The following is a 55,769-nucleotide window of genomic DNA, read 5'->3' on the forward strand; positions in this document are numbered from 1 at the left end:
GCCGTCCCCCGCCATGCGCGTGGCCGCCGAAAATCCCTGGCGGGCCCGCGCGAAGGCGCCGTATGCTCCCCGCGATGACCACTCACTCCGTAGACAGATCGGGGGTCCCGTCCGCGCAAGGTGAGAGCTGATGGCCGCTCACCTCATGGACGGGGACACCCGGCTCGCCCTGTGGCGGCGCGTGCGCGAGTACGCCGTGCCGCCCGCGATGATCGAGACCGCGACCGCCCGCCGGCACGCCGGGGACTGGGCGGGGGCGTGCGCCGCCGCCGGTTTCGACACCGACTTCGACCTCCGCTCGCTGGCCCGCGTCCGGGGCCGGGACCTGGTGGGACGGCTCCGCGCCGACCTGCGACGGCTCGCACCCGACCTGCTGCGCTGGCACCTCCCGAGAATCGCCCCCGACGGACTGCTGCGGCCCGCGACGACCATGCCGCTGGCCCGCTACGACACCGGGGAGAGAACCGGATCCGGGGCCGGGTCCGGGGACGGCACCTGCCTGTTCCTGGTCGCCCGCACCCCGCCCGCCTGGGCGGACGCCGGGCAGCGGATCGGGCTCGCGCTCTGGGACGGCACACCGGGCGGGCCCACCGCACGGGGCCATCCGCATCCGCGTCCCAGCCGGCGGTTCCGCTTCGACCTGCACCGGCACCTGTGGGACGCGGACAGCAGCGGCGAACTGCGCACCCGCGCGGGCGCCGACCGGCTCCCCGGCGGCGGGCGGCCGCTGCCGGCCCGCGCCACCGCGCGGTGGGCGGACGAGGCCCGGATCCTGCTGCGCGCCGAGGGGCGTGACCACGGAACGGTGGCCGTGCGGCTGGCCGGCGGGGACCGGCTGGCCCTCGACCTCGCACCCGACGGAACGGCCACCACCCGCCCGGTCACCGGCACCGGCCCGCTGCCCGTCCTGCCCGACGCGGCCACCTGGACCCTGCCCGACCTGGAGCTGCTGCGCGCCGGGCTGACCGACGCCGACCGGCTGCACCCGCTGGTCGCCGACGCGCTCGTCCCCGGCCGGGTGCCCGCCGCCCGGGAAGCGCGCCCGGACCAGGACCGGCGGCCGCGTCTCGTGGAGTGCCGGGGCGCCCGGCACCGCATCGGCATGGTCGACGGGGTGCTGTCCCCGCTCGACCATCCGCCGGACGAACTGCGCCGCGAGGAACTGCTGGTGGCACTCGGCGGCCCGCCGCTGCCCTGCCTGCGGGTCATCGACGAGGCGCACCGCCGCCCCGACTGCCTCACCGGCGTACGCGAACGCCTCGACCACGGCGACATCGCCGGAGCCCTCGCCGTCGTCGAGGGTCTGCTGGGCCCCGAAGCCGTGCTGCGGGACGGCCCGTTGAAGGACGAGCTGGAGGCCGCCGCGCGCCGCCGGATCTCCTACGGCCTCTACCGCGCCGGCCTCGTCGGACCCGGCACCGGCCCCGTCCGCACCCGCCGCCCGCAGCGCCGCGACCCGCGCCAGGGCCCCCGCCCCGCGTCCTGGCGCTGAGACGCCCCGCCCTCCAGCCCGCCCCCCTCCTCACACCCAAGGTGATCCGACATGCCCGCCTCCGCCCTGCCCGGACCGCAACCCACCTCCGCCCTGCCCTCGCCGCAACTCGCGGTCGCCGACGACCTGTTGAAGCTGCTCGGCGACTCCACCACCGAACCCCGCCCCGACATCCGGCTGGAGGCGCTCACCCTCGCCGTCGCCGCCGACCTGCCGGTGCTGCTGTGGGGCGAGCCCGGCATCGGGAAGACCGCCGCCCTCACCCAGCTCGCCGACTCCCTCGGCCTGCCGCTGACCACGGTGATCGCCAGCGTGCACGAGCCGTCCGACTTCTCCGGGCTGCCCGTCGTCGGCGACGACCCCGCCGTCCAGGGCGTCCCGATGGCCCCGCCGGACTGGGCGGTACGGCTGGTGCGGGCCGGCCGGGGCCTGCTGTTCCTGGACGAACTGTCCACCGCCCCGCCTGCCGTGCAGGCCGCCCTGCTCCGGCTGGTCCTGGAGCGCCGGGTGGGCGCCCTGCGCCTCCCGCCCGGCGTGCGGATCGTGGCCGCCGCCAACCCGCGCTCCTCGGCGGCCGACGGCTGGGAGCTGAGCCCGCCGCTGGCCAACCGCTTCGTGCACCTCCTGTGGGCGCACGACCACGAGGTCGTCGTCCGCGGGCTCGGCGGCACCTGGCCCCGGGCGACCCTGCCCCGGCTCGACCCGAAGCGGCTGCCGGCCGCCGTGGACTTCGCGCGCCGCGCGGTGTGCGGTCTGCTCGCCACCCGCCCCACGCTCGTGCACCGCCTGCCCAGCGGCGAGCTGCGGCGCGGCGGTGCCTGGCCCTCGCCGCGCAGCTGGGACATGACGCTGCGCCTGGTCGCCTTCGCGCACGCCGCCGGTTCCTCCCGCGACGTGCTCTCGCTGCTGGTCCGGGGCACGATCGGGGACGGACCGGGCCTCGAACTCCTCGCCAGTGTGGACCTGATGGAGCTGCCGGACCCCGAGACGCTGCTCGCCGACCCGGCCGCGGCCGAACTGCCCGAACGCGGCGACCTGCGCCAGGCCGTGCTCGACGGCGTGGTCGCGGCGGTCCGGGCACGGCCGGACCGGTCCCGCTGGGACGCGGCCTGGGCGCTGCTGGTGCGGGCGCTGGACACCGGCGCCCCCGACCTGGTGGTCGTCCCCGCCACCACCCTGGCCGCGCTCCGCCAGGACGGCTGGGACGTCCCGGCCGCCATCGAGCGGCTCGCCGGAGCGGTGTCCGTGTCCCGGCGCGCCGACCGGGCCGCCCACCGGGTCGCCGAGCGGGCCGCGGCCGGGACGCGCCGATGACCGGCGGTCCGCCCGCCGGGGCGCTGGACCTCGACAAGCTGTACGCCGCCCGGCTGCACGCCGCCCGCGCCCGGCCCTACCTGGCGACGGCCCTGTTCGCCCTGCACACCGTGGAGTCACGGCAGGTGCCGACGATGGCCGTCGACACGTACTGGCGGTGCTACGTCTCGCCCGCGTTCGTGGACCGGATGCCGGTGGAGGAACTGGCCGCGGTGTGGGTGCACGAGGTGTCGCACCTGCTGCGCGACCACCACGCGCGCAGCGACCGGGTCGCGCGGGAGCGCGGGCTGACCGGTGCCGGTGAGCGGCTGCGGATGAACATCGCGGCGGACCTGGAGATCAACGACGACGCGTACGGCGACGGTCTGGTCCGGCCGCGGGGCGCCGTCCGGCCGTCCGTGCTGAGGCTGGACGAGGGCCTGCTGATGGAGGACTACCTGCGCCGGTTCCGGCTCGGGCCGCTGACCCAGGACCTCACCTGGCTGGACTGCGGCAGCGGCGCCGACGGACTGGAGCGCGAGTGGGACCTCGGGCCGGACGGCGCGCACGGCCTCGGCGAGCAGGAGCGGGACGGCATCCGGTTCCGGGTGGCCGAGGCCATCACCGGCCGCCCCGGCAGCGCCCCGGAGGGCTGGCGGCGCTGGGCGGAGGAGGCCTTCCACCCGCCGCAGCCGTGGCGGGACCTGCTGGGCGCGGCGGTGCGCTCGGCGGCCGCCGCCGCGGGAGCCGGCGACGACTACAGCTACGGCCGCCCGTCCCGCCGCTCGTCCTGCCTGCCCGGGGTGGTCCTGCCGAGCCTGCGCCGCAGGCCGCCCCGGGTCTCGGTGGTCATCGACACCTCCGCCTCGGTCAGCGACGCCGAACTCGGCAGCGCCCTGCTGGAGGTGGCCGCCATCGCCCGCGCGGTGGGCGGTCGCCGGGACCTCGTCACCGTGCTGTCCTGCGACGCCGCCGCTCGCACCGCGCACGCCCTGTGCCGGGCGGAGGGCATCGCGCTGGTGGGCGGCGGCGGTACCGACCTGCGCGCGGGCTTCGCGCGGGCGCTGCGGGCCCGGCCGGCCCCGGACGTCGTGGTGGCCCTGACCGACGGCCAGACACCCTGGCCCGGGAACCGGCCGCCCTGCCGGACGGTCGTGGGCCTCTTCCCCCGGCCGCACGCCCGCACCTCGTGGGAGGAGGACGGCTACGTGCCCGAGCCGCCGCCCGCCTGGGCGCGGGTCGTCGAGATCGGCTGACCGCCGGGCGGCCGGCCGGCGCGGGCCGCGGCGAGGTAGTTGTAGGCCGAGGCCCGCGAGATGCCCAGGCGCGCGGCGACCTGCTGGACCGAGCCGCGCACCGCGAAGACGCCCTGCCGGTCGAGGTCGTGGAACAGGTCCAGCCGCTCCTCGCGGGTGAGCTGGGGCCACGGCTTGTTCCGGCGCAGCTGGCGGGCGTCCACGATCGAGTCCAGCACGGCGGTGACGTCGTCGCCGAAGGTCGTGGTCGGCGGCGCCGCGGGCACGGCGGCGACCCCGGCGAGCCCGCCGATCAGCGAGTGCGCCTGGCTCACGGCGGTCACGTCGAGGTTCACGCACAGCGCCCCGAAGACGGTCCCGGCCGAGTCGCGCAGCACCATCGTGGAGGACTTCACCAGCTTCCCGTCCCGGGTGCGGGTGAGGTAGTTCAGCTCGTCGTCCGCCTCGTCGCCGGCCGCCAGCAGCTTCATGCCGATCTCGCTCATCGACCCGCCGACCGCCCGCCCGGTGACCGACCCGGCCAGCGCGACGACCGAGCGCTCGGGGCGGCGGAAGTCGTGGACGACGACCTCGCAGAAGGCTCCGAAGGTCGCCGCGATCCCGTCGGCCACCGGGCTCAGCGCGGCGATGATCGCGTCCTGCTCGGCGCGCGCGGCGGCCCCGCCGTCCGCCGCTGTCGCTCCCTGTGCCATCGGTGCCCCGTTCCACTCGGGTCTGGACTTTACGTCCAGATGATAGACAATAAATCCAGAGATCGAGGTCGGACGGCCGTGGCGGCCGCCCGGAACGGAGGACGAACATGCCCGACACCCCGCCCGTGACGCTCCAGGACGTGTACGACGCGGCCGCGCGGATCAAGGGGGTGGCCCACCGCACGCCCGTCCTGCGCTCGCGCACCCTGGACGCACTGGTGGGCGCCGAGGTCTTCGTGAAGTGCGAGAACCTCCAGCGCATCGGCGCCTTCAAGTTCCGGGGCGCCTACAACGCCGCGTCCCGGCTCTCCGCCGAGCAGCTGTCCAGGGGCATCGCCGCCTACTCCTCCGGGAACCACGCCCAGGCAGTCGCCCTGGCCGCCCGTGAACTCGGCACCACCGCCGTGATCGTGATGCCCGAGGACACCCCGCGCTCCAAGCTGGAGGCGACCGCCGGGTACGGCGCGGAGATCGTGACCTACGACCGCTACACCGGCGACCGCGTCGCGATCGGCGAGGCCCTCGCCGCCGACCGGGGGCTCGCGCTCGTGCCGCCGTACGAGCACCCGCACGTGATCGCCGGGCAGGGTACGGCCGCCCTCGAACTCATCGAGGAGGTCGGCGAGTTGGACGCCCTGGTGGTGCCGGTCGGGGGTGGCGGGCTGATCGCGGGCAGCGCCACCGCGGCCAAGGGGCTGCTGCCCGGCGTCCGCGTGGTCGGGGTCGAGCCGGAGGCGGGCGACGACACCCGGCGCTCGCTGGAGGCGGGGCACCGGGTCTCGATCCCGGTGCCGAGGACCATCGCCGACGGCCAGGCGGCCGACATCCCCGGCGAGCTGACCTTCTCGGTCAACGAGCGGCTGGTGGACGACATCGCGCTGGTGAGCGACGAGCAGATCCGGGACGCGATGCGGTTCGCGTTCGAGCGGCTGAAGACCGTCGTGGAGCCGAGCGGCGCCAGCGGTCTGGCCGCGCTGCTCGCCCACCGGGTGACGCCGCTGCCGCGCCGGGTCGGGCTGATCCTCTCCGGCGGCAACGTGAGCGCGGAGCGGTTCGCCGAGATCGTGACCGGCTGACGGGAGACCCGCCGTGCGGGGGCAGGCGGCGCCGGCCCCCCCACGGCCCGGTGCCTCAGCAGTCGCGGAACTCGGGCGACTGGTTCAGGATCTGGGAGCGCGTCGAGGTGAAGCGGGTGTGGGTCTCGCCGCCGCGCGCCGCGGGCGGGAAGACCGCCACCCGGTGGCAGTTCTGGAAGGCGAGGGCGACCCCGAAGTGCCGTTCCAGGCTGCCCCGGATCGCGTCCGAGGACAGCGCCCGCAGCAGCTGCCCGCGTTCCCTCTCCGACGGTGGCGGGGTCTGGTTGTCGGCGAACTCGCCCTCGCCGTCACGCAGTTCGCCGGCCAGTCGGGCGATGAGGTCGTACGCGTACGGCAGCGAGGTGCGGACGGTTTCCACGAAGTCCTCCTCCCGCACCGGGCCGTTCTCGGCTTCGGCGAGCAGCTGAGGGGAGACGTCGAGCGACATGTGACGGTGTCCTGTTCTGTGCAGAGGGGACGGGGGAGAGGGAGAGAGGGGGGCGGTCTCAGGCGAGGGCGGCCGGCGCCGCCGGGCCGTGCCGGAAGTCCGGGTCGACCTGGGCGGAGAGGTCCTGGCCGGTGGCGGCGTCGGCCCAGGCCGTGGCGTTGCGCAGATGGAACTCCACCGCGTGCCGCTGGAAGGCCGCCCAGTCCTTGGGCCGGCCGTCGACGGCGGCCCGCATCCGGTCCAGCGCGCGGGAGTTGTGCGACTCCAGCTCCCCGCCGCCGCGGCCCTGTTCCTGGGCGCGGACGTAGGGCGACAGCTCGCAGTGGGCCAGCAGGTCCTCGCCCACCCGCTCGCGCAGGAAGGCCAGGTCGTCCGCGCCGGTGACCTTGTTGCCGATCACCGCGACCGGGATGCCGAACTCCGCCGCGTGGTCCCGGTACTGGCGGTACACGGACAGACTCTTGCGCGTCGGTTCGACCACCAGGAAGGTCATGTCGAAGCGGGTGAACAGACCGGAGGCGAAGGCGTCGGCGCCCGCCGTCATGTCGACGACGGCGTACTCGCCGGGGCCGTCCACCAGATGGTTGAGGTACAGCTCGACCGCGCCGAGCTTGGAGTGGTAGCAGGCCACCCCGAGGTCGCTCTCGGCGAACGCCCCGGTGACCATCAGCGGCACCCCGCCGACCTCCTGGACGTGGTGGGCGTGCACCTCGTCGTCCCCGAGCAGCCGCAGCAGCCGTGAGCCGCGGCCCGGCGGAGTCGTCTTGACCATCGCCTCCCGCGAGGCGATCCGCGGGTTGGTGCCGCGCAGGTAGTCCTTGATCTCACCCGTCCGGGCGCTCAGCGGCGGCGCCGCGAACAGCTCGTCCTCGTCGAGGCCGAGGGCGTGGGCCAGGTGCTGGTTGATGTCGCCGTCGATCGCGACGACCGGCGCGCCGGACCGCGCCAGATGACGGGTGAAGAGGGCCGACAGGGTCGTCTTGCCGCTGCCGCCCTTGCCGACGAAAGCCACGCGCATCGCTAGCCGACACCCCTTTTGAAAATGGAATTCATGAGCACAGGTTGGTGGGGATGCGCGGGCGGTGTCAAATCGCACTGGTCCAACTGGGCTGCGCGCCGGTCGAACTGACGGAGGCGCAGGTCCGCGCGGGCCGCGCGGGACCGGCCTGATCATTTGTCCTTGACCCCGGTCACCGGCCGACCTAGCCTCCAGCCAACACACCTGGACAGATGGGTCGACGATGGCGGACGCACGGGAACCCGGCAGACAGTTCCAGGTCGAGACGCACGGACTCGACGTGATCGGCGACGCCGACCGCAAGGGCACCCCGCGCACCCTGTTCTGGCCCTGGTTCGGCGCGAACGTGTCGGTCCTCGGAATCGGCTACGGCGCCTTCGCGCTCGGCTTCGGCATCTCCTTCTGGCAGGCACTGGCCGCCGGAGCCGTCGGGATCGTCGCCTCCTTCCTGCTCTGCGGCTTCGTCGCGGTCGCCGGCAAGCGCGGCTCGGCGCCCACCATGGTGCTCAGCCGGGCCGCGTACGGCGTCCGGGGCAACCGGCTGCCGTCGGTCGTCTCCTGGGTGCTCACCGTCGGCTGGGAGACCGTCCTCATCTCCCTCGCCACCCTGGCCACCGCGACCGTCTTCACCCGGCTCGGCTGGGGCGGCGGCACCGAGACCCAGGTGGTCGCCCTGATGGTGGTCTGCGCCCTGACCGTGGTCGGCGGGGTGATGGGCTTCGACCTGATCATGCGCCTGCAGACCGTGATCACCGTGGTGACCGGCGTGCTCACCGTCGTCTACGTCGTCCTCGTCGCCGACCACGTCCACTGGGCCACGGTCAGCGCCGTCCCGGCCGGCTCCGCCCAGGACTTCATCGGCGCGCTGGTGTTCATGATGACCGGCTTCGGCCTCGGCTGGGTCAACGCGGCCGCCGACTACTCCCGCTATCTGCCCCGGACCTCCTCCAGCCGGGGCGTGATCGGCTGGACCGCCCTCGGCGGCTCCGCCGCCCCGCTGCTCCTCCTCGTCTTCGGCCTCCTGCTGGCCGGCTCCTCCGAGACGCTGGACAAGGCGATCGCCACGGACCCCATCGGCGCGCTGACCACGATCCTCCCCACCTGGTTCCTGGTGCCCTTCGCCGTCGTCGCCGTCCTCGGCCTGGTCGGCGGCGCGGTCCTCGACATCTACTCCTCCGGCCTCGCCCTGCTCTCCGCCGGCCTGCCCGTGCCCCGCTACCTCGCCGCCCTGGTCGACGGCGTCCTGATGATCGCCGGCTCGGTCTACATCGTCTTCTTCGCCGACGACTTCCTCGGCCCGTTCATGGGCTTCCTCACCACGCTCGGCGTCCCGATCGCCGCCTGGTGCGGCATCATGCTCGCCGACCTGGCCCTGCGCCGCCGCGACTACGACGAGGCCGACCTCTACCGCCCCGCCGGCCGCTACGGCGACATCCCGCTCCCGCCCCTGCTGCTCACCCTCGCCGCCACCGCACTCGGCTGGGGCCTGGTCACCAACTCCGCCGCCGGCTGGCTGAACTGGCAGGGCTACCTCCTCGGCCCCCTCGGGCTCGGCGGCAGGTCCGGCGCCTGGGCGTACGCCAACCTCGGCGTCCTGGCCGCCCTGGCGCTCGGCTTCCTCGGCACCCTGGCACTGGGCCGCGCCAGGGTCCGGGCCCAGGAGAGCGGCCCCGAGGCCGGCCCCGAGAGCGGCCCGGAGGCGACCGCGTGAGCGCCGTGCCCGGCCTGCTGGCCGTCATCGACATGCAGCGCGTCTTCGCCGACCCGGCCGGCCCCTGGGCCGCGCCCCGCTACCCCGAGGCGGCCGCGGGCGTACGACGGCTGCTCCCCGCCTTCGCGCACCGCACCGTCTTCACCCGCTTCGTCGCCCCGGCCCACCCCACCGGCGCCTGGCGCGCCTACTACGACCGTTGGCCCTTCGCCCGCCGGCCCCCGGACGCCGAACTCTGGCGCCTCACCGACGAGTTCGCCGAGGCGGCCGAAGTCGTCCTGGACGCACCCACGTTCGGCAAGTGGACCCCCGAACTCGCCGCCCTGGCAGCCCCGCACGGCCGCCTGGTTCTGGCCGGCGTCAGCACCGACTGCTGCGTCCTGTCCACCGCCCTGCCGGCCGCCGACGCAGGCATCGAGGTCGTGGTCGTCGCGGACGCCTGCGCGGGCGCCGGCGACGACTCCCACACCGGCGCGCTGCGCCTGCTCGACCTCTACCGCCCCCTGATCGAGGTGACGACCACCGCCGAACTGCTCGCCCGGGAGGTGTCCGGCGACCCGGGCCGCCGGGCGCGCTAGTCCCGGCGGGACACCTCCACGTTCTCCAGGACGCCGAGGGCGTCGGGGACCAGGACCGCGGCCGAGTAGTAGGTGGTGACCAGGTAGGAGATGACCGCCTGCTCGTTGATGCCCATGAAGCGGACGTTCAGGCCCGGTTCCACCTCGTCCGGCAGACCCGTCTGGAAGAGGCCGACCACACCCTGGTTCTGCTCACCGGCGCGCAGCGCGATGATCGAGGAGGTACGGGCCGCGGAGACCGGGATCTTGCCGCAGGGGAGCAGCGGGATCCCGCGCCAGGCCGGCAGGTGGTGCCCGTTGAACTCCGCGCTGCCGAAGTACAGTCCGCGCTTGTTGCACTCCCGGCCGAACGCGGCGATCGCGCGCGGGTGGGCGAACAGGTGCGTGGTGTCGCGCCGCATGCTGAGCAGCTCGTCGAGGTCGTCCGGGGTCGGCGGACCCGAGTGGGTGGAGATCCGCTGGTCGTAGTCGGCGTTGTGGAGCAGACCGAAGTCGCGGTTGTTCACCAGCTCGTGCTCCTGGCGCTCCCGCAACACCTCGACCGTGAGCCTGAGTTGCTCCTCCGTCTGGTTCATCGGCTGGTTGTAGAGGTCGGCCACCCGGGAGTGCACCCGCAACACGGTCTGGGCGACGCTCAGTTCGTACTCGCGCGGCGCCAGGTCGTAGTCCACGAAGGTGTGCGGGATGTCCGGCTCGCCCACATGGCCCGCGCTCAGCTCGATCTCGGCCTCGCCGAAGGCGTTCGTCCCGCGGTGCCCGTCCAGCCCGGCCAGCTCCACGTGGGCCCGCAGGTCCGCGTGGTGGGCCGCCACCTCCGCGTACGCCGTGTGCGGCAGCGCCAGCACGGTGGTGGCCGTCGCCGCGCGGGCCGTGAAGTCCCAGGCGCCGTCGGGTCCGGAGAGCACATGCCCGCCGAAGGCGTCGCCGTCCGCGAGGAGTCCGACGACCGCCTCGTCGCCGTACGGGCCCTGGCCGATCTGCTCCACCTTGCCGTGCGCGATCAGGTACACGTGGTCGGCCGGCCGCCCGGCCGTCACGATGACCTGCCCCGGCGCGTAGTCCCGCTGCTCGAACCGCGCCGCCAGCGCCTGGAGCGCGGTGCCGTCCTCGAAGCCCCGCAGCAACGGCAGTTCGCCCAGCTCCGCCGGGACGACACTGACCTGCGCCCCGGTCCGCACGAAGGTCAGCCGGCCGTCACCGACCACGTACGACAGCCGCCGGTTGACGCGATACGTGGCGCCCGGCACGTTCACCCAGGGCAGCGTGCGGGTCAGCCACCGGGAGCTGATCTCCTGCATCTGGGGTTTGGACTTGGTCGTCGTCGTGAGATTCCGCGCCGCGGCGGTACCGAGGCTCTGCTGCTCCCGCTCCTCGGCGCCCGCCGCGGGCGCCGTACCGGTCTCGACCGACATCGCTTTCCTTCTCTCGTGTCGCACGGGTGACGGAGCAAATTCGGACCGCCACCTTCCAGGGCCACCCCTACCCCCGGGCGCGTGCCGCGAGTGATGCCAGGGGACGGAGCGCGAGGCACGTGCCACGGGGAACTGCCCCCGCACCACCCCCCGTTCCGCCTTCGTCACCCGGTTGGCGGTTTCCGGTCGGGACGTGCGCCGTGCGCGCCGTGTTGAATTCGCCGTATCGCGTCAGTGAACGGACGGCGCCAGGCCCCGGCAGCCAGGAGGCACCGTGATCGAAGCTCCCGAACCCGGCCTCAGCGCCCGCGACATCATCGAGCGGGCCGTGGCGCTGCGGCCCGCCCTGCGCGAACGCCAGGCGGAGACCGAGCGGTTGACGCACTACCCGAAGACCACCCACGAGGACTTCGTGCGGGCCGGATTCCACCGGATCCTCCAGCCGCGCCGCTACGGCGGCTACGAGTTCGGCCTGCCGGTGTTCCTGCGCGTGGCGGCGGAGATCGCCCGCGGCTGCCCCTCCACGGGCTGGGCGCTGTGCCGCGCCTGCGCACCCGTCCTGCACGTCGCCGGGGTCTTCGGGGAGCGGGCCCAGGAGGAGATCTTCGGCCCGGACGGCGACTTCCGGGCCGCCACCACCGCCGTCCCGGCCGGCCTCGCCCGCCCCGACGGCGCCGGACACGTCGTCCTCGACGGCACCTGGCCGTACGCCGCCGGGGCCCCCTACGCCACCCACCACGTCGGTCAGAGCCCGGTGGCCCCGGCGAAGCCCGGCGGCCCGCCGGGGCCACCGGTGCTGTTCGTCGCCCCGCGCCGGCTCTGGACGGTCCTCGACGACGGGCACGGCGCACTCGGCCTGCGCGGCAGCGGCTCGCACAGCATCCGCCTCGACCGGGCCCGCGTCCCCGGGCACCTCACCCTCCGGGCCGACCTGCTGGACCTCCCCGTCGAGGGCGGCTCGGCCGGCTCCGTCCTGCACGGCGACCCGATGTACGCCGGGCGCGCGGTGAGCCTCCTCCACGCCCAGCTGGCCGCCGTGATGACCGGCGTCGCGCACGCGGCCGCCGACGAATACGCCCGCATCCTCGCGGCCGGCGTCCAGGCGGGGGACCGCGCCCGTACCCGCGCCGCACGCGACGGCCGCCAGCGGCTGCTGGGCGAGGCGCTGGGCGTGATCGGCACGGCGGAGGCGGCCCTGCGGCGCACCGCCGAGGACTGGATGGAGACCTGCCACCGCAACGCCGTCGGCGACGCCCCCTTCACCCGCGCCGAGGACGACCGTCTCGCCCTCACCTTCCTCAACGCGGGCCGGCTGGCCTGGGAGGTCCTCCAGGGCACCCTCTTCCGCACCGCCGGCTCCCGGTACGCCCGGGACGGCGAGCGGATGCAGCGCTACTTCCGGGACGCCGCGACGTACTGGAGCCACACCGGCGCGGCCATGGCCGAACCGCTCGCCCACCGCGTCGGCCGGGACCGCCTGGGGCTGCCCTCGGACGACATCCCGCTGGTCCCCTGACCGGGAAAGCCCGGGTGGTTCCCGGCGCATGCCCCGGCCCGCACCGGGTACGCGTGCCGTGGCCGCCCGGCGACCCGCCGGTTTCCGCGGCCCCCTGAAAACCACCGCGACCTGGGGATCTGCCATGGAGACACCCGCACACGACGACATTCCGACGCCGGCCCAGCGGGCGCTCGACACGCTGGCCGTGAACGTCGAGGACGCCGCCGCCCTGGACACGCTCGCGCACAGCGACGTACTGGTGCCGGTTCCGGAGGACGCCGCCGAGACGGCCGACCCCGCGATGATCGCGCTGCCCGTCCTGGAACGGCCCGACGGCGACCCCGTCGTCCCCGTGTTCACCTCGGAGGGAGAGCTGACCGGCCTGCTGCCGACGGTCTCCCGCTACCGCCTGGTGCCGCTGGGCGCGCTCGCCTCGCAGTGGCCCGACGAGAACCTCTCGCTCGCCATCGACGGCAGCTCGTCGCACGCGCTGACGCTCACCTCGGAGGGCGTGCGCACCCTGCTCGCCCGCCCGGCGGGCTGACGGGCCGCGACGGGTTCCGGTCACCGCCTCGGTACGGGCGAGCCTCGCCACGGACCCGGCCCCGGACACCCCCACCGGCCTGACGCACGACGAGTCCGCGGCGGCCGTGGCGATGCCGGACAGGACCGGCCTCCGCGCCGGGCGCCCGCCGCCGAGACCCGGCCGCACCTCCACGGCCGGCGGGTCGACTGCGACGCCGTCGCCTGCGCGCTGTGCCGCCGCCGCGGCGCCGTACCCGCCCCGTGGACCGGCCCCCGGGACGTCCCCTCGGAGCCGATCCCGCCCCGCCGCCCGGTGGACCGGCGGCCCGCCGAAGGTCGGCCGGAACTTCCCCCCGCCCACGGACTGCGCGGCCCGTCCTGAGGGAAGATCCCACGAAGGGGCGGGGAAAGGCGCGCGAGAGGGGCGGATGGTCGTGAGGGTCGTCCTGCTGGGCACCGCCGCCGACGGCGGGTTCCCGCAGTGGAACTGCGCCTGCCGGCGGTGCGCCGCCGCCCGGGACGGGAAGCTGCCCGCCCGCACCGAGGAGTGCGTCGCGCTGACCGGCAACGGCCGGGACTGGTGGCTGCTCAACGCCTCCCCGGACATCCGGACCCAGCTCACCGCCACCGCCGCGCTCTGGCCGGGACCGGGACCCCGGGACACCCCGCTGCGCGGAGTGCTGCTCACCGACGCCGAGGCCGGCCACATCACCGGCCTGGCCGTGCTGCGCGGGGCGCCGGACCTCAGGGTGTACGCGGCACCGCCGGTCCAGGCGCTCCTGGCCCCGGTCCGCGGCGCCCTGGACCGCCACGCCCCCTGGACCTGGGCCGACAGCCTGGCCGAGGGCGGCTTCGTGCTGGCCGGCGGACTGGTCGTCACCGCCCACCCGATGAGCGCCGGGGCCCCGCGCCACGTCCCGCCCGCGCTCGCCGCCGCCGACGGCCGCTGGGTCACCGCCTACCGGGTGGAGGACCTGGCCACCGGGGGAGTCCTGGTCTACGCCCCGTGTCTCGGCGCCTGGAGCGACGTCCTGGACGAGCTGTGCGCGGACGCCGACTGCGTCCTGCTGGACGGCACCTTCTACAGCGCCGACGAGACGGCCATGGCGGTGCGCTCGGGCCCCGGCCGGGCGGCCCCGGGCCGTCTCCCGGTCGCCGGCCCGCACGGCAGCCTCGCCGCGCTGGCCCGCCACCCGCATGCCCGCCGGATCTACACCCACCTCGGCGACACCAACCCCCTGGTCGACCCGGCCTCCCGGGCCCGCGCCCTGGTGGCCGAGGAGGGGGTGGAGGTCCTCCCGGACGGGATCGAGTTCGCGCTCTAGGCGGGCGCGTCCGCCGGCAGCGTCCGCTCCAGCACCGCCCGCTGGAGCGGACGTACCTCACCGTGCAGCGCCCGCCCCTTGGCGGTGAGCGCCACCCACACGCCCCGCCGGTCCTCGACGCAGACCGACCGCTCCACCAGGCCGTCCTTCTCCAGCCGCCCGATCAGCCGGGACAGCGCGCTCTGGCTCAGATGGACCCGTCCCACCAGGTTCTGCACCCGGCACTGGTCGCCCTCCGCGGGCGTCTCGGTGGCCAGCAGGTCGAGCACCTCGAAATCGCTCGCGCCCAGCCCGTGCGGATGCAGCACCCGGTCGATCTCGCACATCGTGCGCGCGTGCACCGACAGGATGTCCCGCCACCGCTGCTCCAGCCGGGCCTCCGCCGTCTTGACTGCCATACCCGCACCGTAGCACCGATCCGGCAAATTGTTGTGTGTGCAACTAGTGCGGGTGCAAGCAGTCCTCCGGCGGAGCCGGCCCGGCCGCGGGAGGGTCAGGCCACCGGGTCCTGGAGCAGCCCCACCATGTTGCCGTCTGCGTCCCGCACCGAGGCGACCAGCCGCCCGTTGCCGACGTCCCGCGCGTCCTGGACCAGCTCGGCGCCCGCCTCCAGCAGCGCCGCCAGCCGCTCCCGCAGATCGGTGACGTGCCAGAACGGCGTAGGCCCGGTCAGCCCCTGGGCGTGCCCGTTGGGGTCGAGCCCGACGTCCTGCCCGGCGGCCTTGTACCCGATGTAGTACGGCGTGTCGGCGTACGGCTCCACGCCCAGCAGCGCCCCGAACACGGCCTTGGCCCGCTCCGCGTCCTTCACGGGGTAGATGATCGTCTGCACGCCTGCGCTCATGGGACGTTCTCCTTCTGCGACGGGTGACCCGGCGGGTTCTCGCCGGTGATCCCACGCTAGGCCGGGCAGGCCCGCCACGGCTTCTCCGATCCTGACCGGTCCTGCGCCCCTCGGGCCCCGGCCCCGCTCACGCGGAGTCGCGGACCACCAGCTCCGTCGGCAGGATCACTGCCGCGGGGTCCTCCCCGCCGATCTGCGCCAGCAGCAGCCGCACCATCTCCGCGCTGATGCGGTCGTACGGCTGGCGGATCGTGGTCAGGGCGGGGACCGCCTCCGTCGCCGCGACCGAGTCGTCGAAACCGCCGACAGCGATGTCATCCGGCACCCGGCGGCCGGCCCGGTGCAGCGCGGCGAGGGCGCCCTGCGCCATCAGGTCGGAGGCCACGAACAGCGCGTCCATGTCGGGGGCCTGCGCCAGCAGCCGCTCGGCGCCCGCCTCGCCGCTGGCCCGGCTGTAGTCGCCGGGGACGACGAGCCGCTCGTCGAACCCGACGCCCGCCTCCGCGAGCAGTTCCCGGTAGCCGGCGAGGCGGTCGACACCGCCCGGGGTGTCCAGCGGACCGGTGATCATGCCGATCCGGCGGCGCCCCACGTCCAGCAGGTGCCGGACCATGTCCCGGGCGCCGTCCCGGTCGTCCGCCGCCACGTAACTCACCTTGGAGCCGGGCCCCATGGGCTTGCCGCACTGCACGAGGGGCACACCCGCCTCGCGCAGCTCCTCGGCGACCCGGTCGCCGGAGTGGCTGGAGACCAGCAGCACCCCGTCGACGTGGCCGGCGGTGATGTACCGCGTGATGCGGCGCCGCTCGTCCTTGGTGCCCGCCAGCATCAGCAGCAGCGGGATGTCGTGCCCGGCCAGCGCCTGGGTGCAACCACTGAGCAGCACATTGAAGTTGGGGTCCTCGAAGAACCGTTCCTGGGGCTCGGTCAGCAGGAAGCCGACCGAGTCCGAGCGCCCGGTGATCAGCGAACGGGCGTGCCGGTTCACGACGTAACCCGTCCTGCGGATGGCGTCGTTGACCGCCTCCTGCGCGGCGGGGCTGACGTAGTGCCCGCCGTTGAGCACCCGCGAGACCGTGCCGCGCGAGACACCGGCCTCGCGCGCCACGTCGTGGATCGTCGGTGGTCTGCGCCGGCCCCCCGCATTACTGCTCATGGTCATGACTTTACGGCCCCGGACAGCAGGTCAAGGCTCCAGAAGCGCTGAATGACGAGGAAGAGCGCGATCAGCGGGATCACCGCGAGGAACGCGCCGGTGATCACCAGCGTGTAGAGCGCGGGCTGGTTGGAACCCTGGGCCAGCAGCGTGTACAGGCCGAGCGTGAGCGGGAACTTCTCGTCGTCGCTCAGCATGATGTACGGCAGCAGGAAGTTGTTCCACACGGCGACGAACTGGAAGAGGAAGACCGTCACCATGCCGGGGATCATCATCGGCATCGCGATCCGCGTGAAGATCCGCCACTCGCTCGCCCCGTCCATCCGCCCGGCCTCCACCACGTCGGAGGGCACCGCCGCGGCCGCGTAGACGCGCGAGAGGTAGACCCCGTAGGGGGAGAGGATCTGCGGCAGCAGCACGGACAGGTAGGAGTCCGCGAGGCCGGCCTTGGCGAGCAGCAGGTACTGCGGGACGGCCAGGATGATCGGGGGCATCAGCACGCCCGCGAGCAGCACGTTGAAGATCGGCTCGCGGCCCTTGAACCGGTAGGTCGCCAGGGCGTAGCCGCTGACCGCCGAGACACCCGTGGACAGCAGCGCGCCCAGACCGGCGTAGAGGGCGGAGTTGCCCATCCAGCGCCAGTAGATGCCGTCGCGGTAGGCGTTGAGGTCCTTGAGGTTGCCGGCGAGGCCGGTGCCGGGCAGGAAGGTGAACGTGGAGAACAGCTCGCTGCCGGACTTGGTGGACGCGATCACCACCCACGCGACCGGGAGGAGCGTGTAGACCGCGCCGAGCAGCAGCGTGATCGTCGGGAGCAGGGCGACCCGGCGGCGCAGCGGCGGGCCCTGGGCGGTGCCCGGGGTGGTGCCGGCGGCCGGGGCGGCCTTGCGGACGGCAAGAGAACTCACTGTGCTGCCTCCTGCTTGCTTCGGCGGTTCGCGGCCCGCAGGAACCCGAAGGACAGCACCAGCGTGGCGACGGCGATCAGGGTCGCCTCGGCCGCCGCCGAGTAGATGTCCCCCTTGCCGAAGGCGTCGACGTACACCTTCATCAGCGGACTCCAGGTCGTGCTGACCGAGTTGGTGAGGGGTTTGAGGGTGGTCGGCTCGTTGAAGACCTGGAGCGTCGCGATGATCGAGAAGAAGAAGGTCAGCACCAGCGAGGGCGCCACCATCGGGATCTTGATCCGCAGGGCGACCTGCACCGGGGTGGCGCCGTCCAGCTTCGCCGCCTCGTACACCTCTGCCGGGATGGACCTCAGCGAGGTGTAGATGACGATCATGTTGAAGCCGGTGCCGCCCCAGACCGCGATGTTGGACAGGGCCAGGTACAGCGGCCCGCCGTCCAGCAGGTCGGGCTGCGGCAGGCCGAGCCGGTCGAGCACGAAGTAGAAGGGGCTGACGTCCGGCAGGTACAGGAAGCCCCACAGCAGCGCGGCCACCACGCCGGGGATGGCGTACGGCAGGAAGATCGCGAGCCGGGTGAACGGGGCGAGGCGGACCCGCTCGGAGTCGAGCATCAGGGCGAACAGCAGGGCGAGCCCCAGCATCACCGGGACGACGATGCAGCCGTAGCCGAGGACGCGCAGCGCGCCGCCGTAGAACTCGCTGTCGCCGAGGGCCTGGGTGTAGTTCTCCAGGCCGGCCCAGACCTCGCTGCGGGCGCCCGCGCCGAGGCCGAGGCCGGAGACGTGCACCTTGCGGAAGCTGAGCCAGACCGCGTACCCGATGGGCAGCACGAAGAACAGTGCGAACAGGAGTGCGGAGGGGAGGAGGAAGGCGTACGGGGCCCCCTTGACCCCGTACGACTTCCGGCCGTGGGGGCTGGTCACTGAGAGACCTCGAAGCCCTGCTTCTTCATGTCGGCGACGGTGGCGTCCTGCATGGTGTTCAGGGCGGTCACGAAGTCCGACTTGTTCTTCGCGGCGGCGCCGAAGGCGTCGTTGAAGGACGTGTAGGCGACGTTCACGTTCGGGCCCCACGCGGAGGGCGCCGTGGTCTTCGCGATCTTCGCGGCCTCGGTGTAGAAGTCCGCCTGGTTCGAGAAGTACTCCGGCGGGTTGGTGAAGGCGCCGCTGGTCTGGGCGTTCGTCGCGGCCGGGTAGATGCCGCCCTCCTTGGCCAGCGCGCTGACCGCGTCGCCGTCCGTGTTCAGCCAGGCCGCGAACTTGGCGGCGGCCGCCTGGTGCTTGGAGTCGGTGGTGACGGCGGTGGAGGAGCCGCCCCAGCTGCCGGTGACGTTGTCGGACGCGGACCACTGGGGGAGCGGGGCCATGGCCCACTTGCCCTTGGTGTCCGGCGCGGCCGTGGTCAGGGTGCCCGGTGCCCACACCGCGCTGACCCAGGCGATCTGCTTGCCGGTGTTCAGCGCCTTGTTCCAGGCCGGGGTGTACATCGGCTGGTTGTCGATGGCGCCCTCCTTGACCAGGCCGCCCCAGAACTTGGCGACCTTCTGGGTGGCCGCGTCGTCGATGGCGACCTTCCACTTGTCGCCGGAGGTGGTCCACCACTTGGCGCCGGCCTGCTGGGCCAGGCCCGCGAAGAGACCGGAGTCGTTGGCGGAGAACGTGGTCAGGTCGACGTCCGGCGCCTTCTTCTTGAGCGCGCGGGCGGTCTCGGCGAACTCGTCCCAGGTGGTGGGGACCGTCAGGCCGTACTTCTTGAAGAGGTCCGCGCGGTAGTAGAACATCATCGGGCCGATGTCCTGCGGCACCGCGTACACCGCGTCCGTGCCCAGCGTGACCTGCTGCCAGACACCGTCGGCGAAGTCGCTCTTGGCGTCGCCGATCTCCTTCGATATGTCGGCGACGGCGCCGTTGCTGACCAGCGTCGGCAGCGCCTGGTACTCGGCCTGCACCAGGTCGGGGCCGGACTTCGCCTTGTGCGCGGTGAGGATCTTGGTGACCAGCGAGTCGCCGGACGCCTGCTTCTTGAACGTGACCGTGATCTGGTCCTTCTTGCCCTGACCCTTGTTCCACAGGTCGACGACCTTGTCCATGCCCGGTGCCCAGCTCCAGAACGTCAGCTTGACCGGACCGGAGTCGGCCTTGCTGTCGTCGGAGGAGCCGCAGGCGGCGAGGGCGGTGGCGCCGAGCGAGATGGCGACGGCGGTTGTCACGAGGCGACGGCGCTTCGTGTGCGGCATGGATCTCTCCCCTGACCTGGGTCCCCGCCCGTCGCGGGGACCTGCCATGCAGATGTGTGAGCTTTCCGGACAGCGCAGACGCGGATCATCGCCCGTCGCGAGTCCGTGCCCTGCTCTGTGAGCGTTCACAGTAGAGAAACATCCCGGACACTTGTCAATGGTTGTTGCTGTGCGGTTATGTTGGGCTCACGCCACGATCAATGTGTGTGCACGTTCCCAAATGATCGATTAAACGGGAGACATCCATGCCGGACACCACCCCCAGGGGCCTTACCAGGCTCGCCTTCGGTGGGGACTACAACCCCGAGCAGTGGCCGGAAAGCGTCTGGCAGGAGGACGTCCGGCTGATGCGCGAGGCCGGGGTCACCATGGTGAGCGTCGGGATCTTCTCCTGGGCCCTGCTGGAGCCGGCGCCGGGCGAGTACGACTTCGGCTGGCTGGACCGGATCCTCGGGCTGCTGCACGAGAACGGCATCCGCGTCGACCTCGGCACGCCCACCGTCACCCCGCCCGCCTGGTTCTACCGGGCGCACCCCGAGGCCCTGCCGGTGACCGCGGAGGGAGTGCGCTACGAGTTCGGCTCGCGCGGCGCCATCTGCCACTCCAACGCCGACTACCGCGCGGCCGCCGCGGCCATCACCACCAAGCTCGCCGAGCGCTACGGCGACCACCCGGCGCTCGCGATGTGGCACGTCCACAACGAGTACGGCGTCCCCGTCTCGGCCTGCTACTGCGACTCCTGCGCCGCCCACTTCCGCCGCTGGCTCGCCGACACCCACGGCGGCGTCGACGGCGTCAACAAGGCATGGGGCACCGCCTTCTGGGGCCAGCACTACACCGACCTGGCGCAGATCAACCCGCCCCGCGCCACCCCGACCGTCGGCAACCCGGGCCAGGCCCTGGACTACAAGCGGTTCGCCGACGCCACCATCCGGGAGAACTTCCGCGCGGAGCGGGACATCCTGCACCGCCTCTCGCCCGGCGTCCCGGTCACCACCAACTTCATGACCGCCCTCAGCCAGTGCGACTCCATGGACTACTGGGCCTGGGGCCGCGAGGTCGACCTGGTCACCAACGACCACTACCTGATCACCGACGGCCGCCGCACCCACGTCAACCTGGCGATGGCCGCCGACCTCACCCGCTCGGTCGCCGGCGGCGCCCCCTGGCTGCTCCTGGAACACTCCACCTCGGGCGTCAACTGGCAACCGCGCAATCCGGCCAAGGCGCCCGGCCAGATGGCCCGCAACTCCCTGGCCCACGTGGCCCGCGGCTCCGAGGGCGCGATGTTCTTCCAGTGGCGCCAGTCCCGGCGCGGCGCCGAGAAGTTCCACTCGGCGATGATCCCGCACGGCGGCACCGACACCCGCGTGTGGCGCGAGGTCGTCGAACTCGGCGCCTCGCTCGACTCGCTGAGCCAGATCCGGGGCAGCCGCACCCGGGCCGACGTCGCCGTCCTGTGGGACTGGCAGTCCTGGTGGGCGCAGAACCTCCAGTGGCGCCCCAGCGAGGACCACGACCCGCGCGAGCGCGCCGACGCCTTCTACGAGGCCCTCTACGACCGGCACCTCACCGTCGACTTCGCCCACCCGGAAGGCGACCTGTCGGCCTATCCCCTTGTCGTCGTACCGGCCCTCTACCTGATGACGGAGGCGGCGGGCGACAACCTCCGGGAGTACGTCGAGAACGGCGGCACCCTCGTCGTCTCGTACTTCTCCGGGATCGTCGACGAGCACGACGCCGTGCACGAGGGCGCCTACCCGGGCACCCTGCGCGAGACCCTCGGCCTCACCGTGGAGGAGTTCTCGCCGCTGCTGAAGGACCAGCGGGTGCGCCTGACCGGACCCGAGGGCGCCGAGCTGACCGGCGACGTGTGGACCGAGTTCGTGGTCCCGCGCGGAGCCGAGACCGTGTGGTCCTACACCGACGGACTCACCGCCGGCCACCCCGCGGTCACCCGGCACCGGCTGGGGGAGGGCACCGCCTGGTACGTGTCCACACGGCTGGACGCCCACGGCCTGGACACGCTCCTGGGCCGGGCCGCCGAGGACGCCCGGATCGCGCCCCGCGCCGAACTGCCCCGCGACGTCGAGGTCGTCCGCCGCACCGGCGAGTCGGGCACCTTCCTGTTCGCGATCAACCACACCGCCACCGATGCCAAGGTGCCGCTGGAGGCGCACGGCACCGAACTGCTGACGGGCGAACGCGCCGCGGGCCGCCTCGCGGTCCCGGCCGGCGCCGTGCGGGTCGTGAGGCTCGACGGCTGACCGTGCCCCGAGGGGCACGCAGATGCTCCCCTCCGCCCGCAGCCGCAACGAGGGCCGCGGACGGAGGGGCTCTCCTCCGGCCCCGCCGGAGGACACCCCTCCCAGTCACGTCGAAGGGACGACGGACGATGATGTTCCATCCCAGACGCACCATCAGGGCCCTGCTGCTGCCGCTCCTGGCCGGGCTCGCCCTCACCGCCCTTCCCGTACAGGCCGCGCAGGCCGCCTCCACCCTCACCAACGCGGGCTTCGAGTCCGACGGAGCCGGGGTGGCCGCCCCCACCGGCTGGACCGAGTCCGGCACCACCTCCGCCTCCTACACCGAGGCCGGCGGACACAGCGGAAGCTACCGGCTGAGCCACTACTCCGCCTCCGCCTACAAGGTGGAGACCTACCAGACCCTCACCGGCCTGACCAACGGCACCTACACGCTCACCGCGTACGTCCGCTCCGGCGGCGGTCAGAACTCCGCCTACATCTCCCTGAAGAACTGCGGGAGTTCCGAGCAGCGCACCGACCTGCCCGTCTCCACCAGCAGCTGGGTGCGGATCGTCGACTCGATCTCGGTCACCAACAACCAGTGCACGGTGAGCATCTACTCCGACGCCAACGCCGGCAACTGGATCAACGTCGACGACCTCAGCTTCGCCTCCGGCTCCACCGGGCTGTCGATCAAGGGCGCCGACATCTCCTCCCTGGCCAAGAGCGAGGCCTACGGCGGTGTCTACAAGACCAGTTCCGGGACGACCGGCGACGCGGTCACCATCCTCGGCAGCGCGGGCATGAACTACGCCCGGCTCAAGGTCTGGGTCAACCCGGCCGACGGCTACAACGACAAGGCGCACGTGCTGGCCGTGGCCAAGCGCGTCAAGGCGGCCGGCATGAAGCTGCTGGTCGACTTCCACTACTCGGACACCTGGGCCGACCCGGGCGCGCAGACCAAGCCCGCCGCCTGGGCGAGCCACAGCTACAGCCAGCTCAAGACGGACGTCTACAACCACACCTACGACGTCCTCAACGCCCTGAAGGCCCAGGGCACCACCGCCGACATGGTCCAGATCGGCAACGAGATCAACGGCGGCATGCTCTGGTCCGAGGGCTCCACGGACAACTGGTCCCAGCTGGCCGGCCTCATCAACTCCGGCTACAGCGCGGCCAAGGCGGTCTCCTCCGGCACGCTGGTCGCCCTGCACCTGGCCAACGCCGGCGACGACGCCACGGTCCGCTGGTGGTTCGACAACGCCAAGACCTACGGCATCAACTACGACGTGATCGGGCTGTCGTACTACGGCTACTGGCACGGCTCGCTGGCCGCCGCCCAGACCACCCTGGACGACGTGGCCTCGCGCTACAGCAAGCCGGTCTACATCGCGGAGTCCGCCTACCCGTTCCGGCTGGACTCCGAGGACTCCACGACCAACATCATCGACACCAGCGGTGAACTGGTCACCGGCTACCCGGCCACCGTCGCCGGCCAGCTGGCCTGGATGAACGCCGTCGCCAACATAGTCGAGGCCGTCCCGAACGGCCGTGGCCTCGGCGTCTTCTACTGGGAGGCGACCTGGACCGCCGTCACCGGCAACGGCTGGGACCCGACCGACGCCAGCTCCGGCAACGGCTGGGAGAACCAGGCCCTGTTCGGCTACGACGACAAGGCGCTGTCCTCCATGGCGTGGTTCAGCCACCGCTGAACCGCCACTGACGGGGGGTCCGGTCGTAAGGGGACGGCCGGGCCCCTCCGCCCTGTCCGGGGGCACGTCCCCGGACAAGGCGCCAACCGGCCGATCTGGCCCGGCGGTCCGGTCTCGGACAACGCTCGCCGAGTCCCTGACGTGGCGGCTTCGGCTGCGGGAGAGTGGGAACCCGGAACGCGAGGAGGCAGGGACGGAGGCCGGTCGGATGCTGAGGAACTCCCGGAGCACAGGGCGCCTGGACATTCTTGACTGGCTCAAGGACCCGCCGGCCCACTTCCCGCCCCAGCGCCACGCGGACCTCACCGAGGACGGGGTCACCGCCCGGGCCGTCGCCGCCAAGCTCGGCGTCTCCCGCAAGGTGGCCGGCACCCATCTGGGCCTGCTGACTCGCTTCGGCCTGCTGCGCGTCAAGCGCGTCCGGCACCGCATCTACTACCGGCGCGACGAGATCCGGATCGCCGAGGTGGCCCGGATGTTCGAGAAGGGCTGGTGAGACCGGTTCCGCCTGTCACCATGGGGAGCATGGACCGACCCGCGCGCCTGGTACCCCTCCACTACGTCGCCGTCGGCGGCCGCGGCCCCGAGGACGTCGTGACCGATCCGGAGGGCCGCGTGCTGACCGGCGTCGACGACGGCCGCATCCTGCGCCTGGACGGCCTCGGCGACCCGGACACCGCCCGGGTCCGGGTGCTCGCCGAGACCGGCGGCCGCCCGCTGGGCCTCGAACTCCTCCCGGACGGCGACCTGCTGGTGTGCGACGCGCAACGCGGGCTGCTGCGCGTGGGCCTCGCCGACGGTGTCGTGCGCGTCCTCGCCGACTCGGTCGGGGGCGAGCCGCTCAGGTTCGCGAGCAACGTGGTCGCCCTGCCCGACGGCACCGTGTACTTCACCGTGTCCAGCCGCCGGTTCCCGCTCGACCAGTGGATCGGGGACATCGTCGAGCACAGCGCCACCGGCCGGCTGCTGCGCCTCGCGCCCGGCGCCGCGACGCCCGAAGCGGTGGGGGAGGGCTTCCAGTTCGCCAACGGGCTGGCCGTCAGCGGCGACGGCACCTTCCTGATCGTCGCGGAGACCGGCGCGTACCGGCTCACCCGCCACTGGCTCACCGGCCCCCGGGCCGGACGCGCCGAGCTCTTCGCCGAGCTGCCCGGCATGCCGGACAACATGTGGCGCGACGGCGACCTCGTCTGGGTCGCCCTGGCCGGCCCCCGCAACCCGCCGCTCGACCTCCTGCACCGCACCCCGGCCGCCGTCCGCCGTGCCGCCGCGCGCGCCGCCGTGCACGCCCCCTACCGTCCCGCCGGCACCGTCGCCGTCATGGCCCTGGACGACACCGGCCAGGTCGTCCACCACCTGGTCCGCCGCCACTCCGGCTTCCGGATGGTCACCAGCGTCTGCGCGACCGGCCGCCACCTGGTCCTCGGCAGCGTCCTCGAACCCGGCGTCGCGGTCTGCACGGCCCCCGCGGCGAAGTGACCGGCGGGTACGCCCGGCGGTACCCTGTTGGCCCCGTCGGGGCGGTGCCGAACAGGAGACGTACGACCGATGACAGCCCCGGAAGCCGAGAGCATCCGTGTCCAGCCGGCCCCCGGACGCCGGGCCGAGTGGCGTACCCAGGTGCCGGTCGTCGCGGTGGTCGCCGCCGGCGGCGCGCTCGGTGCCGTGGCCCGCTACGCACTCGCCCTGGCCCTGCCCACGGCCCCCGGAGGGTTCCCCTGGGCGACCTTCTGGACCAACGTGGCCGGCTGCGCGGTCATCGGGGCGTTCCTCGTCCTGGTCACCGAGGGCAGACCCGTCCACCGTCTGGTCCGCCCCTTCTTCGGCACCGGCGTGCTCGGCGGCTTCACCACCTTCTCCACCTACGCGGTCGACATCCAGAAGCTCGTCGACCACGGCCGGCCCGCCACGGGCCTGGCCTATCTCGCCGCGACCCTGTGCGCCGCCCTCGCGGCGGTGTGGTGCGCGGCGAACCTGACCCGGCGGGTCCTCACCCGGAGGCGGCGATGACGAGACTGACCGGCCGCGCCCTGCGCCTGACCGTCTACATCGGCGAGGACGACATCTGGCACCACAAGCCCCTCTACACGGAGATCGTGCACCGCGCCCACGCGGCCGGGCTCGCGGGCGCCAGCGTCTTCCGGGGCGTCGAGGGCTTCGGCGCCTCCTCCCGCATCCACACCGCGCGGCTGCTGTCCCTCAGCGAGGACCTGCCGGTCGCGGTCGTCGTCGTGGACACCGAGGAGCGGATCCGCGCGTTCCTGCCGCAGCTCGACGAACTGGTCACCGAGGGACTCGTGACCCTCGACGACTGCGAGGTCATCCGGTACGTCGGCCGGGAGCCGAACCCCGGCAAATCGGACCCGAAGGGTAAGAAGTCGTTGTGAACTGGCTGTTGGTCGTCGCCGGTGCCGTCGTCGGTGCGCCGCTGCGCTACCTCACCGACCGCGCCGTACAGGCCAGGCACGACTCCGTCTTCCCGTGGGGCACCTTCGTGGTGAACGTCGTGGGCTGCCTGGTCCTGGGCCTGCTGACCGGCGCGGCCTCGGCGGGCGCCGCGGGCCCCCACCTCCAGCTGCTGCTGGGCACCGGGCTGTGCGGGGCGCTCACGACGTACTCGACGTTCTCCTACGAGACCCTGCGGCTGACCGAGACCGGCGCCGGGCTCTACGCTGCCGTCAACGTCGTCGCCGGTCTCGTGGCGGGTCTCGGGGCGGCCTTCGCCGGTGTGGCGATCGCCCGGTCCCTGTGGGCGGCGTAGGACTTGCCTCACAACCGTCCGTTGTAAGACTGTCTACAGCACTGTCGACCAACTCTGCAGAACTGGATCCCATGAGCGCCATCTCCGTCGGTCAGGCCGCCGTCCTCGGTGTCGTCGAGGGGGTGACCGAGTTCCTCCCCGTGTCCTCCACCGGACACCTCAAGATCACCGAGGGGCTCATGAACATCCCCGTCGACGACAGCTCCGTCGTCGGGTTCTCCGCCGTCATCCAGGTGGGCGCCATCGCCGCCGTGCTCGTCTACTTCTTCAAGGACATCAAGCGGATCGTCTCCGCCTGGTTCCGGGGTCTGACGAACAAGGAGGAGCGCTACCACCACGACTACAAGTTCGCCTGGTGGGTGATCTACGCGACCATCCCGATCGTCGTGGTCGGTCTCGCCGCGAAGCCGCTGATCGACGGCGCGCTCGGATCGCTGTGGGTGGTCGGCGGCTCGCTGATCGTCGGCTCCGGGGTCATGTGGTGCGCGGACCAGATGGGCCGCCACAAGCGCGGTGAGGACGACACCTCCTTCAAGGACGCGATGCTGGTCGGCTGCTCGCAGATCCTCGCCCTGCTCTTCCCCGGCTTCTCCCGCTCCGGCGCCACCATGTCCACCGCGCTCATCCTCGACCTGGACCGCGTGGCCGCCACCCGCCTCTCCTTCTTCCTCGGCATCCCGGCCCTGACCGGCGCCGGCATCTACGAGCTCAAGGACGCCCTCGGCGCGGGCGTCGGCGCCGCCCCGCTGGCCGTCGGCACCGTCGTCTCCTTCGTGGTCGCCTACGCCTCCATCGCCTGGCTGCTGAAGTTCGTCGCCAAGCACTCCTTCAACGCCTTCGTGATCTACCGGATCGTGGTCGGCCTGCTGCTCTTCGGCCTCCTCGCCACGGGCACCGTCAACGCCTGACCGGCCGCCGTCCCACGGGTCACCGCTCCACCACGGGGTGTGACGCCTGCGCATTCAGGTGTCGCACCCCGTGAATGTTTCCTTTCGCGACACCTTGACAGCCTCGTCCCGCAACCCGGAACATCTCACCCGTGAACCTGTCAGACAGCCCGACAGCCGGACAGCCCCCGCGGCGCGTGAGCGCCATGGAGGCGGTGCTGGCGCACCTGCGAGCCGCCATCGAGCGCGGCGAGTACGCCGTGGGCGGCAAACTGCCCTCGGAGGCCGAGCTCTGCCGCACCCTGGAGATCAGCAGGCCCGTCCTGCGCGAGGCCCTGCGGGCCCTGCAGACGATGGGCCTGACCGTCTCCAAGACCGGCAAGGGCACCTTCGTGGTCGCGAACGCCGTGGAGGACCCCACCTTCGGCGACTACGCGGCCAGCCACCTGCTGGAAGTACGCCGGCACGTCGAGATCCCGGTCGCCGGGTACGCGGCACTGCGCCGCACCCCGGAGAACCTCGACCACCTGGCCCACCTGCTCGACCGCATGGAGCGGGAGACGGACACCACCGCGTGGGTCGCGATGGACACCCTCTTCCACCTCGCCGTGGCCGAGGCCGCCCAGAACCCGGTCTTCCGCCGGGTCATCGAGGAGATCCGGGACGCGCTGGCGCGTCAGTCGGCCTTCCTCAACGAACTGGGCGGCCGCCGCGAGCAGTCCAACCAGGAGCACCGGGCCATCGTCGAGGCCCTGGTCGACGGTTCCGAGACCGACGCCGTGGACGCCATGAGCCACCACCTCGACCGCGTCGAGACCACCCTCACCCACATCGTGCGCCCCGCGCGCGCGGACCAGCACCTGGAAGGCGGAACCGAGGCGTGAGCGAACAGCACCTCAAAGACGAGACGCTCCCCTCGTCCCGTCACGTCGACGCCGGAGACCACGGCTACAGCAAGTCGCTGAAGCACCGGCACGTCAACATGATCGCCATCGGCGGCGCCATCGGCACCGGCCTCTTCCTCGGCGCCGGCGGCCGCCTCGCCGACGCCGGCCCCTCCCTCTTCGTCGCGTACGCGGTCTGCGGTGTCTTCGCGTTCCTCGTCGTGCGCGCCCTCGGCGAACTCGTCCTGTACCGCCCCTCCTCCGGCGCCTTCGTGTCGTACGCCCGGGAGTTCCTCGGCGAGAAGGGCGCCTACACCGCGGGCTGGATGTACTTCCTGAACTGGGCCACCACCGGCATCGCCGACATCACCGCGGTCGCCACCTACACCCACTACTGGGGCATGTTCTCCGACATCCCGCAGTGGGTGATCGCCCTCATAGCGCTCGCCGTGGTCCTCACCGTGAACCTCATCTCGGTCAAGATCTTCGGCGAACTGGAGTTCTGGTTCGCGATCGTCAAGGTCAGCGCGCTGGTGATCTTCATGTGCATCGGCATCTTCCTGCTGGTCACCCAGCACCCCGTCGACGGCGCGACCCCCGGCCCCTCGCTGATCACCGACAACGGCGGCGTCTTCCCCAACGGCCTGCTGCCCATGCTCCTGATCATCCAGGGCGTCGTCTTCGCCTACGCCTCCGTCGAACTCGTGGGCGTCGCCGCCGGTGAGACCGAGAACCCCGAGAAGGTCATGCCCAAGGCGATCAACTCGATCATGTGGCGCGTGGGCCTGTTCTACGTCGGCTCGGTCGTCCTGCTGTCGATGCTGCTCCCCTGGAACAAGTACACGGCCGGGGAGAGCCCCTTCGTCACCGTCCTCTCCCACATCGGCGTCCCGGCGGCCGGCGGCGTGATGAACCTCGTCGTCCTCACCGCGGCCATGTCCTCGCTCAACTCCGGCCTCTACTCCACCGGCCGCATCCTGCGCTCCATGGCCGTCAACGGCTCCGCCCCGAAGTTCACCGCGAGGATGAGCCGCAGCCAGGTGCCGTACGGCGGAATCCTGCTGACCAGCGGTATCTGTGTGCTCGGCGTGGGCCTCAACTTCGTCGTCCCCGCCGACGCGTTCGAGATCGTCCTCAACTTCGCGGCGATCGGCATCCTCGCCACCTGGGGCATGATCATGCTCTGCCACCTGCTCTTCTGGCGGAAGACCCAGCGGGGCGAACTCGTCCGCCCCGGCTACCGACTGCCGGGCTCCCCCTGGACCGAACTCGTGACGCTGGCCTTCCTCGCCACCGTCCTGGTCCTCATGTACGCCGACGGCGGCGCCGGACGCACCACCGTGCTGTGCCTGCCGCTGATCGTCGCCGCGCTGGTCGCCGGATGGTACGCCGTCCGCCGCCGCACGGCGGCCCCGTCCACCGGAGCCGACGCGTGACCCGCGTACCGGTCCGTCCCGACTCACCCGAGACCAGGAAGTGATGTACAGCAGTTCCCCCGCGGACGCACCCGTCGTCCGTGAACCCCTGCACGCCCCCGTCGCCCACCTCGTCCGCGGCGGGGTCGTCGAGGGCATCCACTACGGTTCCGTCGTCGTCCTCGGCGCCGACGGCCGGGTCCAGTTCCAGCTCGGCGACATCGAGGCCGCGTTCTACCCGCGCTCGGCCCTCAAGCCCGTGCAGGCCGTGGCCATGCTGCGGGCCGGGCTCGGCCTCGACGGCGACCTGCTCTCGCTGGCCGCCGCGAGCCACTCCGGCGAGGAACGCCATCTCGCCGGGACCCGGCGCATCCTCGGCCTCGCCGGCCTCACCGAGGACCACCTGCGCAACGTCCCCGACATGCCGTTCGGGCCCGCCGTCCGGGACACCTGGATCCGCGAGGGCCGGCAGCCCTCGCGGCTCGCGCAGAACTGCTCCGGCAAGCACGCGGCGATGCTGTGGACCGCCAAGCTCAACGGCTGGTCGCTGGACGACTACCTCGATCCCGCCCATCCGCTCCAGCAGGCGATCGCCGAGATCGTCGAGGACCTGACCGGGCAGCGCGTCGCCCGTACGACGGTCGACGGCTGCGGCGCCCCGCTGTTCTCCGTCTCCCTGCACGGACTCGCGCGGGCCGTGTCGCGGATCGTGTCCGCGGCGCCGGGCACGCCGGAGGCCCTCGTCGCCGACGCGATGCGCGAGCACGCGGAGATGGCGTCGGGGGCGGGCCGGGACGTGGCCGCGCTGATGCGGGCCGTGCCGGGGCTGCTGGCCAAGGACGGCTACGAGGGCGTCGAGGTCGCGGCACTGCCGGACGGGCGCGCCGTCGCCGTGAAGATCGCCGACGGGGCGGACCGGGCGCGGGTGCCGGTGACCGCGGCGGCGCTGGCGCGGGCCGGGGTCGATCCCGAGCCGCTGAGCGGGTTCGCCGGGGAGGCGCTGCTCGGCGGCGGGCGGGAGGTCGGGCGCGTGCGGCCCGTTCGGTCGCTGGAGCCGGTTTCGGTTCCGGTCTCGCCCTGCGACTAGCGGGGCGGGCCGAAACACCGTCCGGCGGCTGCGGGCCGGGTGCGGCCGGTCGCGCCCCCGCGGCGGAGCCGCACATCGACAAGCGCCCCGCGCCCTCACGGGGCGCTTCACCCTCACTCTCTTGAAATCAGGAGCCATGACCACCCGTAGCGAACACGATCTGCTCGGCGACCGCGAGGTGCCCGCCGAGGCCTACTGGGGTGTGCACACCCTGCGGGCCACGGAGAACTTCCCCATCACCGGCACGGCGATATCCGCCTACCCCCATCTGATCGACGCCCTCGCCGCCGTCAAGGAGGCCGCCGCCCTCGCCAACGAGGAACTGGGGCTGCTGGCGCCCGCGAAGGCCGCCGCCATCGTCGCCGCCTGCCGGGAGATCCGGGACGGCAGGCTGCACGACCAGTTCGTCGTCGACGTCATCCAGGGCGGGGCCGGGACGTCCACCAACATGAACGCCAACGAGGTCGTGGCGAACCGGGCCCTGGAACTGCTCGGGCACGAGAAGGGGCGGTACGAGTACCTGCACCCCAACGAGGACGTCAACCTCGGTCAGTCGACCAACGACGTCTACCCGACCGCCGTCAAGATCGCGACGGTGTTCGCGGTGCGCGGGCTGCTCCGGGCGATGGCCGTCCTCCAGGACTCCTTCGGGCGCAAGGCCGTCGAGTTCCGCGACGTGCTGAAGATGGGCCGTACGCAGTTGCAGGACGCGGTGCCCATGACGCTCGGGCAGGAGTTCTCGACCTTCGCCGTGATGCTCGACGAGGACCGCAGCCGGCTCGCCGAGGCCGTCGAGCTGATCCAGGAGATCAACCTCGGCGCCACGGCCATCGGCACCGGCCTCAACGCGCCCGCCGGATACGCCGAATCGGCCCGCCGGCACCTCGCCGCGATCACCGGACTGCCCCTGGTCACCGCCGCCAACCTGGTCGAGGCGACCCAGGACTGCGGTGCGTTCGTGCAGATGTCCGGCGTGCTCAAGCGGATCGCGGTCAAGCTCAGCAAGGGCTGCAACGACCTGCGGCTGCTCTCCTCCGGACCGCGTGCGGGGCTGGGCGAGATCAACCTGCCGCCCGTCCAGGCCGGCTCGTCGATCATGCCCGGCAAGGTCAACCCGGTCATCCCCGAGGTGGTCAACCAGGTCGCCTTCGAGGTCATCGGCAACGACGTCGCCATCACCATGGCCGCGGAGGCCGGACAGCTCCAGCTCAACGCGTTCGAGCCGATCATCCTGCACTCCCTCTCGGAGAGCATCACCCACCTCCAGCGGGCCTGCCTGACCCTGGCCGAGCGCTGTGTCGACGGCATCACCGCCAACACCGAGGCCCTGCGCGCCTCCGTCGAGAACTCCATCGGCCTGGTCACCGCCCTCAACCCGCACATCGGGTACACGGCGGCCACCGACATCGCCAAGGAGGCCCTCGCCAGCGGCCGTGGGGTCGCCGAACTCGTCCTGGAGAAGGGCCTGTTGCCCGCCGAGCGGCTCGCGGAACTGCTGCGTCCCGAGGTCCTCGCCGGCAGCGGGGCACCCCTCGTCTGACCTGCGCGTACGCGCCAGGACCGGCCCGGAGGCACAATGGTGATCATGTCAGTGTCGTCGTCCCCCGCCTTCCTGCCGGTCCTGGAGCGCATCGCCGAGGAGACGGGCCGCACGCCCGGCCGCGGCCGTCCCGCCGACTACATCCCGGCGCTCGCCGCCCGCGACCCGCGCAGCTTCGGCATGGCGGTCGCCGAGCTGGACGGCACGGTCTACGGCGTGGGGGAGTGGCGGGAGCCGTTCTCCACGCAGTCCATCACCAAGGTCTTCACCCTCGCCCTCGACCTCGCCCGCGAGGGCGACGAACTCTGGGAGCACGTCGGCCGCGAACCCTCCGGCAACCCCTTCAACTCCCTGGTCCAGCTGGAGTACGAGCGGGGCATCCCGCGCAACCCGTTCATCAACGCGGGCGCCCTCGTCGTCACCGACCGCCTCCAGACCCGTACCGGCGACGCGGCCGGGGAACTCCTGGCCTTCCTGCGCGCCGAGAGCGGCAACACCGCCCTGGACTTCGACGAGGAGGTGGCCGCCTCGGAGTCCCAGCACGGTGACCGCAACGCCGCGCTGGCCCACTTCATGGCCTCCTACGGCAACATCGACAACGAGGTCCCGGTCCTCCTCGACCAGTACTTCCGCCAGTGCTCCGTCGCCGCCTCCTGCGCCGACCTCGCCCTGGCCACCACGTTCCTGGCCCGCCACGGCATCCGCGCCGACGGCACCCGCCTGCTGACCAGAAGCCAGTCCAAGCAGGTCAACGCGGTGATGCTGACCTGCGGCACGTACGACGCGGCGGGCGACTTCGCGTACCGGGTGGGGCTGCCGGGCAAGAGCGGGGTCGGGGGCGGCATCATCGCGGTGGTGCCGGGCCGCTGCGCGATCTGCGTGTGGAGCCCGGGCCTGGACGAGCGCGGCAACTCGGTGGCCGGAGTTGCGGCGCTGGACCGCTTCACGACCTTGACGGGTCTGTCGGTGTTCTAGGAACGGGACGGGTGCGCCCCTCGGGGGCGCGGGGAACTGCGCGACCAGCCTCCACCGGCCCGCACCCGACAACGCGTCGTCCCCCCACAGGTAACAACCAGGCCGCCCCAAGGAAAACACCCCGTCGCCCTCCGGCCACCCACCATTGACACGCTGACCCAGTGTTGGCCATGGCTTTCCCCGTCGATCTACGCCGCTGCCAGGTTCTGGGACTGGCAGGCACCGCCTTCCTGGCGCTGGGAGGTGAGACCGCCGGCGCCCTGCCCGTGGAGGACCTGCTCGCACCCAGCTCCGTACAGGCGGCGTTCGGCCTGGTCGGCGTCTACTTCGGCGTCGTGCTGCTGATCGCCGCCTGGCTGCTGCTCGGCCGCCTCGTGCGCAGCACCGCGCCGCCCACCCCGCGCCGGCTGCTGCTCGTCCTCGCCGTCTGGGCGGCCCCGCTGCTGCTCGCGCCCCCGCTGTTCAGCCGGGACGTCTACAGCTACCTCGCCCAGGGCGCCATGGTCGACGCCCACATGGACGTCTACACCTCGGGCCCCGCCCAGCTCGGCGGCCCGCTCGCCGACGAGGTCGCCCCGGTGTGGCAGAACACCGCCGCCCCGTACGGCCCCGCGTTCATGGCCGTGGCCTCCTTCCTGTCCGGGCTGACCCGCGGCGAACTCCCGGCCGGGCTCTTCGGGATGCGCCTGGTCGCCCTGCTCGGCGTCGGCCTGATGGCGGCCGCGCTGCCCCGGCTGGCCCGGCACAGCGGCGCCGACCCGGCCGCCGCGCTCTGGCTGGGCGCCCTCAACCCCCTCGTGCTGCTGCACCTGGTCGCGGGCGCCCACAACGACGCGATCATGCTCGGTCTGCTCGGCCTCGGCCTGGTCGCCGCGCTGGGCCGCCGGCCGCTCCTCGGCGCCGTACTGGTCACCCTCGCGGCACTGGTGAAGGCGCCCGCCGCGCTGGGCCTGCTGGCCGTGATCGCCCTACAGGCGCGCAGGGGCCGCGGCCCGGTGCGCGCCACCCTGCTGACGGCCGCCGCCTGCGGCGTCACCACCGTGACCGCCACCGCCGTCGCCGGCACCGGGTACGGCTGGATCAAGGCCCTCGACACGCCCGTCTCCCCGCACAACTGGGCGCTCAGCAGCCTGCTCGGCCGGGCCACCGGCGCGCTCCTCGAACGCCTCGGCAGCGATCTGGCGCCACTGGCCGTCCCGGCCTGGCACGTGCTCGGGCTCGCGCTGACCGCCGTCACCGTGCTGCTCATATGGGTCCGGCTGCGGCCCCGCCCGGTCTACGCCCTCGGCCTGAGCCTGGCCGCGGTCGCCGCCTTCGGGCCGGCGATCCGGCCCTGGTACGCGATCTGGGGCCTGTTCCTGATAGCGGCCGCCGCGCCCAGCACCTCGGTACGGCACCGGGTGGCCGCCGTCACCGGCGTGCTCGCGCTCGCCGTCCTGCCCAGCGGCGGCCCCGCCGACGCCGGCCAGCTGGTGCTGGCCGTCTCCGGCGGGGTGCTCGGGGTGGTCGTGCTCTGGCAGGCCCACCAGGCCGCACAGGCCCCGGCCCTGGGACGCACGGCATGACAGGACCGCGCACCGACCGCGGCCGGCTGCTGCTCGTCCTGGCCGTGGCCACCGCCGTCACCGTGTTCACGGCCACCGTGCCGCTGCTGCGCGACTGGTTCGACCTGCGCGTCTACTACGGCACCGTGCACACCTGGGCCCACCACGGCGGACGGATCTACGACTACCGGGTGCCCGGGACGGCGTACGGCTTCACCTACCCGCCGTTCGCCGCCCTCGGCATGCTGCCCATGGCGCTGGTGGGCCTGCACCTGGCCATCGCCGCCTCGGTGCTGCTGAACCTCGCCGCGCTCGCCCTCGTCCTGCGCGTCCTGGCCGGGCCCGGCTGGCGGCGGCTCGGCTGGTACCGCTGGGCGCTGGGCCTGTGCGGACTGGCGCTGTTCGAGCCGTTGCGCGACACCTTCAGCTTCGGCCAGGTGAACCTGGTCCTGCTCGCCCTGGTGCTCGGGGACTGCTGCCTGCTGCGCAGCGGGCGGGGCCGCTGGGCGGGGGCCGGGATCGGGCTCGCCGCCGCGGTCAAGCTCACGCCCGCGCTCTTCATCGGCATGCTGCTGCTCGCCCGCAGATGGCGGGCGGCGGGCGTCGCCACGGCCGTGGCGCTCGCCGCGACCGGGCTCGCCGCCTGGGCCGACCCGGGGGCGTCCCGGTTCTACTGGACCCGGGCGCTCTGGGACACCGGCCGGGTCGGCCGGCTCGACTACGTGTCGAACCAGTCGCTGCAAGGGGTGCTGGCCCGGCTCGGCCACCCGGACAAGCCGCTGTGGGCGACGGTCGTGCTGCTGACGCTCGCGGTGTGGGCCTGGCGCACCCGCGGGGCCGTGGCGGCGGGCGACTGGACGGCCGCCTTCGCGCTCACCGGTCTCGCCGCCTGCCTGGTCAGCCCGATCACCTGGGTGCACCACCTGGTGTGGCTGCTGCCGTCGTTCGCGCTGCTGGTCCGCGCGGGCCGCCCGCGGACCGCGGGCGCCCTGTACGCGGTGATGTGCACCAGCGTGGTGTGGCTGTGGTTCGACGACGCGTCCGGCGTCGACGGCTTCCTCGGCAGCAACGTCTACACCTGGATCACGCTGGGCCTGCTGTTCGGCCTGCCGGCCGGTCAGTCCCGCGCCGACCGGCCGGACCGGTCCCCGCGGTCCGCGCGGTCGCCCCTGAGCCGGGTCGCCAGGGTCACGGCCCCCACGCCGAGCGCCGCGAAGCCCGCGGCGATGGCGGTGTCCGACCAGCCGGAGTCCTCGTCCTCGGGCGCGGTGGCCGCCGCCATCGGCACGGTGCTGGGCCCCGGCCGGGGCTTGGGCCGCAGAGCGTCCAGCGAGCCCACCGGATCCACCCGTCCGGCCGCGTCGAAGCCCCAGTCGAGCAGCTGACGCGCCTCGTCGTACACGCCGCCGTCCTGCGGGTTCATCACGGTCACCACGAGGGTGCGCCCGCCCCGCCGGGCGGCGGCGACCAGGGTGTTGCCGGCGTTGCTGGTGTAGCCGTTCTTGATCCCGATCAGGCCGGGGTAGCGCCCCACCCCGTCCTCGCCGGTCAGCAGCCGGTTGGTGTTCTCGATGCCGAACGACCAGCCGTCACCGGCCGGGAAGCGGGCCTCGGCGGTGGAGCAGTAGCGGGCGAAGTCGTGGTTGCGCAGCCCGGCCCTGCCGAACACCGCCAGGTCGTACGCCGAGGAGACCTGGCCGGGCGCGTCGTAGCCGTCGGGCGACTCGACGTGGGTGTCCAGGGCGCCCAGGGTGCGGGCCTTGGCCTGCATCCGGGAGGTGGTGCGGTCCCAGCCGCCGCCGAGCGAGGCCAGGACGTGCACGGCGTCGTTGCCGGAGCTGAGGAAGACCCCGCGCCACAGGTCGGCCACCCGGTAGGTGTGCCCCTCCTCGACGCCGACCAGGCTGCTGCCCTCACCGACGTCCTCCAGCTCCTGCGGTGTCACCCGGTGCTCCAGACCGGCCGGCAGGGTGGGCAGCACGGTGAGCGCGAACAGGGTCTTCAGGGTGCTGGCCGGCGGCAGCTGGAGGTGCGCCTGGTCCGCCGCCAGCACCTGACCGCTGTCCGCGTCGGCGACCAGCCAGGACAGCGCGGAGACGGCCGGGACCTCGGGGGCGCCGGGGTGCGGCCGTACCTGGGTGCCGGAGTGGTAGAGCAGCGACGGCCCGGGCACCGCCGCCCTCGGGACCGGCGCCGCGGCTTCCGCGGCTTCCGTGGCGGCCGTCGCGGCCGTGGCGGGCGACAGCGCCAGCAGCCCGGCCAGGCAGAGGGCGCAGGTCGCGATCGCCCTGCGCTGAGGGAATCGGTCAGGCAATCCGATCGTCATATGATCAACGTAGGAAGGGTGGCCGCGTACCGCGTGCAGCCTGGGCCGGACGGGCGCCGTGAGCAACCCGGATGCCGCACCCACGTCCGAACCGTCGCCGCAGGGACCCGTCGACCGATCGCCTTGCCCCCTGCCGGCCCCACACCCGATCACTCCGCCGGCTCGTCGGCTCGTCGGCCTGTGGGTTCGGCGGCTCGTCGCCGTGTCGGTCTGTCGGCTCGCTGGCCCGACGCCTGTCGGCCCGTCGCCTCGCTGGCTCGTCTGCCGATCGCTTTGCTGGTTCGTCAGCCGGTCAGCCGGTCAGCCCGTCGCCTTGCCGGACCATTGCCGCGCAGGCCGCCTCGGCCCGCTCGGCCGCCTCGGCCCTCTGGGCTGCCCGCCCCCTCGCCTCGTCAGCCCGTCGGCAGTGTCGGCTGGATGCGGCGCAGGAAGGTGGCGTTGTCCGGGGTCTCGCGCAGCCGCTCCAGGAGCGTCTCCAGCCCGCCCGGCGCGCCCTCGCGGCTCTGGAGGGCCCGGCGCAGCCCGTGTACCGTGCTCAACTCGGCCGGGGTGAGCAGGAGTTCCTCGCGGCGGGTGCCGGAGGGGGTGATGTCCACGGCGGGGAAGACCCGCCGGGAGGCCGGCTCGCGGTCCAGGCGCAGCTCCATGTTCCCGGTGCTCTTCAGCTCCTCGAAGAAGTAGCCGTCGGCCCGGGAGCCGGTGTCCACCAGGGCGGTGGCCAGGATGGTGAGCGAGCCGCCCTCCTCGGCCTTGCGGGCGGCCCCGAAGAACCGCTTCGGGCCGAGCAGCGCGCCGGCGTCGACACCGCCGCTGAGGGTGCGGCCGTTGGAGGCGGCCGCGTTGTTGTGGGCCCGGCACAGCCGGGTCAGGGAGTCCAGGAGGATGACGACGTCCTCGCCGTCCTCGACGAGCCGCTTGGCGCGCTCGACGACGAGTTCGGCGAGCGCGATGTGCTCCTTGGCGGGCCGGTCGAAGGTGGAGGCGTACACCTCTCCGCGCACCGAGCGCCGCATGTCGGTGACCTCCTCGGGGCGTTCGTCGAGCAGCAGCACCATCAGACGGCACTCCGGGTGGTTGCCGGCGACGGCGGCCGCGAACTGCTGGAGCAGCACGGTCTTGCCGGTCTTCGGCGGGGCCACGATCAGCCCGCGCTGCCCCTTGCCGACCGGCGCGAACAGGTCGGTGACCCGTCCGGCGAGCCCGGAGCCGGGGTGTTCGAGGCGGATCCGCTCGTGCGGGTGCAGCGGGGTCAGCTCGCGGAAGTGACGGCGGCCGCGCAGCTCTTCGGGCGTACGGCCGTTGACGTGCGTGACCTCGGTCAGCACGCGCTGGTTGCCCCGGAGGCCCTCGACGAGGTCGCCCTTGCGCAGGTCGTGACGGCGGATCAGCGCGGCGGAGACCTGGGGGTCGGCGGGGGAGGACAGGCAGCCGGTGGCCCGCAGATGTCCCTTCCCGGCCGTGTCGATGTCGAGGACACCGGTGACGGGCCGGGCGGCGCTGGGGGCCTGCCGCTGTACGGGGGGTTCGAGTGTGGTGGTCATGAGAGGTGGTCCTTTCGAGGACGGAAGACAGCGGGGAAGGGGGAGCGGGCCGCGAGCGGGAGGACGTGCACGCATGCCTCCGGGCGGTGGGACGACACGCCTCGGGAACCGCGTACGACGGCGTCAGGGCCGTGGTCGCGAGGCGGTGCGGAGAAGCCGGCGGCCCGGTCGGAAGACGACGGGCGGTGCGGCTGGAGGAAAGGGAACTGGCACTGGCGCCCGACAACGGGACCGCCACTGGTGCTGATGGCACTATACCCAGGCTTCCGGTCGGGTCAACATGGCGCCGGTCACGGATATTCCCGGGCGCCGACCCCGCGCCGCCGGGCCCGCGGGCGCCTACGATCGGTCGTGTCCGCGTCCTGCCGCCGTCAGGAGCCCAGGTGGAGACCCCGTCCGTGCCGCCGCCCCCCGCCGGTGGCTGCCCGCACGCCGAGAACGCCAGGCTGCTGGCGCGCGGGCCGGTCGCCCCGGTCGCCCTGCCGGGCGGTGTCCAGGGCATGGCCGTGCTCGGGCACGAGGCGCTCAGGGAGTTCCTCCAGCATCCCGAAGTGGCCAAGGACGCACGGCACTTCACCGAGCTGCGGGAGGGCCGGATCCCGGCCGGCTGGTCGCTGCTGACCTTCGCGACCGTGCGGGGCATGACCACCGCCGACGGGGACGACCACCGCAGGCTGCGCGGACTGGTCAGCCGGGCCTTCACGTCCCGCCGGGTCGCGGAACTGCGGCCCCGGATCGAGGAGTTGACCGCCACTCTGCTCGACGGTCTGGAGCGGGCCGCGGCCGACGGCGACGGAGTCGCCGACCTGCGGCGGCACTTCGCGCTGCCGCTGCCCATGAGCGTGATCTGCGAACTCCTCGGTGTGGACACCGAGTTCCGCAGCCGGCTGCACCATCTGTCCAGCCAGGTCGTGGCCAGCGACACCGGGCCGGCCGAGGCCGTCGCGGCCAACCGGGAGCTGGTCGCCGTACTCGCCGCCGTCGCGGCCGCGCGCGCCGAGCGGCCCGGCGACGATCTCACCAGCGCCCTGATCGCCGCCCGTGACGAGGACGGCGGCCGGCTCGGGCAGGAGGAGCTGATCGGCACCCTGCTGCTGATGATCGTCGCCGGGCACGAGACCACCCTCAACCTGATCACCAACGCGGTCCGTGCCCTGTGCGGCCACCGCGACCAGCTGGAACTCGTCCGCGCCGGGGCGGCCGGCTGGGCGGACGTGGTGGAGGAGACGCTGCGCTGGGACGCGCCGGTCAGCCGCTTCCCGTTCCGCTACCCCGTACGGGACCTGGCCCTCGGCGGCACGGTGATCCCCGCGGGCACCCCGGTCCTGGCCGGGTACTCCGCCGCCGGGCGCGATCCGGCCACCCACGGCCCCGACGCCGGCCGCTTCGACGTCACCCGGTCCGCCCGCCCCGGCGCCGTGCGCCACCTCTCGCTCGGGCACGGCGCCCACTACTGCCTGGGCGCCCCGCTGGCCCGGCTGGAGGCCACGGTGGCCCTGGAACGGCTCTTCACCCGCTTCCCGGCCCTGGACCTCGCCGTCCCCGAGGACGGCCTGCCCCGGCTCCCGGGCTTCGTCGGCAACAGCGTGCCGAGCCTGCCCGTGCGCCTCGGCACCTGACCGGCGGCACCCGACCGGCGGCCCCGGATCGGCACCTGGGGCGCATACCAGCCATACGAACCCCCGATGACCCTTCCCCGACGCATTTCTTGTTCTGGGCAAAGACGCTATCTACGCTGCCAGCACCGCACTCCGGCGGCTTGGACAAGGGGCTAGGCAAACATGGGTCGACTGGCCGGGAAAATCGCTTTCATCAGTGGAACGGGGGCTGGTATCGGCCGGGCCGCGGCACAGGTATTCGCGGCCGAGGGCGCCACCGTGTTCGGCTGCGACATCGACGAGAAGAGCGCCGCGGAAACCGTGGAGCTCGTCGAGAAGGCCGGCGGTGTGATGCGCTCGCTGGCCCCGGTCGACCTTTCCACCGAGGCCGGGGCGCGGGAGTGGATAGAGGCCGGTATCGCCGAATTCGGCGGAATCGACATTCTCTACAACAATGCTTCCGCATTGCGGAACGGCCCGTTCGAGACGATGCCGGCGGAGGACTGGTACTTCACGATCAAGAACGAGCTGGACATCCCCTACTTCTGCACCCAGGCGGCCTGGCCGCACCTGATCGCGCGGGGCGGCGGGGCCGTCCTGAACGTCGCCTCCGTGGCCGCCGTGCGCGGCGCGCCGTTCATGCCGATGGTGCCGCACGGCGCCGCCAAGGGCGGGGTGCTCGCGATGAGCAAGCACCTGTGCGCGGCCGGCGCCCCGCACCGCATCCGCGTCAACACCGTCGCCCCCGGCATGACCCGCACCTCGGCCACCGCGCCCTTCCTGGACGACCCGGACGGCCCGAAGGCCCAACTGGAGGCGCGGATCCCGGTCGGCCGGGTCGGGCAGCCGGAGGACATCGCGCGCGCCGCGGCCTTCCTCTGCTCCGACGAGGCCGCCTTCGTCAACGGCGCCAACCTCATGGTCGACGGCGGCGACAGCGCGATGGCGGGCTGAGCGGGCATGCACGCGCGATTCGACCACGTGGGCGTCAACGTACGCGACCTGCCCGCCCAGCTCGCCTGGTACCGGACCGTCTTCGGACTGGAGACCGTCTTCGAGTTCCATCTCGACGGCCCCGGGCTGACCGGTGTCGTCATGGAACACCCGCACGGCTGGCGGCTCGAACTGCTCGCCAGGCCCGGCTCGGCGCCCGGCCTGCGGGCGCCGGACCCGATGACCGCCGTCCTCACCGAGGGATACGGCCACTTCGCGGTCACCACCCCCGAACTCGACCCCGTGTACGCGTCGTTGATGGCGCACGGCGCCGAGGAGGTGCTGGCCCCCGGCCCGTCCCCGGAAGCGGGAGTGCGCATGGCCTGGGTCAAGGATCCCGAGGGAAATCTCATCGAACTCATAGAACGCGGCACCACTGTTAACCCGTGAGACGGAGTACGGAAATGACCAACGCTGTCCGGAGACTGGACACGGGCACGCTCATCGCCTGTTGTCTGGCAGTTGCAGCAGCGCAGCTGTGCATTACCGTTCCCTCGCCCATCAACGGGGAAATACAGTCCGCGTTCGGAGCGTCGGGTTCGCAGGTCGCCTGGGTCACCTCGGCGTTCATTCTCCCCACCGCGATCCTGGAACTGAATTTCGGTGTGGTGGGCGACCTGTTCGGCCGTAAGCGGCTGCTGATCCTCGGTGGGTTCGTGCTGGCGCTCGGTGAACTCCTCAACGCCACCTCCCAGAACATCACCATGCTCTGGGCCGGCCAGGCCCTCGCCGGTGTCGGCGCCGCCGCCCTGTTCCCGAGCTCCCTCGCGGTGATCGCGGCCGCCACCCCCGAGCAGAAGGACCGCGCCAAGGCGGTCTCGACCTGGGCGCTGAGCATCTCCATCGCCTCCGCCGTGGGGCCGCTGTCCTCCGGCGTGCTGGCCACGGTCGCCGACTTCCGCTGGGCCTTCGTGCCGCCGGTCGTGCTCGGCGTCGCGGTCGGCATCGGCTGCTGGGCGCTGGTCACCGACTCCAGGGCCCCCGAGGGCCGCGCCCTGGACTGGCCGGGCCAGATCACCGTCGCCGTCGGTCTCACCGCCCTGCTCTGGGGCGTCATCGAGGGCGGCGACCGCGGCTGGACCAGCCCCTCGATCGTCGTCGCGCTGGTGGTCGCCGCGGTGGCCCTGGTCGGCTTCGTGGTCGCGGAGAACCGCTCCGAGGCCCCGATGTTCAACCTGGAACTGCTGAAGATCCCCTCGTTCGCCGCCGCCGCGGTGGTCGCCCTGACCGGCATGTTCGGCTTCATCGGCACCGCCTACTGCGTCTCCATCCGGCTCGGCGCGGTGATGCACCTCAGCGCCCTGCGCGCCGGTATGCCGTTCGTGATCCTCCAGCTGATCCCGCTGCTCCTCGCCCCGGTGCTCAGCAGGATGCTGACCCGCGTGGAGCCGCGCTGGCTGCTGATGGGCGGCCTGCTGCCGATGGCCGCCGGCCAGTTCTGGATCGCCGCGCTGCCCATCACCACCACCTCGCTGGCGGCCTTCATCGGCCCGGTACTGCTGCTGGGCATCGGCTTCATCTGCGTGGTCTCCTCGCTGACGTCGGCCGCCGTGAACGCGGTGCCGATCGAGATGACCGGCATGGCGAGCGGCGCGACCAGCCTGGTCCGCGAGTTCGGCCAGGGGCTCGGCCCCGCCGTGATCAGCACCGTCGCCATGAGCGCGGCCTCCTCCGCGCTGGTCGGCAAGCTCTCCGGCGCCGACGCGGGCATGGAGGCGGCGGCCGGTCCGCTGGCCGTGGTCAACGCGGGCAGCGACAGCGCCAGGGCCGCCGCCCAGGACGCCCTCGCGCACGGCATGGCCCTGGGCGTGGTGATCTGCGGCTGCGCCTCGCTGCTGGGCGCGGTCGTCACCCTGCTGCTGGTCCGCAGGAACACCGCCCGCGAGACGGTGGGCGCGCCGGTGGCGGCGTCGGCCTGATCGGGGACGCGCCGCGACACGGGCAGCCGTACCGGTAAGTGACGGCAAGTAACGAGACGTACCGGAAGGCCGGGGCCGCTGCCCCGGCCTTCCGCCGTGCCGGGTCCGCGGGCGCGGCCGCTACGGCCTGATCGAGGGGAAACGCGCCCTGAGGCCGGCCGGTGCGAGGCGGCCGACGAACTCCGGGGCCACCGAGGAGGCGTTCGGCGACTCGACGGCGAAGCCCTGCGCGAGGCGCGAGGTGGCCGGCGTGAGCTGCCGCAGGGCCAGGGCGGACCCGAGGCGGACCCGCGGTCCGGCACCGAACGGGAGGTGGGCCTGGCCGGGTGCCGTCCGCCCGTCCAGCCGCCGCGCGGGGTCGAACTCGTCCGGCCGACCACCAGCGGGGGTCCCGGTGGATCAGGTAGGGATTGAGCAGCACGTCGTCACCGGGGCTCAGCGGCCAGTCGCCCAGGCAGGTCGCGGTGCCGGCGGTGCGGGTCATCAGCCACGCGGGCGGGTACAGCCGGAGCGTCTCCCGGACCACCGCTTCGGCCGGCGGCAGCCGCGCCGCCGCCGGCGGGGTGTCTTCGGCCGCCGGCCCGTCCGCCTCGTCGCGCAGGTCACCGACGAGCCCGGGCCGGCGGGCGAGTTCCCACACCACGGAGGTGAGCGCCGCGGCGGGCACGCCGTGGCCGCCCATGAGGATGCTGTGCAGGGTCGACGCCACGGTGCCGTCGGGCATGACCGGGTAGGCGTCGAGCAGGAACCCGAGGAGATCGTCGCGGGCCGTCGGGGCGTGCGGCGCCCGGCGCTGCCGGATGATCCCGGTCATCGTGTCGATGAGCCGCCGGTAGGCGTGGAAGAAGTGGCGGTGGCGGCGGACCGGCAGCCAGGCGGGGAACTCGTAGGACGAGTCCGTGAACGGCCGGGTGGCGCGGATGACCTCGTGGAGCAGTCCGGGGACGCCGTCGGAGTCCGTGCCGAAGCAGTAGTCGGCGACGGCCGGGGCGGTGAACGCCCGCATCGTGGTGAGCACGTCGACCTCGCGGCCGGCCGCCTCGGCCAGGACCGCGTCGAGGATCTCCGCCGTCCGCCGGTCGGAGGCGGCCGCCGCCGAGCGGTTGAGCCCCGGCCACACGGTCCGGCGCGCGGACATCCAGGCGGCGGCCTGCGCGGCGGCCTGGTCCAGGTCCCGCCGCTGGTCGAGGGGCGCCAGCTCGGTCACGAAGCCGTGGCCGGTCCGCAGGAGCGCCTCGTGGGTGAGCGCGGGGTCGATCACGAACACGGTGCCGTCGTCGAAGGAGAAGACGTCACCGTACTCGCGGTGGCAGCGGCGCGGGAACCCGATCCGGTCGGCCTCGTACGCGCCTGTGTTGCCCGTCAGCCAGTGCCCGCGCGGGCCCGGTGGCCGGGCGGGCGCTTCGCCGTGCGTCATCCGGCCTCCAGGAGACCGCAGGACCCCTCGGACGGGATCCTGCGATCGGATTCACTCACCGCTTGCCGGCTACCCCAGCTGGTAGGGCCAGTACGGGTAGCGACCGCTCACCCGTTTCCTGCCGACCAGCCGAGCCACCAGGCGCCGTGTCCGTTTCATGAACACCCCACTGCCATCCGGGCGAATATTTGTCCGATCGCGGCACGGTTTTCGAGGGATGGGCCATGTGCCGGATGAGGTTTCCGAGGGCGGCGCAAAAGCGACTGACGATGTGTCAGCCCGGTGCGTGCGGGGGTGGCGGCGGAGGTCCGCAAACGGTAACGGTCCTGGCCGGGGCGGGACTTGATGTCTGGTTATGCCTTATCGTCACGACATGTCCACGCCACCGCAGCAGCCTCCCTCCGCTCCGCAGCAACCCGAGCCCGCCCCGCAGGACGCCACCGCCACCCCACCGGCGCCCCCGGCGCCGCAGCAGCCCGCGCCCGCCCCGCAGCCACCGCCGCCTCCCGCGCCGCAGCCGCCCGCGGTGCCGCCCCAGCCGGCCGCGTACCCGAACCCGCAGTCGCCGGCCGCCCAGAACCCCTATGCCCAGCCCACCCTCGCCCACCAGCAGCCCGCACCACCGCAACCGGCCAACCCCTATGCGCCGCAGCCCGGTTACGGCTACCCGCCGCCGGCGGCGGCCCCGCCCCGGGGCGGCGGGAACGCGGCCGGACGGGCCGTGCTGTGGGCGGTGGCCGGCGCGGTGGTCGCCTCCGCCGCCTGGGCGGCCGGCCTCTTCCTGACCGGGGGCTTCGGGACCGGCGCGGACCTGCGCGGCTACCAGGCACCCGCCAACCTCTGCTCCGGCGCGGACTACTCGTCGTTCAAGGACGAGTACCCCGACGACGACTCCTCCCCGACCAAGAACGCGCTCAAGGACGAGGCCCTGGACGAGAGTTACTGCAGCCTCAGCCTCAAGAAGTCCGGGTCCAGCTACGCGGACGCCTACCTGTCCATACAGGTCGACCTGCACAAGAAGACCGACCCCGGACCGGAGTTCACGGCCACCTGGAAGAACTACGGCGACAGCCACACCGACTACGACGTCAGCCCGGTGAGCGGGATCGGCGACGAGGCCTACCTGGTCACCGAGGACACCAGCAACGGCTCCTCCACCAGCGGCTCGCGGTACGCCACCCTCGCGGTCCGGGACGGCTGGATGACGTACACGATGAGCTACAGCGCCTACTTCTCCTCGTACGACAGCGACACCGACCCGCCGACCCTCGACGACGTGACGGGCTGGCTGAAGAGCGACACCAAGGCCACGCTGGAGCAGCTCAAGGGCTGACGGCTCAGTCCCGGTCCAGGGCGTCGGTGATCGCCTTCACCGGGCCGTGCGAGGAGTAGCCGCCGTCGACGGTGATCTCCGCGCCGTTGACGTACGACGCCTCGTCGGAGAGGAGGTAGACCACCAGCGGCGCCACCTCGTCGACCGTGCCCGGACGGCCCTGGGGCGTCATCGCGAGGTGGGCGGCGACGAACACCGGGTTGGCGGTGGCCATCAGCGGGGTCTCGATGTACCCGGGGTGGACGATGTTCGTCCGGATGCCGCGCGGGGCCAGCTCCAGGGCCGCCACCTTGGACAGACCCCGCAGCGCCCACTTGCTGGTCGTGTAGGCCACCGCGTGGTGGGCGGTGAGCCCGGCCACCGAGCCGACGTTCACGATCGAGGAACCGGCCGGCATCAGCGGGGTGAGGGCCTGGATGCCGAGCAGGGCGCCGGTGGTGTTCACGGCGAAGGCCCGGTTCCAGTCGTCGAGCCCGACCTGGCCGAGCCGGGCCCGCATCGGGATGCCCGCGTTGTTCACCAGGCCGTGCACCACGTCGAGGGAGTCCGCGAGGGCCGCCCAGTCCCCGGCCGAGGTCACGTCCAGGTGGACGTAGCGGACGTCGAGGCCGTCGGCGCGCAGCGTGGCGGCGAGCTTCTCGCCGGCCTCGTCCAGCACGTCGGTCGCGATCACCGTGGCGCCCTCCCGGGCGGCCGCGGCCGCCTCGGCGGCCCCCTGGCCCTGTGCGGCTCCGGTGACGACGACGGTACGGCCCGCCAGACGCGTGCGGCTCACGGCTTCCACGGTTTCCTCCAGGGGGGCGTGCGGGATGTCTCCCGTCCACGCTAGGAAGCCGCGGACAGCTCCGGAAACGCGCTCTCGGGATGGGTGCCATCCACCTCGGCGATCTCCAGCGGCGTCTCCTCGCCGAGCGAGGCCCCGACCCTGCGGACGGTGTCCCGCAGCCAGCGGTGCGCCGGGTCGGCGTGCCGGTTGTGGTGCCAGTACATGGCCTCCACCAGCGGCACGTCCGGGAACGGCGCCGGTACGACGGCACAGCGCGCGAAGCCCTCGTAGCGGCGCGCCAGCCGCTCCGGGACCATCGCCACCAGGTCCGTACCGCTCACCAGGAACGGCAGCACACTGAAGCCCGGGGTGCTGACCTGCACCTTCGGGGTGATCCCGAGGGTCTCCAGCTGACGCTCGGCGGGGGTGTGGCTCTTCCCGATGGCGCAGGCCGCGTGCGGCATCTCCGCCAGGTCGCGCAGCGTGAGCCGGCCGTCCACCAGGCGCGGGTTGTCCGGGTCGACGATGCACACGAACCGGTCGTGCATCACGGCCTCGCTCACCCCCGGCAGCTGGTAGCCGAGCGGCACGATCATCAGGTCGTGGCAGCGCAGATGCGTCTCGGTCTCCAGTTGGCCGTCCACGATCGGGTGGAAGTCGATCCGCACCCCCGGCGCCTCCGCGGCGATGACCCGCAGCAGCGGCTCCACGAACACCGTCATCACGTAGTCCGACATGACCACGGAGAACCGCTGGCGGCTGCGGCCCGGCTCGAAGTACCGGGTCAGCGACAGGGCCTCCTCGGCCTTCTGCAGCGAGCCCTGGACGACCGGCAGCAGCCGCTCCGCGAGCGGTGTCAGCTCGTACTCGCGGCCCACCCGGATCAGCAGCTCGTCGTTGAAGTGCCGGCGCAGCCGCGCCAGCGAGCCGCTCATCGCGGACTGGCTGGTGGACAGTCGTACACCCGCGTGGGTGACGTTCTTCTCCTCGAGAAGTGCTTCCAGCGCCACCAGAAGATTGAGATCGATCGCTCCGAGACCCACGGATGTCCCCTTCCGGCCGGCCACGTCTTTGAAGCTTCGGTGAAACGCGAGGTTAACCAGCGGACGGCCGTCGAGGAAGGGGGTCGGGCAGACTCTCGGAAAGAAGCGATGCCAGGCATCCGGTCACCGGATACCGCCAGGTGGGGGGCCTGCCCTCGGCACAGGCCCCGCACAGGTCCACGTGTTACGGGCGGGGCGTGCGGCCCCTCCTGCGGGCCCGCGGAAGATAGGCCTCCGCCCGCCCGGGCACGATCCGGTTGGACACCGTGCCGAGCCCCTCGACGGTCAGCGTCACCTCGTCCCCGGGCACCAGCGGCGGCGGCGTACGCTCCCCGACACGGCCCCAGAACTCCGCCAGCGCGCCCCAGCCGCAGGTCCCGGAGCCGAGGATGTCACCGGGCCGCACCCAGGCGTCCCGGCTGGCGTAGGCGATCATCTCCTCGAAGGTCCAGGAGACGTTGGCGAGGGTGTCCCGGCCGATGAGCTCGCCGTTCAGGGTCACCGTCATCTCCAGGTCCAGGAAGCCGTCCGGGTCCCGCCGGTCCTCCACCTCGTCGGCGGTGACCAGAAAGGGGCCGAGCGTGTTGGCGAAGTCCTTGCCCTTGGAGAAACCGAGGCCCAGGTTCTTCTCCGGCTTCTGCAGGTCACGGGCCGACCAGTCGTTGAAGACCAGGTAGCCGACGATGTGGTCCCGGGCCCGCTCGGGGGTGAGGTCCCGGCCGCTGCGGCCGATGACCGCACCGACCTCCAGCTCGAAGTCGAGCACCGAGCAGCCCGCCGGAACGGGCACGTCGTCGTGGGCGCCGTAGGCCGCGTGGGGGTTGCTGAAGTAGAAGTTCGGCGCCCGGTACCACTCCTCGGGCACGTGCTCCAGACCGTCCAGCGACTTCGACACGCCCTCGATGTGCGCCTCGAACCCGACGAAGTCCCGGATCGACGGCGGCTTCAGCGGCGGCAGCAGCCGCACCTGGTCCACCGCCGGCCCGCTCGGCGCGTCCAGGGCTTCGGTCCCGGACGCGTACAGCAGCCCGGCCTCGATCAGGCTCAGCAGGCCGGTCCCCTCGGGCAGCGGGTGGATCACCCCGTCCCGCACCACGCCGGCGCGTTCCGCGCCCTCGAACTCGTATGTCGCGAAACGCATCGCTCACTGCTCCCAGTGGTTGGTGTTGGTGACGGTCCCGGCGCTCAGATAGCCGACGAACACGCCCTTGGGATCACGGACGGCCCGGATCTCGTTCAGCCGCCGCCACTGCTCGTCCCCCATGAACCTCAACTGCCGCGCCGTGAAGTCGGAGTCGCCCAGGTACTGGCCGGCGGTCACCGGCTGCATCGCCGCCATCGCGCCGTCCAGCCAGGCGCGCAGCTCCGCGTCCCGCGCGTCGTCGTCGTGCACCACATAGGTCGCGCAGTAGATCTCCGACTGCATCGAGAAGGCCATGTCCGGCAGCCGGCGCAGCGGGGCCATCGAGAACCAGATGGTGAAGGTCTGCCGGGTCGGGTGCTCGGTGAACGCCGTACGGATCGCCGGCACGACCTCCGCGGCGGTGCCGGTCAGCCAGGCGTTGTCCACGAAGTAGCGGTGGTCCTCCGGGTTGGCGGTGCGCTGGCCCGCCAGCTGCTCGGCGAGCGTGGTGGGCTGCGCCTCGACACGGAACAGCGCCCGGGCGGCGTACGGGCTCGCGTGCAGCGGCGCGAGCGCCTCGGCCGCCTCGGCGGCGGTGTCGGTGAACGACAGGCCCGTGACCAGCAGCACGTGCTCGTCCTGCGCCGGGAGCGCCTGTGTCACCGCGACGATCTCCACCAGGTCCGAGACGGTGTGGTGCGTCTCGTGCAGCCAGGTCATGACCTCGTCGAAGAGGTCCAGCGGATAGGCGTGCACGGTGTGCGCCAGGTGCTCCGGCAGCCGCCGGGTGCGCAGATGGAAACGGGTCACCACGCCGAAGAAGCCGGGACCGGCCCCGCGCGCCGCCCAGAACAGGTCGCTGTTCCGCGTCTCGTCGGCCCGGACCAGCTCGCCGTCCGCGGTGACGACGTCGATCGCCACGACGCTCTCGGCCGCCCAGCCCCAGCCGCGCGCGTTCCAGCCCTGCCCGCCCTGGAGCAGGAAGCCGCCGATCCCGACGGACGGGCAGTGCCCGCCGTTGAAGAAGCGCCCGAACCCGCCGAGATACGGGTTGAGTTCGTCGCCGCCCTTGACGCTGGGGGTGGCGGTGGCGATCCGGGTGGTCTCGTCGTACGCCATCTCGCGGAAGCCGCCGAGGTCGATCAGCAGCGCGTCCCGGCGCACCGACCAGGCCGCCCAGCTGTGCCCGCCGGAGCGGACGGCGACCTGCCAGCCGCGCTCCAGGGCCAGCCGCACGCCCTCGACGACGTCCTGTTCGGTGGCCGCCATGAGCACGGCGGCGGGAATGCGGTCGGCCGGGCGGCGGGCGTTGAAGACCCGGCCGAAGCAGGCCTCCTCGAAGTCCTCGTCACCGGGCAGGTGAAGGGTTCCGGAGAAACGGTTCGTGTTCACGTGGGGCTCACTTAACGGCGATGGGATTGACGGGCGCGCCGACCGCGCCGGTGACCGGGAGGGGGGCTGCCACCAGCAGGAACTCGTAGACCCCGTCGGCCACGCAGTCCTCCGCGAGGGTCTCCAGGTCCCACATCTCGCCGAGCGGCAGGCCCATGTTGGGGATGGCGATCTGGTGCAGCGGTGACATCGCGGGCTCGGCGAACTCGTGCGGCCGCACCTCCAGGCCGCAGGTGTCGGTGGCGATGGCCGCGATCTCCGTGCGGTGCAGCCAGCCGAGGGTGGTGAAGGACAGCCCGGGGGCGTCCCCGGCCGCGTACCCGCCCCACTCGCCGAGCCGCCGGACCCTGCCGAGCTGGCCGGTGCGGACGAGCACGATGTCACCCCGGCGCACGCTCGACGTGGCGCCCTGCGCCTCGACGGTCTCCCGCAGGTGCTCCTCCAGGATCGCGAAGCCGTCGGGAAGCTCGCCGCGCCCGTCGCCGACCGCCCGGCCGACGTCGAGGAGCACCCCGCGGCCCGTGAAGGCGTCCCGCATGTGCTCGATGCCGGTCACGGAGTCGCCGTCGCCGCCCACGATGGTGCACGGACGGCCGTTCCACGCCCGCTTGTTGTCGTAGACGTGGCCCAGCCCGTCCCACTGCGTGGACGCCTGGAGCGGCATCAGCAGATGGTCGTCGGCGCCGCCGAAGCCGTGCGGGAACCCCTGGGTGCCGGCGGCCGCGTCGCAGCCGGTGTCCCGCATGTAGTGCACCGGGTTGATCCGGCCCCCCGAACCGCGCTGCGGCCCGGACTCGTTGAACTCCTGGGCCAGCGAGAAGGAGCGCCCCCGCCGGACCAGGCTCGCCGCGTGCGCGCGGATCGCGGTGTCGATGAAGTTGAGCGTGCCCAGCACGTCGTCCTCACCCCAGCGCCCCCAGTTGCGGTAGGACGCGCGGGCCTTGGCCAGTTCCTCCTCGATGGGGCCGAGACGTCTGGGCGCCATCACGCGGGTCCTTTCAGCAGCAGGTCCAGGGCGTTGCCCCCGGCGATCGCGTCCCGTGCCGCCGGGGCCAGACCGGCTGCGTCCAGACGGGCCACCGGGTCGCTCACACCCATGTCGAAGGGATGGTCGGTGCCGAGCACCACCCGGTCCGCCCCCACCTCCTCCACCAGACGGCGCAGCGCACGCGGGGTGTACACGAGCGCGTCGAACCACATCCGGCGCAGATACGAGCTGGGCGGCCGGGCGCAGCCGCGCGCGTCCGGCCGCACCGCCCAGGCGTGGTCCGAGCGGCCGATGTACGTCGGCAGGTAGCCGCCGCCGTGCGCGGCCACCAGTTTCAGCCGCGGGAAGCGGTCCAGCACCCCGGTGAAGATCAGATGGGAGAGCGCGACCGTGGTCTCGGTGGGCTGGCCGACCGTGTTGCCCAGGTAGTTCGAGGCGAGCCGCTCGCCCAGCGAGCAGCCCCAGGGGTGGACGAAGACCACCGCGCCCAGCTCCTCGGCCTTGCGCCAGACCTCGTCGTGCGCCGGGTCGGCCAGCTCACGGCCCTCGACCGTGGTGGAGACGCTGATCCCGTACAGGCCCTGCTCGGTGACCGCCCGGTCCAGCAGGGCGACCGCCAGGTCCGGGTGCTGGAGCGGGACCGTGCCCAGGCCGTAGAGCCGCTCGGGCGCGGCGGCGCAGTGCGCGGCCACCGCCTCGTTCACGGTCCGGGCCAGCCGCACCGCCTGCCCGGGGTCCGCCCAGTAGTGGTGCATGGGCATCGGGCCGACCACCTGGATGTCGACCCCCATCGCGTCCAGGTCGGCGAGGCGGGCCCCGACGTCCGTCAGCTTCCCGGCCAGCCGCTGGAGCTGGGCCCGGTTGGCGGCCAGCGACTCGGGGGAGTGGGCGCGCTGCTCGGCGGCCAGCTCGGCGGCGAAGCCCTCGGTGCCGGCCACCAGCGCGTCGGCCGCGGGCACCGCGAGATGGCCGTGGAAGTCGACGACGGGCGTGCTCATGCGGCGGCCGTCAGGGAGGAGAGGGTCTCCGACATGATCCGGGCCGGGTCGGCGCCCGGGGTCTCCGGGTGGATCTCCCACTCGGCGAGCTGGAGGGAGTTGTCCAGCACCATCCGCACCCGCGGCAGCCGCCGCTCCATGAACCGCTCCAGCGCCCGGTCCACCGGCTCGTCCCCGGTGACCAGCTCGGCCAGCAGCACCGCGTCCTCCATGCACATCGCGGCACCCTGCGCGATCAGCGGCGGACAGGCGTGCGCCGCGTCCCCGATCACCATGGCACGGCCCCGGTACCAGTCCTCGTCGATCAGCACCGCCTCGATCCAGCGGTAGTCCACCGCCGTGTCGTCGGGCAGCGACGCGAGGATCTTCCCCCAGGTGCCGCCGTATCCCGCGCCGCGCTCACGCATCAGGTCCAGCGAGGCGCGCGGGCCGATCAGCGACGCGTCGAGGTTCTCGTCGAGGAGGTAGGCGTAGCACTGGTCCCCGGAGATCGGGCTGTAACCGGCCTTGTAGCGCGGGCCGCCGTAGTACACCTCGGCGCAGTCCATCTCGGCGGGCCGCCGCGCCACCACCCGGAAGATCGACATCCCGACCGGGCGGGGCCTGGCCCCGATGCCGATCAGCGCGCGCATCGCCGAGTTGATCCCGTCGGCGCCGACCATCAGGTCGTAGCGGCCGGCGGAGCCGTCGGAGAAGGTGACGTCGACATGGTCGGCGGAGCGCTCCAGGCCGCTCACGCTCAGCCCGAGACGGACTCTCACCCCGTGCGCGTACACCGCGTCGCACAGCGCGTTCTGGAGGTCGGAACGGAGCGCGCCGGCCGTGGACGGCAGGTCCTCGCCGCCGGTGTGCGGGGTCTGGAGCTCGGTGATCAGCCCGCCGTCGGCCCGGCGCAGCCGCATGTGGTCGAACGGCACCGCCCGGGCCAGCACCCGGTCCAGCACGCCGACCGAACGCAGCGCCTTGAGCGCGTTGCCCTGGATGGTGATGCCATGACCCACCCCGAACCACTGGGGCGAGATCTCGACGAGCTCCACCTCGACACCCCGCTGGGCGAGGGCGAGACACAGCACGCTTCCGGTGATGCCGCCGCCGACGACGAGCACCTTGTTCACGGGCATGGGCGATCCTTGCGAAAGTAGAAAGTCAGACAGTGGGGCCGGCAGCTCTCAGCCGGTGAAGCGGGGGCCCAGCTCGTGGAAGTGCTCCACGGCCGGCGGGGCGGTGAAGAACGGGCCGACCAGGGCACGCCAGCGGGCGAACCGCTCCGACTCCCGGAAAGCGACCGTGTGCGCCTCGACCGACTCCCAGCCGACCAGCAGGAGGAACGTCCGCGGCCGCTCGTCGCAGCGCAGCAGCTCGGCCCAGCGGAACCCGTCGGCCTCGGCGAGCACCTCACGGGCCTTGCCGAAGACCTCTTCGAATTCCGCTTCCCGGCCTTCCTCGACGGTCAGCTCGGCATGCTCGACTACCACGGTGCGCTCCTCGGGATCGGGGTGGCACCGAGCCTGATCGGCGGTACGTGCAGGGTCAACGGATCGAGGCATCGACAAGGGGGACGTCATCCATCCCGTACGGCGATGGAGACGCCCGCGCGGCCGGGCCGCATCCCCGCAGGCAGGGCATGAGGCGCGGGCGATGGCAGCCATCGCGAACGGCCATTTCCCCCGACCGCGCCCGATGCCTAGCGTCGAAGGCGAGCCCCCATCCGTACGAGGAGAGCCGCCCGTGCCCGAACCTTCCCCCTCCCATGCCGGCCCCTTCGCGCTCGGCACCTTCGCCGGCGCCGCGGCCGCCTTCCCCGGCCTGGTCGCCGGAACCCGGGTCCGCGACCTCTCCGACCTGGTGCCCTCGGTACGCGCGCTGGTCGAGGACTGGGACACCTGGCTGCCGCGGCTGCACGAGCTGGCCGCCTGTGCCGACGGCACCTGGCACGACCTGGCGGACCTGCGCGTCCGCACCCCGGTCGAACCGGGCCAGATCCTGCAGAGCGGCGCCAACTACCGCAAGCACGTGGTCGATCTGGTCGCCGCCGAGAAGGAGAGCGTGCACGGCGCCACCCCCGGGGAGGCCCGCGCCGACGCCGAGAAGATGATGGACGAGCGGAGCCGCAACGGCGTCCCGTACATCTTCCTCGGCTCACCGCGCGCCCTGTGCGGCCCCTACGACGACGTCGTGCTCCCCGCGCTCGGCGAACAGCACGACTGGGAGCTCGAACTCGCCCTGGTCATCGGGAAGTCGGGCAAGAACATCCCGGCCGAGGAGGCGATGTCCCACGTCGCCGGCTACACCATCAGCAACGACCTGACCACCCGCGACCGGCTGTACCGGCCCGACCTGAAGGCCATCGGCACCGACTGGTTCACCGCCAAGAACGCGGACACCTTCCTGCCCACCGGGCCCTTCCTGGTCCCGGCGGAGTTCGTCGGCGACCCGGGCGACCTGCGGATCACCCTGCGGCACAACGGAGTGGTCCGGCAGGACGAGTCCACCAAGGACATGATCTTCGACATCGCGCGGCTGATCGCCTACGCCTCCTCGACCACCACCCTGCGCCCCGGCGACCTGCTGCTCACCGGTTCCCCGGCCGGCAACGGCGCGCACTGGGGGGTCTTCCTCAAGCCCGGCGACGTCATCGACGCGGAGATCACCGGCCTCGGCCGTCAGCGCAACACCGTCAGGAGCCACGCATGAGCTTCCAGCCCATCACCCATCTGCGCCATGTCGACCTGGCCGTACCGGACTTCGACACCCAGCGGGCCTTCTACGGCACCACCTGGGGACTGACCGAGGTGGCCAACGACAGCGGTATCGCCTTCTTCGCCGCGGAGGGCAGCCCCGAGCAGTACATCGTCCGCATCCGCAAGGACGAGCGCAAGCGCATGGACCTGGTCGCCTTCGGCGCGGTCTCCCCGGAAGCGGTGGACGAACTGGCGGTGCGGCTGGGGCGGGCCGGGGTGCAGATCATCCACGAACCCCGGACCCTGGACACCCCCGGCGGCGGCTACGGCCTGCGCTTCTTCGACCCCGACGGACGGGTCGTCGAGGTCTCCGCCGACGTGGCCACCCGTACCCACCGCAAGGTGGAGGAGCGCGAGGCCATCCCGGTACGGCTCTCGCACTGCGTGGTCAACTCCCAGGACCCGGAGGGGCTGCGGGACTTCTACATCCAGCACCTGGGCTTCCGGCTCACCGACACCCTGTACTCCTCGCACATGGGCGACCTCATGTACTTCCTGCGGTGCAGCCCGCTGCACCACTCCTTCGCCATCGCGCGCGGGCCCCATGTGTCGCTGCACCACGCCTCGTTCGAGATGCGCGGGGTGGAGGAGTACATGCGCGGCACCGGGCGTGCGCTGCGCGCCGGGACCCGGCTCACCTGGGGCCCGGGCCGCCACCTGGCGGGCGACAACACCTTCTCCTACTTCCACGACCCGCACGGCAACACCGTCGAGTACACGACCGAACTCGCCGTCCTCGAAGAGGACCTGTGGCACCCGGGCCGGCACGACGTGGCCGATCCGATGACCCAGGACCAGTGGGGCACCGCCGACCCGATGAGCGAGTCGGTCGCCAAGGAGCAGTTCAACGACCCCGACGTGCTCTTCGAAGCCCCCCCCGTCTGAACCTCCGAGCCGAACACTCCCCAGAAAGGCCGCAGTTGTGGCAGAGATCCTGAAGCACGCCGTGCCCAAGGCCGAGGTGGCCGCCTCCCTCGACCAGGTGCGCGAGACGGTGACGGGCGTCATCGCGGACATCCGTGAACGCGGGGACGCGGCCGTCCGCGAGTACTCCGAGAAGTTCGACAGGTGG

General features: G+C 72.8%; 52 protein-coding genes and 1 pseudogene (1 of these 53 only partly in view). 32 read left to right on the forward strand and 21 right to left on the reverse strand.

All coding sequences use genetic code 11. The features are described from left to right. Positions 1-130 precede the first annotated feature (130 nt). The 3 genes from ACZ619_RS27710 to ACZ619_RS27720 are packed head-to-tail and all read left to right on the forward strand — an operon-like array spanning position 131 to position 4,041. Positions 131-1,492, forward strand: a complete 1,362-nt coding sequence (locus ACZ619_RS27710; protein WP_469604284.1) for a hypothetical protein — start codon at positions 131-133, stop codon at positions 1,490-1,492. Between the two features lie 51 nt (positions 1,493-1,543). Further along, a complete protein-coding gene (locus tag ACZ619_RS27715) occupies positions 1,544-2,806 on the forward strand; it encodes an AAA family ATPase (RefSeq protein ID WP_469604287.1) in 1,263 nt (420 codons plus the stop codon). Next, positions 2,803-4,041, forward strand: a complete 1,239-nt coding sequence (locus ACZ619_RS27720; protein WP_469604290.1) for a vWA domain-containing protein — start codon at positions 2,803-2,805, stop codon at positions 4,039-4,041. The genes ACZ619_RS27715 and ACZ619_RS27720 overlap by 4 nt, the downstream gene beginning before the upstream one ends. Here ACZ619_RS27720 and ACZ619_RS27725 read toward each other — a convergent pair. Beyond that, entirely contained in the window at positions 3,990-4,733 is a 744-nt protein-coding gene (locus tag ACZ619_RS27725; RefSeq protein WP_469604292.1) for a helix-turn-helix transcriptional regulator, read from the reverse strand. The genes ACZ619_RS27720 and ACZ619_RS27725 overlap by 52 nt on opposite strands. 107 nt (positions 4,734-4,840) lie before the next feature. On the opposite strand from ACZ619_RS27725, the gene ACZ619_RS27730 reads away from it, so the two are divergent. After that, complete coding sequence (locus tag ACZ619_RS27730) at positions 4,841-5,809, forward strand: threo-3-hydroxy-L-aspartate ammonia-lyase (protein ID WP_469604295.1); 969 nt, start codon at positions 4,841-4,843, stop codon at positions 5,807-5,809. 55 nt (positions 5,810-5,864) lie between these two features. Here ACZ619_RS27730 and ACZ619_RS27735 read toward each other — a convergent pair whose 3' ends face one another. Both ACZ619_RS27735 and ACZ619_RS27740 read right to left on the reverse strand, forming a co-directional pair. Next, positions 5,865-6,257 carry an SCO5389 family protein gene (locus ACZ619_RS27735; protein ID WP_469604297.1) on the reverse strand — a complete coding sequence of 131 codons (393 nt, stop codon included), beginning with the start codon at positions 6,255-6,257 and terminating at the stop codon, positions 5,865-5,867. 58 nt (positions 6,258-6,315) lie between these two features. Continuing rightward, positions 6,316-7,275: an ATP-binding protein gene (locus ACZ619_RS27740; RefSeq protein WP_469604300.1), complete on the reverse strand. Its 960-nt coding sequence runs from the start codon at positions 7,273-7,275 to the stop codon at positions 6,316-6,318. 223 nt (positions 7,276-7,498) lie between these two features. Here ACZ619_RS27740 and ACZ619_RS27745 point away from each other — a divergent pair, with 223 nt between their 5' ends. Together ACZ619_RS27745 and ACZ619_RS27750 are read left to right on the forward strand one after the other, a co-directional pair. Beyond that, the gene (locus ACZ619_RS27745; RefSeq protein WP_469604302.1) at positions 7,499-8,986 is read left to right on the forward strand and encodes a purine-cytosine permease family protein; all 1,488 of its coding nucleotides are present in this window, start codon (positions 7,499-7,501) and stop codon (positions 8,984-8,986) included. Beyond that, on the forward strand, positions 8,983-9,564 hold the full coding sequence (locus ACZ619_RS27750; protein ID WP_469604305.1) for a cysteine hydrolase family protein: 582 nt from the start codon (positions 8,983-8,985) through the stop codon (positions 9,562-9,564). The genes ACZ619_RS27745 and ACZ619_RS27750 overlap by 4 nt, the downstream gene beginning before the upstream one ends. Here the strand turns inward: ACZ619_RS27750 and ACZ619_RS27755 are convergent. Then, positions 9,561-10,976 carry a family 2B encapsulin nanocompartment shell protein gene (locus ACZ619_RS27755; RefSeq protein ID WP_469604307.1) on the reverse strand — a complete coding sequence of 472 codons (1,416 nt, stop codon included), beginning with the start codon at positions 10,974-10,976 and terminating at the stop codon, positions 9,561-9,563. The two genes, ACZ619_RS27750 and ACZ619_RS27755, sit on opposite strands and share 4 nt — an antisense overlap. Before the next feature lie 274 nt (positions 10,977-11,250). Between ACZ619_RS27755 and ACZ619_RS27760 the strand changes: the two genes are divergently transcribed. From ACZ619_RS27760 to pqqB, 3 genes are all read left to right on the forward strand, one after another. Beyond that, positions 11,251-12,492: an acyl-CoA dehydrogenase family protein gene (locus ACZ619_RS27760; protein WP_469604310.1), complete on the forward strand. Its 1,242-nt coding sequence runs from the start codon at positions 11,251-11,253 to the stop codon at positions 12,490-12,492. A 124-nt stretch (positions 12,493-12,616) separates the two neighbouring features. Further along, on the forward strand, positions 12,617-13,018 hold the full coding sequence (locus tag ACZ619_RS27765; protein ID WP_469604312.1) for an SseB family protein: 402 nt from the start codon (positions 12,617-12,619) through the stop codon (positions 13,016-13,018). Between the two features lie 409 nt (positions 13,019-13,427). Next, positions 13,428-14,324 (forward strand): pyrroloquinoline quinone biosynthesis protein PqqB, encoded by an 897-nt coding sequence (gene pqqB / locus ACZ619_RS27770; RefSeq protein ID WP_469604314.1) that lies wholly within the window; start codon positions 13,428-13,430, stop codon positions 14,322-14,324. Here the strand turns inward: pqqB and ACZ619_RS27775 are convergent. From ACZ619_RS27775 to ACZ619_RS27800, 6 genes are all read right to left on the reverse strand, one after another. Next, positions 14,321-14,722, reverse strand: coding sequence for a MarR family winged helix-turn-helix transcriptional regulator (locus ACZ619_RS27775; RefSeq protein WP_469604316.1), 402 nt, complete (start codon positions 14,720-14,722; stop codon positions 14,321-14,323). The genes pqqB and ACZ619_RS27775 overlap by 4 nt on opposite strands. Positions 14,723-14,817: 95 nt before the next feature. Continuing rightward, a complete protein-coding gene (locus ACZ619_RS27780; protein WP_469604319.1) occupies positions 14,818-15,168 on the reverse strand; it encodes a VOC family protein in 351 nt (116 codons plus the stop codon). Between the two features lie 127 nt (positions 15,169-15,295). Beyond that, complete coding sequence (locus ACZ619_RS27785; RefSeq protein WP_469604320.1) at positions 15,296-16,330, reverse strand: LacI family DNA-binding transcriptional regulator; 1,035 nt, start codon at positions 16,328-16,330, stop codon at positions 15,296-15,298. After that, complete coding sequence (locus tag ACZ619_RS27790; RefSeq protein ID WP_469604322.1) at positions 16,327-17,232, reverse strand: carbohydrate ABC transporter permease; 906 nt, start codon at positions 17,230-17,232, stop codon at positions 16,327-16,329. Before ACZ619_RS27790 ends, ACZ619_RS27785 begins: the two co-directional genes overlap by 4 nt. Continuing rightward, positions 17,229-18,155 (reverse strand): carbohydrate ABC transporter permease, encoded by a 927-nt coding sequence (locus ACZ619_RS27795; protein WP_469604325.1) that lies wholly within the window; start codon positions 18,153-18,155, stop codon positions 17,229-17,231. Before ACZ619_RS27795 ends, ACZ619_RS27790 begins: the two co-directional genes overlap by 4 nt. Next, the gene (locus ACZ619_RS27800; RefSeq protein ID WP_469604328.1) at positions 18,152-19,468 is read right to left on the reverse strand and encodes an ABC transporter substrate-binding protein; all 1,317 of its coding nucleotides are present in this window, start codon (positions 19,466-19,468) and stop codon (positions 18,152-18,154) included. The genes ACZ619_RS27795 and ACZ619_RS27800 overlap by 4 nt, the downstream gene beginning before the upstream one ends. Positions 19,469-19,713: 245 nt before the next feature. Here ACZ619_RS27800 and ACZ619_RS27805 point away from each other — a divergent pair, with 245 nt between their 5' ends. The 15 genes from ACZ619_RS27805 to ACZ619_RS27875 all read left to right on the forward strand — a co-directional run bounded on the left by ACZ619_RS27805 (position 19,714) and on the right by ACZ619_RS27875 (position 35,904). After that, the gene (locus tag ACZ619_RS27805; RefSeq protein ID WP_469604331.1) at positions 19,714-21,735 is read left to right on the forward strand and encodes a beta-galactosidase; all 2,022 of its coding nucleotides are present in this window, start codon (positions 19,714-19,716) and stop codon (positions 21,733-21,735) included. A 131-nt stretch (positions 21,736-21,866) separates the two neighbouring features. Next, a complete protein-coding gene (locus ACZ619_RS27810) occupies positions 21,867-23,426 on the forward strand; it encodes a glycosyl hydrolase 53 family protein (RefSeq protein WP_469604589.1) in 1,560 nt (519 codons plus the stop codon). 208 nt (positions 23,427-23,634) lie between these two features. Then, positions 23,635-23,922, forward strand: a complete 288-nt coding sequence (locus ACZ619_RS27815) for an ArsR family transcriptional regulator (protein ID WP_469604334.1) — start codon at positions 23,635-23,637, stop codon at positions 23,920-23,922. Positions 23,923-23,951: 29 nt separating this feature from the next. After that, positions 23,952-24,905, forward strand: a complete 954-nt coding sequence (locus ACZ619_RS27820; RefSeq protein ID WP_469604337.1) for an SMP-30/gluconolactonase/LRE family protein — start codon at positions 23,952-23,954, stop codon at positions 24,903-24,905. A gap of 69 nt (positions 24,906-24,974) precedes the next feature. Next, positions 24,975-25,436: a fluoride efflux transporter CrcB gene (gene crcB, locus ACZ619_RS27825; protein WP_469604340.1), complete on the forward strand. Its 462-nt coding sequence runs from the start codon at positions 24,975-24,977 to the stop codon at positions 25,434-25,436. Beyond that, on the forward strand, positions 25,433-25,813 hold the full coding sequence (locus ACZ619_RS27830) for a DUF190 domain-containing protein (RefSeq protein ID WP_469604343.1): 381 nt from the start codon (positions 25,433-25,435) through the stop codon (positions 25,811-25,813). The genes crcB (ACZ619_RS27825) and ACZ619_RS27830 overlap by 4 nt, the downstream gene beginning before the upstream one ends. Next, positions 25,810-26,187: a fluoride efflux transporter CrcB gene (gene crcB, locus ACZ619_RS27835; RefSeq protein ID WP_469604346.1), complete on the forward strand. Its 378-nt coding sequence runs from the start codon at positions 25,810-25,812 to the stop codon at positions 26,185-26,187. The genes ACZ619_RS27830 and crcB (ACZ619_RS27835) overlap by 4 nt, the downstream gene beginning before the upstream one ends. A 71-nt stretch (positions 26,188-26,258) precedes the next feature. Next, complete coding sequence (locus tag ACZ619_RS27840; RefSeq protein ID WP_469604348.1) at positions 26,259-27,095, forward strand: undecaprenyl-diphosphate phosphatase; 837 nt, start codon at positions 26,259-26,261, stop codon at positions 27,093-27,095. Positions 27,096-27,280: 185 nt separating this feature from the next. Further along, positions 27,281-27,958, forward strand: coding sequence for a FadR/GntR family transcriptional regulator (locus ACZ619_RS27845; RefSeq protein WP_469604592.1), 678 nt, complete (start codon positions 27,281-27,283; stop codon positions 27,956-27,958). Continuing rightward, entirely contained in the window at positions 27,955-29,394 is a 1,440-nt protein-coding gene (locus tag ACZ619_RS27850) for an amino acid permease (protein WP_469604350.1), read from the forward strand. Before ACZ619_RS27845 ends, ACZ619_RS27850 begins: the two co-directional genes overlap by 4 nt. Positions 29,395-29,437: 43 nt before the next feature. Beyond that, a complete protein-coding gene (locus tag ACZ619_RS27855) occupies positions 29,438-30,460 on the forward strand; it encodes an asparaginase (RefSeq protein WP_469604352.1) in 1,023 nt (340 codons plus the stop codon). 136 nt (positions 30,461-30,596) lie between these two features. Then, positions 30,597-32,000, forward strand: coding sequence for an aspartate ammonia-lyase (gene aspA, locus ACZ619_RS27860; RefSeq protein WP_469604354.1), 1,404 nt, complete (start codon positions 30,597-30,599; stop codon positions 31,998-32,000). A gap of 36 nt (positions 32,001-32,036) precedes the next feature. Continuing rightward, positions 32,037-32,975, forward strand: coding sequence for a glutaminase (locus tag ACZ619_RS27865; RefSeq protein ID WP_469604355.1), 939 nt, complete (start codon positions 32,037-32,039; stop codon positions 32,973-32,975). A 170-nt stretch (positions 32,976-33,145) separates the two neighbouring features. After that, entirely contained in the window at positions 33,146-34,540 is a 1,395-nt protein-coding gene (mptB, locus tag ACZ619_RS27870) for a polyprenol phosphomannose-dependent alpha 1,6 mannosyltransferase MptB (RefSeq protein ID WP_469604357.1), read from the forward strand. Then, positions 34,537-35,904 carry a glycosyltransferase 87 family protein gene (locus ACZ619_RS27875; protein ID WP_469604360.1) on the forward strand — a complete coding sequence of 456 codons (1,368 nt, stop codon included), beginning with the start codon at positions 34,537-34,539 and terminating at the stop codon, positions 35,902-35,904. Before mptB ends, ACZ619_RS27875 begins: the two co-directional genes overlap by 4 nt. Before the next feature lie 89 nt (positions 35,905-35,993). Here ACZ619_RS27875 and ACZ619_RS27880 read toward each other — a convergent pair. After that, positions 35,994-36,845, reverse strand: a pseudogene (locus ACZ619_RS27880) (D-alanyl-D-alanine carboxypeptidase family protein); the annotation flags it as partial. A gap of 392 nt (positions 36,846-37,237) precedes the next feature. Beyond that, positions 37,238-38,386, reverse strand: coding sequence for a transcription termination factor Rho (gene rho / locus ACZ619_RS27885; RefSeq protein WP_469604362.1), 1,149 nt, complete (start codon positions 38,384-38,386; stop codon positions 37,238-37,240). A gap of 383 nt (positions 38,387-38,769) precedes the next feature. Here rho and ACZ619_RS27890 point away from each other — a divergent pair, with 383 nt between their 5' ends. The 4 genes from ACZ619_RS27890 to ACZ619_RS27905 all read left to right on the forward strand — a co-directional run bounded on the left by ACZ619_RS27890 (position 38,770) and on the right by ACZ619_RS27905 (position 42,896). Further along, positions 38,770-40,005: a cytochrome P450 family protein gene (locus tag ACZ619_RS27890; RefSeq protein WP_469604363.1), complete on the forward strand. Its 1,236-nt coding sequence runs from the start codon at positions 38,770-38,772 to the stop codon at positions 40,003-40,005. A gap of 162 nt (positions 40,006-40,167) precedes the next feature. Beyond that, a complete protein-coding gene (locus tag ACZ619_RS27895) occupies positions 40,168-40,938 on the forward strand; it encodes an SDR family NAD(P)-dependent oxidoreductase (protein ID WP_469604365.1) in 771 nt (256 codons plus the stop codon). 6 nt (positions 40,939-40,944) lie between these two features. After that, on the forward strand, positions 40,945-41,367 hold the full coding sequence (locus tag ACZ619_RS27900) for a VOC family protein (RefSeq protein WP_469604368.1): 423 nt from the start codon (positions 40,945-40,947) through the stop codon (positions 41,365-41,367). A 14-nt stretch (positions 41,368-41,381) separates the two neighbouring features. Beyond that, positions 41,382-42,896: an MFS transporter gene (locus tag ACZ619_RS27905; protein ID WP_469604370.1), complete on the forward strand. Its 1,515-nt coding sequence runs from the start codon at positions 41,382-41,384 to the stop codon at positions 42,894-42,896. On the opposite strand, the gene ACZ619_RS27910 is transcribed toward ACZ619_RS27905, so the two are convergent. Beyond that, positions 42,826-44,313, reverse strand: a complete 1,488-nt coding sequence (locus ACZ619_RS27910) for a cytochrome P450 (RefSeq protein ID WP_469604373.1) — start codon at positions 44,311-44,313, stop codon at positions 42,826-42,828. The two genes, ACZ619_RS27905 and ACZ619_RS27910, sit on opposite strands and share 71 nt — an antisense overlap. Positions 44,314-44,686: 373 nt before the next feature. Here ACZ619_RS27910 and ACZ619_RS27915 point away from each other — a divergent pair, with 373 nt between their 5' ends. Continuing rightward, entirely contained in the window at positions 44,687-45,646 is a 960-nt protein-coding gene (locus tag ACZ619_RS27915) for a hypothetical protein (RefSeq protein ID WP_469604375.1), read from the forward strand. A 4-nt stretch (positions 45,647-45,650) separates the two neighbouring features. Here the strand turns inward: ACZ619_RS27915 and ACZ619_RS27920 are convergent, their stop codons facing one another. The 8 genes from ACZ619_RS27920 to ACZ619_RS27955 form a co-directional block, all read right to left on the reverse strand. Further along, positions 45,651-46,421, reverse strand: a complete 771-nt coding sequence (locus tag ACZ619_RS27920) for an SDR family NAD(P)-dependent oxidoreductase (RefSeq protein ID WP_469604378.1) — start codon at positions 46,419-46,421, stop codon at positions 45,651-45,653. 50 nt (positions 46,422-46,471) lie between these two features. Next, positions 46,472-47,455, reverse strand: coding sequence for a LysR family transcriptional regulator (locus ACZ619_RS27925; RefSeq protein ID WP_469604381.1), 984 nt, complete (start codon positions 47,453-47,455; stop codon positions 46,472-46,474). A 184-nt stretch (positions 47,456-47,639) separates the two neighbouring features. Beyond that, positions 47,640-48,596 (reverse strand): fumarylacetoacetate hydrolase family protein, encoded by a 957-nt coding sequence (locus tag ACZ619_RS27930; protein ID WP_469604384.1) that lies wholly within the window; start codon positions 48,594-48,596, stop codon positions 47,640-47,642. Positions 48,597-48,599: 3 nt separating this feature from the next. Further along, positions 48,600-49,970, reverse strand: coding sequence for an FAD-binding oxidoreductase (locus tag ACZ619_RS27935; RefSeq protein ID WP_469604386.1), 1,371 nt, complete (start codon positions 49,968-49,970; stop codon positions 48,600-48,602). Between the two features lie 7 nt (positions 49,971-49,977). Then, the gene (locus ACZ619_RS27940) at positions 49,978-50,955 is read right to left on the reverse strand and encodes a cyclase family protein (protein WP_469604389.1); all 978 of its coding nucleotides are present in this window, start codon (positions 50,953-50,955) and stop codon (positions 49,978-49,980) included. Then, complete coding sequence (locus tag ACZ619_RS27945; RefSeq protein WP_469604391.1) at positions 50,955-51,956, reverse strand: amidohydrolase family protein; 1,002 nt, start codon at positions 51,954-51,956, stop codon at positions 50,955-50,957. The genes ACZ619_RS27940 and ACZ619_RS27945 overlap by 1 nt, the downstream gene beginning before the upstream one ends. After that, the gene (locus ACZ619_RS27950; RefSeq protein ID WP_469604393.1) at positions 51,953-53,077 is read right to left on the reverse strand and encodes an FAD-dependent monooxygenase; all 1,125 of its coding nucleotides are present in this window, start codon (positions 53,075-53,077) and stop codon (positions 51,953-51,955) included. The genes ACZ619_RS27945 and ACZ619_RS27950 overlap by 4 nt, the downstream gene beginning before the upstream one ends. A gap of 48 nt (positions 53,078-53,125) precedes the next feature. Then, positions 53,126-53,431: an antibiotic biosynthesis monooxygenase family protein gene (locus ACZ619_RS27955; RefSeq protein WP_469604396.1), complete on the reverse strand. Its 306-nt coding sequence runs from the start codon at positions 53,429-53,431 to the stop codon at positions 53,126-53,128. 253 nt (positions 53,432-53,684) lie between these two features. Here ACZ619_RS27955 and ACZ619_RS27960 point away from each other — a divergent pair, with 253 nt between their 5' ends. The 3 genes in view from ACZ619_RS27960 to hisD are tightly spaced (at most 37 nt apart) and all read left to right on the forward strand, a layout consistent with a single transcriptional unit that may run on beyond the window. Further along, a complete protein-coding gene (locus ACZ619_RS27960) occupies positions 53,685-54,650 on the forward strand; it encodes a fumarylacetoacetate hydrolase family protein (protein ID WP_469604398.1) in 966 nt (321 codons plus the stop codon). After that, positions 54,647-55,582 carry a VOC family protein gene (locus ACZ619_RS27965; protein ID WP_469604400.1) on the forward strand — a complete coding sequence of 312 codons (936 nt, stop codon included), beginning with the start codon at positions 54,647-54,649 and terminating at the stop codon, positions 55,580-55,582. The genes ACZ619_RS27960 and ACZ619_RS27965 overlap by 4 nt, the downstream gene beginning before the upstream one ends. Positions 55,583-55,619: 37 nt before the next feature. Further along, on the forward strand, positions 55,620-55,769 hold the beginning of the coding sequence (gene hisD, locus ACZ619_RS27970) for a histidinol dehydrogenase (RefSeq protein ID WP_469604402.1). Its footprint extends 1,152 nt past the window's final position; only the first 150 of its 1,302 coding nucleotides appear in the window; it begins with the start codon at positions 55,620-55,622; its stop codon lies off the right edge, out of view.

The sequence above is a fragment of the Streptomyces sp. NPDC104367 genome, from assembly GCF_055583825.1.

What these genes read in the sequence shown, in the direction of transcription:
- ACZ619_RS27710 (WP_469604284.1), top strand. Translation starts at nt 131, where the DNA reads ATGGCCGCTCACCTCATGGACGGGGACACCCGGCTCGCCCTGTGGCGG.
- ACZ619_RS27715 (WP_469604287.1), top strand. Translation starts at nt 1,544, where the DNA reads ATGCCCGCCTCCGCCCTGCCCGGACCGCAACCCACCTCCGCCCTGCCC.
- ACZ619_RS27720 (WP_469604290.1), top strand. Translation starts at nt 2,803, where the DNA reads ATGACCGGCGGTCCGCCCGCCGGGGCGCTGGACCTCGACAAGCTGTAC.
- ACZ619_RS27725 (WP_469604292.1), bottom strand. Translation starts at nt 4,733, where the DNA reads ATGGCACAGGGAGCGACAGCGGCGGACGGCGGGGCCGCCGCGCGCGCC.
- ACZ619_RS27730 (WP_469604295.1), top strand. Translation starts at nt 4,841, where the DNA reads ATGCCCGACACCCCGCCCGTGACGCTCCAGGACGTGTACGACGCGGCC.
- ACZ619_RS27735 (WP_469604297.1), bottom strand. Translation starts at nt 6,257, where the DNA reads ATGTCGCTCGACGTCTCCCCTCAGCTGCTCGCCGAAGCCGAGAACGGC.
- ACZ619_RS27740 (WP_469604300.1), bottom strand. Translation starts at nt 7,275, where the DNA reads ATGCGCGTGGCTTTCGTCGGCAAGGGCGGCAGCGGCAAGACGACCCTG.
- ACZ619_RS27745 (WP_469604302.1), top strand. Translation starts at nt 7,499, where the DNA reads ATGGCGGACGCACGGGAACCCGGCAGACAGTTCCAGGTCGAGACGCAC.
- ACZ619_RS27755 (WP_469604307.1), bottom strand. Translation starts at nt 10,976, where the DNA reads ATGTCGGTCGAGACCGGTACGGCGCCCGCGGCGGGCGCCGAGGAGCGG.
- ACZ619_RS27765 (WP_469604312.1), top strand. Translation starts at nt 12,617, where the DNA reads ATGGAGACACCCGCACACGACGACATTCCGACGCCGGCCCAGCGGGCG.
- pqqB (WP_469604314.1), top strand. Translation starts at nt 13,428, where the DNA reads ATGGTCGTGAGGGTCGTCCTGCTGGGCACCGCCGCCGACGGCGGGTTC.
- ACZ619_RS27775 (WP_469604316.1), bottom strand. Translation starts at nt 14,722, where the DNA reads ATGGCAGTCAAGACGGCGGAGGCCCGGCTGGAGCAGCGGTGGCGGGAC.
- ACZ619_RS27780 (WP_469604319.1), bottom strand. Translation starts at nt 15,168, where the DNA reads ATGAGCGCAGGCGTGCAGACGATCATCTACCCCGTGAAGGACGCGGAG.
- ACZ619_RS27785 (WP_469604320.1), bottom strand. Translation starts at nt 16,330, where the DNA reads ATGACCATGAGCAGTAATGCGGGGGGCCGGCGCAGACCACCGACGATC.
- ACZ619_RS27800 (WP_469604328.1), bottom strand. Translation starts at nt 19,468, where the DNA reads ATGCCGCACACGAAGCGCCGTCGCCTCGTGACAACCGCCGTCGCCATC.
- ACZ619_RS27805 (WP_469604331.1), top strand. Translation starts at nt 19,714, where the DNA reads ATGCCGGACACCACCCCCAGGGGCCTTACCAGGCTCGCCTTCGGTGGG.
- ACZ619_RS27810 (WP_469604589.1), top strand. Translation starts at nt 21,867, where the DNA reads ATGTTCCATCCCAGACGCACCATCAGGGCCCTGCTGCTGCCGCTCCTG.
- ACZ619_RS27815 (WP_469604334.1), top strand. Translation starts at nt 23,635, where the DNA reads ATGCTGAGGAACTCCCGGAGCACAGGGCGCCTGGACATTCTTGACTGG.
- ACZ619_RS27820 (WP_469604337.1), top strand. Translation starts at nt 23,952, where the DNA reads ATGGACCGACCCGCGCGCCTGGTACCCCTCCACTACGTCGCCGTCGGC.
- crcB (WP_469604340.1), top strand. Translation starts at nt 24,975, where the DNA reads ATGACAGCCCCGGAAGCCGAGAGCATCCGTGTCCAGCCGGCCCCCGGA.
- ACZ619_RS27830 (WP_469604343.1), top strand. Translation starts at nt 25,433, where the DNA reads ATGACGAGACTGACCGGCCGCGCCCTGCGCCTGACCGTCTACATCGGC.
- ACZ619_RS27840 (WP_469604348.1), top strand. Translation starts at nt 26,259, where the DNA reads ATGAGCGCCATCTCCGTCGGTCAGGCCGCCGTCCTCGGTGTCGTCGAG.
- ACZ619_RS27845 (WP_469604592.1), top strand. Translation starts at nt 27,281, where the DNA reads ATGGAGGCGGTGCTGGCGCACCTGCGAGCCGCCATCGAGCGCGGCGAG.
- ACZ619_RS27855 (WP_469604352.1), top strand. Translation starts at nt 29,438, where the DNA reads ATGTACAGCAGTTCCCCCGCGGACGCACCCGTCGTCCGTGAACCCCTG.
- aspA (WP_469604354.1), top strand. Translation starts at nt 30,597, where the DNA reads ATGACCACCCGTAGCGAACACGATCTGCTCGGCGACCGCGAGGTGCCC.
- ACZ619_RS27865 (WP_469604355.1), top strand. Translation starts at nt 32,037, where the DNA reads ATGGTGATCATGTCAGTGTCGTCGTCCCCCGCCTTCCTGCCGGTCCTG.
- mptB (WP_469604357.1), top strand. Translation starts at nt 33,146, where the DNA reads ATGGCTTTCCCCGTCGATCTACGCCGCTGCCAGGTTCTGGGACTGGCA.
- ACZ619_RS27875 (WP_469604360.1), top strand. Translation starts at nt 34,537, where the DNA reads ATGACAGGACCGCGCACCGACCGCGGCCGGCTGCTGCTCGTCCTGGCC.
- rho (WP_469604362.1), bottom strand. Translation starts at nt 38,386, where the DNA reads ATGACCACCACACTCGAACCCCCCGTACAGCGGCAGGCCCCCAGCGCC.
- ACZ619_RS27895 (WP_469604365.1), top strand. Translation starts at nt 40,168, where the DNA reads ATGGGTCGACTGGCCGGGAAAATCGCTTTCATCAGTGGAACGGGGGCT.
- ACZ619_RS27900 (WP_469604368.1), top strand. Translation starts at nt 40,945, where the DNA reads ATGCACGCGCGATTCGACCACGTGGGCGTCAACGTACGCGACCTGCCC.
- ACZ619_RS27905 (WP_469604370.1), top strand. Translation starts at nt 41,382, where the DNA reads ATGACCAACGCTGTCCGGAGACTGGACACGGGCACGCTCATCGCCTGT.
- ACZ619_RS27910 (WP_469604373.1), bottom strand. Translation starts at nt 44,313, where the DNA reads ATGACGCACGGCGAAGCGCCCGCCCGGCCACCGGGCCCGCGCGGGCAC.
- ACZ619_RS27915 (WP_469604375.1), top strand. Translation starts at nt 44,687, where the DNA reads ATGTCCACGCCACCGCAGCAGCCTCCCTCCGCTCCGCAGCAACCCGAG.
- ACZ619_RS27930 (WP_469604384.1), bottom strand. Translation starts at nt 48,596, where the DNA reads ATGCGTTTCGCGACATACGAGTTCGAGGGCGCGGAACGCGCCGGCGTG.
- ACZ619_RS27940 (WP_469604389.1), bottom strand. Translation starts at nt 50,955, where the DNA reads ATGGCGCCCAGACGTCTCGGCCCCATCGAGGAGGAACTGGCCAAGGCC.
- ACZ619_RS27945 (WP_469604391.1), bottom strand. Translation starts at nt 51,956, where the DNA reads ATGAGCACGCCCGTCGTCGACTTCCACGGCCATCTCGCGGTGCCCGCG.
- ACZ619_RS27950 (WP_469604393.1), bottom strand. Translation starts at nt 53,077, where the DNA reads ATGCCCGTGAACAAGGTGCTCGTCGTCGGCGGCGGCATCACCGGAAGC.
- ACZ619_RS27965 (WP_469604400.1), top strand. Translation starts at nt 54,647, where the DNA reads ATGAGCTTCCAGCCCATCACCCATCTGCGCCATGTCGACCTGGCCGTA.